Origin of the sequence: Thalassospira sp. CH_XMU1458, assembly GCF_037027205.1 — a bacterium.
Taxonomy (GTDB): Bacteria; Pseudomonadota; Alphaproteobacteria; order Rhodospirillales; family Thalassospiraceae; genus Thalassospira; species Thalassospira tepidiphila.
On sequence record NZ_JAYMDW010000001.1, the window covers coordinates 975,153 to 1,032,823 of the forward strand.

The window sequence follows — 57,671 nt, forward strand, 5'->3', positions numbered from 1 at the left end:
TGCGCATTTTGGCCGTGGCGTCGCCGAGGGACGTTTGCGGTGTACAGCTTAAAACTGTTCCGGGGGAAAGTGTGCCGACCGTCAGACCAAACGGGCGTCCATCGGAGGATGTGGGGCGTATCATGCGCGTTTGCTCTGTTCGACTGATCTTTTTCGGTTTTATTCTTAAGGGTGAGACGAAGGCGCCATTCCTAGCAGGTTCGGCGTACTTGAGAATTGTTCTGGATCAAGTCAGTAGCGTTCAATTGAACGTCGCCCAGTAAAATTCGTTACAAACAAGAACACCCCACCGGAAAACCGGTGGGGTGTCAATGTGTAAGCCAAAGATTTCAGATTGAAATCAGGCAGCTTTCATCATGTTACGCAGAACGAACTGCAGGATGCCGCCGTTCTGGTAGTAGAGAACTTCGTTCTCGGTATCGATACGGCAGGTAACAACGATTTCCTCGGTGCTGCCATCTTTGCGCGTGATGCGAACCGTGACGTCCTGAAGCGGGTTGATGCCATCACCGATGCCAAGGACATCAAAGGTTTCCGAACCGTCCAGCTTGTAGGTCGCACGACCTTCGCCGTTCTTGAACTGCAACGGCAGAACGCCCATGCAGACCAGGTTGGTACGGTGGATACGCTCGAAGCTTTCCGCGATCACAGCTTTGACGCCAAGCAGGTTGGTGCCTTTGGCTGCCCAGTCACGCGAAGAACCGGTGCCGTATTCCTTACCAGCGATGACAACCAGCGGGGTGCCTTCGGCCTGATAACGCATTGCAACGTCATAGACCCAGCCCTGTTCGCCCGACGGATAATGAACCGAAACACCACCTTCGGTGCCCGGTGCCATTTCGTTACGGATACGAATGTTGGCAAAGGTACCGCGCATCATGACTTCGTGGTTACCACGACGTGCGCCATAGGAGTTGAAGTCACGAACAGCAACGCCGTGCGCCTTGAGGTATTCACCTGCCGGGCTTTCTTCCTTGATCGAACCGGCCGGGGAAATGTGGTCGGTGGTGACAGAGTCACCCAGGATCAGGAGCGGACGTGCGCCATGAACTTCAGAGAAGTCACCCGGCTCTTTCGCCATGTCGACGAAGTAAGGCGGGTTCTGAACGTAGGTGGACTTGCCATCCCACGCGAAGGTCTCGCCTTCGGTGACTTCGATTTCCTGCCACGGTTTCGGACCGGCAAAGATGTTGTCGTAACGATCTTTGTACATGGACGCCGAGATCGAGGACGCGATGGTGTCAGCGATCTCTTTGTTGGTTGGCCAGATGTCTTTCATGAAGACGTCTTTACCGTTCTTGTCCTTACCGAGCGGATCTTTGTTCAGATCGATCTTCAGGTTACCGGCAAGCGCATAGGCAACAACCAGTGGCGGGGAGGCAAGGTAGTTTGCCTTGACCTGCGGGCTGATACGGCCTTCGAAGTTACGGTTGCCCGACAGAACGGCGGTGACGAGCATGTCGTTACCATCGATCGCGTCGATGATCGGTGCTGCCAGCGGACCGGAGTTACCGATACACGTGGTGCAACCGAAACCGGCCACGTTAAAGCCAAGCTGATCCAGGTAATCCTGAAGGCCTGCTTTTTCGAGGTAGTCGGCAACAACCAGCGAACCCGGTGCAAGCGAGGTTTTCACCCACGGCTTGCTCTGAAGGCCGAGTTCGACAGCTTTTTTCGCCAGAAGACCTGCTGCGATCAAAACGCTCGGGTTGGAGGTGTTGGTGCAAGAGGTGATCGCGGCGATGACGACGTTACCGTCCTTCATTTCGAAGTTTTCGTTCGAAACCGGAACAGAACGATCCGCATCAACACCCGGTGCCATATCGGCAAAGGTCTTGGTGAAGCTCGAAACGGCATCTTTCAGCAGAACACGGTCCTGCGGACGCTTCGGACCCGAAAGGGCCGGCTCGACGGTCGAGATGTCAAGTTCAAGCGTTGCGGTGTATTCGGCTTCATGTGCCGGGTCACGCCACATACCCTGTTCTTTGGCATATGCTTCGACCAGTGCAATCTGGTCTTCGTCACGGCCAGTCGAACGCATGTAGTTGAGCGTTTCGTCATCGATCGGGAAGAAGCCACAGGTCGCACCATATTCCGGTGCCATGTTACCGATGGTCGCACGATCCGGAAGGCTCATGTGGTCAAGCGCATCGCCATAGAATTCGACGAATTTGCCAACAACGCCTTTTTCACGCAGCATCTGAACGACGCGCAGAACAAGGTCAGTTGCAGTGATGCCTTCTTTCATGGAACCGGTCAGCTTGAAGCCGACAACTTCCGGGATCAGCATCGAGATCGGCTGACCAAGCATTGCTGCTTCGGCTTCCAGACCACCAACACCCCAACCGAGAACAGCAAGGCCGTTCACCATGGTGGTGTGAGAGTCGGTACCAACCAGCGTGTCCGGATAGGCAACGGTTTTGCCGTCTTCGTCCTTGCCGGTCCAGACGACCTTTGCAAGATGTTCGACGTTGACCTGGTGGCAGATACCAGCCCCCGGCGGAACAATGCGGAAGTTGTTGAAGGCGTTCTGGCCCCAACGCAGGAACTCGTAACGTTCGCCGTTACGTTCGAACTCGACTTCCATGTTTTTGTCGAGTGCGTCGTCGGTGCCGAAGAAGTCGATCATGACCGAGTGGTCAATGACGAGGTCAACCGGTGAAAGCGGGTTCACCTTCTGGGCGTCACCGCCCATCTTCACGACAGCATCGCGCATCGCGGCAAGGTCAACAACGGCGGGAACGCCGGTGAAGTCCTGCATCAGAACGCGGGCCGGACGATAGTTGATTTCGTGGCTGCTTTTGCGCTCTTTGAGCCAGTCAACAACAGCTTTGACATCGTCGGTTTTAACGGTGAAATCGTCTTCGTAACGCAGAAGGTTCTCAAGAACGACTTTCAGCGTGAAGGGAAGTTTTGAAACGTCGCCGAATTTCTCGGAAGCAACTTTGAGGCTGTAATAGTCGACGGACTTGTCCCCGACTTTCAGCGTGCGGCGCGTTTTCAGGTTGTCTTTGCCACAAATGGACATCAGACCCTCCTCAAGGTGGTTAAAAGGGCTTGTCGTGACAAGACACCCCGACCGTCGGAGCGCCGAGCGGTGGGCTATCTGTGTTGCGTGACGCGGGTCACGGCTACATATCTATGTGCAACGGGGTTACACCACAATTCCCTTTGAAAGTCCAGACCCCGAAAAGGGGTATTGGTGAAAACCCGTTGATCACAGCATGTTGGCAAAGCCCAACAAGCAGTCAAACGGCTTTAGACGATATGTGCCGTGGCTTTTGGCCTTTCAATAGGACAGGCAAAGCACGGAGTCTGTTTTTTCCTGACATGTTTATAAAGCCGCCGGCATTCGCGGCAATGAATGTCGGTGTGGGGCGCAGGATCCGGACGCCTGTAACGACGACTCCGCACCGGAGTCGGGGCGGCGGGTTCGAATTTGCCTGCAAAGCGACATGTTCCCAATGCGCGCGAATTGTGCGGTGCATGATTGCGAAAGATTTTTGCATTGCGGTGTTTTCGCGTGCCGTCTGCGACCTGCAACCTGAGATAACGCTACGTAATCAAGGGTAGAGCGGTCGGTGTATTCTGTCGTCAAATAATTGTGCGGTGCGAATTTGTAGAAAACTCCCAACCCCTTGAGAATCATTGCATTGACGCAATATGCTGAAATTGGTACTTAAATGCCTATTAAATGTGTCAGGCCCGGTTTCCGTAAGGTCAGGGTCATAAAATAAACCGACACATCATCAGGGAAACTGAATAGCGGTTTGCAAATTTTCACGCGAAAGAACCCGAAATGCGGTTCTGCGGCATTTGCGGCCCAAGTCAGGGAGGAATGCGACGGCATGACGTCACAGAGTCCTATTTTAGAGATTAGCGACGTGTCGCTTGTTTTCGGCGGCGTGCGTGCGCTGAGTGATGTCAGCTTCTCCGTTCAGCCGGGCGAGCTTTTTTCGATTATCGGCCCGAACGGTGCCGGTAAGACATCCATGCTGAACTGCGTTTCGGGGCGTTATACGCCAACGACCGGTTCGGTATCTTTCAAGGGCAAGGATGTTACCGGGCTCAAGCCGAATGATCGTGCGGAACTTGGTATCGGGCGTACGTTCCAGAACCTAGCGCTTTTCGGGCACATGAATGTGCTTGATAACATCATGGTCGGCCGTCACCACCTGCTTAAGAACAACTTTCTGAACGGGCCGCTTTACTGGTTTGGCGGCGCGCAGAAAGAAGAGCTCGATCATCGTCGCTTCTGTGAAGACGTCATCGACTTCCTTGAAATTTCGCACATCCGCAAGGCGACCGCCGGCACGCTTTCCTATGGTTTGCGCAAACGGGTCGAGCTTGCGCGCGCTGTTGCGTTGCGTCCGGACCTGATCCTGCTCGATGAGCCGATGGCGGGCATGAACCTCGAAGAAAAAGAGGACATGGCGCGCTTTATCATCGACCTCAATGAAGAGTGGGGCATGACCGTTGTCATGATCGAACACGACATGGGTGTGGTCATGGATATTTCCAACCGGGTTATGGTCCTCGATTTCGGTCGCAAGATTGCCGAAGGCCTGCCGGAAGAGGTCATGGCCAACAAGCATGTCAAAAAAGCCTATCTCGGCGAAGAAGACGACGACACGGACGAAGACGAGCAGGTGGCCTGATCATGAGCAGCAATATCCCGGAATATGCCGACGTTCAGTCGCTTGATAGCTTCCCGAAAGTGCTGGCCTACAACGCGCGCAACTGGCCCAAAGAAGTCGCCATGCGCGAAAAGGAATTCGGCATCTGGCAGGAATTCACCTGGCAGGATTACAATGACCGCGTCAAATGGATGGCGCTTGGCATGCGCGCCCTTGGGCTTGGGCAGGGCGATGTTGTTGGCATCATCGGCGAAAACCGCCCGGAATGGGTTTGGGCCGAAATCGCGGCGCATGCGCTGCGCGGTATGTCGGTTGGTCTTTATCAGGACAGCCTGCACGAAGAAGTCGCCTATCTGATTACCTATTCAGGCGCACGCATCCTGATCGCCGAAGACGAAGAACAGTGCGACAAGCTGCTTGAGCTTGGCGAAGACATCCCGACTGTCGACCACATCGTTTATTGTGACCCGCGCGGGATGCGCAAATACGACGATCCGCGTTTGCTGGATGTCGAAAAGCTTTATGAACTGGGCCGCGAGCTGGAGGCAAAAAATCCGGGCATCTATGACCAGATGGTTGCCGATACCCGTGGCGATGAATGCGCCATTCTGTGCACCACCTCGGGGACGACGTCCAAGCCGAAGATGGCGATGCTCAATTCAGGTGATTTCCTTGATCACTGTGCCGCTTACCTTCGTGCTGACCCGAAATATCCGGGTGACAATTATGTCTCCGTCCTGCCATTGCCGTGGATTATGGAGCAGGTCTATGTCGTCGGTCAGTCGCTAATCAGCCGCCAGATCGTTAATTTCGTCGAAGAGCAGGAAACCATGATGGCCGACCTGCGCGAAATTGGTCCGAACTTCGTCCTGCTGGCACCGCGCGTTTGGGAAACCATCGCGGCGGACGTTCGCGCACGGATGATGGATTCCACACCGTTCAAACAAAAGATGTTTGATTTCGGCATGGCATTGGCGCGCACCGCGATGGATGCCGGTGGCCATTCGAAAATGGCCGATATGATCCTGATGAGCGCGCTTAAAGATCGTCTTGGATTTTCCAATTTGCGTTCTGCAGCGACGGGTGGTGCCGCAATTGGCCCGGAAACCTTCAGGTTCTTCCATGCGATGGGTGTGCCGCTGCGTCAGCTTTATGGTCAGACCGAGCTGTGCGGCGCCTACACCATCCATCAGCCGGGCGATATTGATTTCGATACGGTCGGCGTTGCCTTTGATAATTCCGAGATCAAGGTCATCAACACTGACGAAAATGGTGTCGGCGAAATCATTGCACGCACGTCGGGCATGTTTACCGGATACTTCAAAAATCAGGCCGCCTATGACGAAGATGTCCGGGATGGCTGGATGCATACGGGGGATGCCGGTTACTTCAAGGACGAGAACAAGCACCTTGTGGTGATCGACCGCATGAAGGATCTGGCGGAAACCTCGACCGGGGTGCGCTATTCGCCGCAGTTTATTGAAAACAAACTGAAATTCTCGCCCTTCATTGCCGAGGCCGTGATTCTTGGCAAGGGGCTGCCGTTCCTGTCGACCATGATCTGTATTCGTTATTCGATCATGGCGAAATGGGCCGAGCAGCGCGGGATTGCCTTTACCAACTACACCAACCTGTCAGCCCAGCCGCAGGTCTATGACATGATCACCGAGGAAATCCGCGAAGTGAACAAGACACTTCCGGAAGCCCAGCGGATCAAGCGGTTCCTTCTGCTTTACAAGGAACTGGATGCCGATGACGGCGAACTGACCCGCACACGCAAAGTGCGCCGTGGTGTGGTCGCCGAGAAATATGCCGACATCATCGATGCGGTTTATGCCGGCAATGACAAGGTTGATATCGACACCATGATCACCTTCCAGGACGGGTCGAAAACCCGCATCCAGACGAGTGTGAAGGTCGTTGATCTTGATAATGACAAGGCCGCACAGACGGCCCCGAAAGCCGCCGAATAAGGCAGCAGCATAACTGTGGCCCCGGCCAAAGGCTTGGGTCGCCATTACAGGGATGGCAACATGAATTTCGAACTTCTGTTCCAGCTTCTGCTGAACGGTTTGATTGTCGGGACACTCTATGGCGTTGTCGCCATGTGCTTTGTCCTGATCTACAAATCGACCCAGATCGTCAACTTTGCCCAGGGTGAGTTCCTGCTGATCGGGGCATGGGTGTGTTATGCATTCCTTGTCGAGATGCATATGCCCTTCTGGCTGGGTTTCCTGTTTACCTTGCTGTTTATGATGGCGTTTGGCATCGTTCTGCAGATGGTTGTCTTGCGACCGATGATTGGCGAACCGATCATTTCGGTGATCATGGTGACCATCGGGCTTTCGATCTTCTTCCAGGCAGCAACCAAGTGGATCTTCGGGGCAACCACCGCGACCTATCCGCAGGTGTTTGAAACCCGATCGGTCAACCTTTTGGGGATGCAGATCGAGACGGCCTATATCATGAGCTTCGTGATCTCGTTGTTCATCATGGCCGGGTTCTATTGGTTCTTTAAATATTCCAAGCTTGGCCTTGCCATGCGCGCAACCGCCTTTGATCAGCAGGTCGCGCAAAGCCTTGGTATTTCCGTCAAAACCGTATTCGCGATGTCTTGGGCAATCTCGGCCCTTGTATCGGGTGTTGCCGGGATCGTGATCGGCATGGTCAATGGCGTGTCGTCCGCCCTTTCGGTGATCGGCATCAAGGTGTTCCCGGCGGTGATCCTTGGCGGGCTTGATTCAATTATCGGTGCCATTGTCGGTGGTGTGATCATTGGTCTGCTTGAAAACACCGCGGAATTTGTTGATGGCCAGTATCTGCACTGGGGCAACCTGTTCTCGATCGCACCGTTCTACGTGCTGATCATTATCCTGTGCATCAAGCCATATGGCCTGTTTGGCACCAAAGACATCGAACGTATTTAGGGCCTGTTGATGATCAGGATGCCGCCGTGGTTGCCGCCTAAGGGCGCGAAATTAGGAGTGAGGACGCAGGACATGCTTGGCATATTCAAGGACGAGGGACGCGGGGTCGCGCCCTTAGGCGGCAATCCCTCTGGGACGGGGCGTATTTTCCCACCTACAGCGTCGCGGCTGGCTTTCGTGGGGCCCGCCACGCAGCGCCATCCACTTCTTGCAGGTGGGAAAATACGATCCCGCCACGACGGCATCCTGATCATCAATAGGCCCTAAGGACGAGGAAGATATACTATGGCTGGATTTTCTATACGTCCTTGCGGTGACTTCCGAACGACTTATCGTCAGGATACCCGCATCTTTGATACGACCTATATCCGTAACGCCGCGATCCTTGGCATCTTTGCGGTCGCCATGATCCCGTTTGTTCTGGATGGCTATTACGTCAACCTGTTCATTCAGATTTCCTATTTTGCGATTGCTGCACTGGGGCTGAATATTCTGGTCGGCTTTACCGGGCAGATTTCATTGGGCCATGCTGCCTTCTTTGGCTTTGGTGCCTTTGCGTCGGCCTGGATTAACAACACAACCGGCATTCCCGTCCTGTTGTCGATCCCGCTGGCCGGTTTGATGACCGCTGCGGTTGGTATGCTGTTTGGGTTGCCGGCGGCCCGCATCAAGGGGCTTTATCTGGCGATTGCGACACTGGCAGCACAGTTCATCCTCGAAGATTTCTTTGCCCGGGCCGAATGGTTTACCGGCGGTTCCTATGGCGCGGCAGCCAATCCGGTCAATGTGTTTGGCTATGAAGTTCTGGATGATTTCAGCTTCTTCTATGTCTGCCTGTTCTTCCTGGTGGTGATGTATCTGCTGGGCACCAACCTGATGCGGACCCGTGATGGTCGTGCCTTTGTTGCCGTGCGTGACCATTATCTTTCGGCTGAAATCATGGGGATCAACCTCACAAAATATCGCCTGATGAGCTTTGCGATTTCGTCTTTCTATGCCGGTGTCGGCGGGGCGATGTATGGCCACTATCTTGGCTTTGTCTCGGCCGAGGGCTTTACCATTCTGCTGTCGATCCAGTTCCTGGGCATGATCATCATTGGTGGTCTTGGTTCCGTCAAAGGGACGTTGATGGGCACGGTGTTTATGGTTTTGTTGCCAGAAGTCATGGAAACCGGTGTCAGCGCACTGAGCGTTTTTGAATGGGCCAATTCGACGGCTGTGACCGACGGGCTGGCCTATATCAAGGAGATGGCAATTGGTCTGGCCATCATCCTGTTCCTGATCTTTGAGCCGGATGGGCTTGCCCATCGCTGGCAACAGATCAGGGCGTACTGGAAGCTTTATCCCTTCTCGTACTGACTAAAACCCCGAACCCGGCCCGCTTACAAAAAACAAAAGGGCCGGGGCAAAAACGGGGCGACCGGGAGGCTTACTTTAGTGAAAACGTCCAAGGGAGACGTCGTTATGAAAAGATTGATTGCAGCGACCGCGATGGTTGCAACGGGGCTGTCGTTCTCGGCAGCACAAGCAGATGACGATATGGTATTTGTCGGCCATCTGATGGATATCACCGGTGCCACCGGCTTTATTGGCAAGTTCTATGCCGATGGTGTGCGCGATGCGCTGTCTTACATCAACACCCATGGCGGTATTGATGGCACGGTTCTGGATTCTGAATCTGTTGACTATGCCTACAAGGTTCCGCAGGCGATTGCGAACTACAAAAAGTGGCGTTCGCGCAACGACATGGTTGCGATGCAGGGCTGGGGTACGGGCGATACCGAAGCCCTGATCAGCTTCGTTGCCAAGGATGAAGTGCCGGTCTATTCCGCATCCTATTCCGGTCACCTGACCGACCCGACGGGCAAAAACCCGAAAACCGCCAAACCGGCACCTTATAACTTCTTCTATGGTGCGTCCTATTCCGACGCCTGCCGTGCGCTGGTTCAGTGGGCCGCAGAAGACTGGAAACAGTCTGGTGGTTCGGGCAAGCCGGTTTTCTCGCATATCGGCGATAACCACCCCTATCCGAACGCCCCGAAGGAAGCCTGTGCGGAATACGCAACCGAGCTTGGCTTTGAAGTAACCGCACCGGTCGTTGTTTCGATGAAGCCGGGTGACTTCAAGGCACAGTGCCTGACCCTTAAGGAAGCCGGGACCAACTATGGCTACCTTGGTAACCTTGGCCCGTCGGTTGTGTCGCTGGTGAAATCCTGTGACACGGTTGGTGCCACCCCGAAATGGCTGGCCAACATCTGGGCTGGTGACTACGAGACCCTTAAAACCATTGGCGATGTCGAAAACTACATCTTCCCGGCGATGACCAGCTTCTGGACCGATGAAGGTGTTCCGGGCATGGATCTGGTGCGTGAAATCTCCAAGATGTCGGACCGTTCTGGCGAAGAGTTCCGTACCCATCACTATATCCGTGGCATTTGCTCTGCCTATTACATGAAAGAAGCCATGGAATGGGCCAAGAACAATGGCGGAATCACCGGCGCGAACATCAAGGCAGGTATGTATGCCCGCCAGAACTGGGTGCCGGCCGGTCTTGAAGGCGTTTGCATGGAAGCAACCTGGACCGCCGAAGACCATCGCGGCATCAACACCGTCAATATCTATAACGGTAGCGCCAAGGGCGGTGAAGCAACGGTCGAAAAAGTAACGACTGTAACGCTGCCGCGTCGTGACGACTGGCTTGGTTACTAAGACCATCCAGTAAGACGAATGTCTCCCAGACTGTTCGGAGGCAGGGCATAAGACGCAAGATGCCCTGTCTCCGACAGCTGGAGATCACAAGAAGATCATTCGAAAGGGACACCATGGCAGAGCCCGCCCGCAAAATAGAAACCGCCGAACCGATGCTGTCGGTCAACAATATCGAAGTCGTCTATGACGAGGTGATTCTGGTCCTGCGTGGCGTCTCGCTTGAGGTTCCGCAAGGCAAGATCGTTACCCTGCTGGGCCCGAACGGGGCGGGTAAATCCACGACGCTTAAGGCAATTTCGGGTTTGCTGAAAACCGAAGACGGTGAAGTCACCCGTGGTGACATCAGTTTCATGGGCAACCAGATTGCCAATGGCAATCCCGAGGATATCGTGCGCTCCGGCCTGTTTCAGGTTATGGAAGGCCGCCGTATCATCGAGGATATGACCTGCATCGAAAACCTGCGTCTGGGCGCCTATACGCGCAAGGACAACAAGGTCAAAGACGATATTGAAATGGTCTTTGAATATTTCCCGCGCCTTAAGGAACGGACCGGGCTTGCCGGTTACCTTTCAGGTGGGGAGCAACAGATGCTGGCGATTGGCCGTGCGCTTATGGCGCGGCCCAAAATGATCCTGCTTGATGAACCGTCAATGGGCTTGTCGCCGCTTCTGGTCAAGGAAGTGTTCGGGATCATTGAAAAGATCAATCGCGAACAGGGCATCACCATGCTCATCGTTGAACAGAACGCCAACTTTGCGCTTAAGGTTGCCGACTATGGTTACATCATGGAAAGCGGGAAGGTTGTTCTGGATGGCACCCGTGATGAGCTTCTGAATAACGAGGACGTCAAGGAGTTCTATCTTGGCGGCGGTTCTGAAGAACGCAAAAGTTTCAAGAACATCAAGTCCTACAAGCGCCGCAAACGTTGGCTCTAGGATCGCGACACTGGGGCCGTATATCGGTGTGGTGGACGCCTTTGAATGAAAGACGGGTATGATGCTGAAAACTTACTATGACGAGCGCGAAACGCGAACTCCCGGAAGCCGCGAGGCCGGCTTGATGGCAGCACTGCCGCGCATTCTGCATCATGCCAAATCGCAATCGAAGGCTTATGGTCGACTGTTGGCCGATATCGAGCCGCAAAAAATCACCACCCGCGATGCGCTGGCGAAACTGCCGCTGACCCGCAAGTCGGATCTTTTTGATGCACAGGCCAAGGAACCGCCACTTGCGGGCTTGAACGCAACGCCAATCCCGGCGATGGCGCGCCTGTTCCAAAGCCCCGGGCCGATTTACGATCCGCAGGGCAAGGGCGATGACTGGTGGCGGATGGGCCGGGCGTTCTTTGCCGCTGGCTTCCGCCCCGGCGATATTGTTCATAATTGCCTGTCCTACCATCTGACACCGGGTGGCTTTATCTTTGATAGTGGCGCACGGGCCTGTGGGTGTGTTGTCGTTCCGGCCGGGGTCGGACAAAGCGAGGCACAGGTCAAGGCAATCAGCGACCTTAAGCCAACCGGATATAGCGGCACGCCATCCTTCCTGAAAATCCTGATCGAAAAGGCCGAGGAGCTTGGTGCGGATATTTCATCGATCAAGCGCGCATTGGTATCGGGCGAAGCATTACCAGAAAGTCTGCGATCCTGGTTTGCCGAACGCGATATCGCCATGCTGCAATGCTATGCCAGTGCCGATCTTGGCCTGATTGCCTATGAAAGCGATGCCAAGGACGGCATGATTGTTGCCGAAGACATCATTCTTGAAATCGTCCGTCCGGGTACGGGCGAGCCGGTGGCAGAGGGCGAGGTTGGCGAAGTCGTCGTTACCACGCTTAACATGGACTATCCGCTGATCCGGTTTGCGACTGGCGACTTGTCGGCAATTGCCGAGGGTGCAAGTGGGTGTGGTCGCACAAACCATCGTATCAAGGGCTGGATGGGGCGTGCCGATCAGACCACCAAGATCAAGGGTATGTTTGTTCATCCGCAACAGATCGGTGAAATCGTCAAACGCCATGGCGATATTGCCAAGGCGCGGCTTGTCGTTACCCGCGAAAACGATAACGACGTCATGACCCTGACCTGCGAGGGTATTGATGACGGCCAGATTGATGCGATTGCCGAAACCCTTGCCAGCGTTTGCAAACTGCGCGGGACGGTTTTGGCCGCAGAGGTTGGCAGTTTGCCCAATGACGGCAAGGTGATTGATGATCAGCGTGATCTAACCTGATTAAGTTAACTGACTTATTGTTTTATTCCCGCTCGGGAAAACTGTGCCGCTCGGCTTTGCCGGCGGCACTTTTTTTCTTTTAGATCAAACTGGTTGCCTTAAGCACTAGGCCACCTGCAAGCAGCGTAAGCGCCGTTCCGACGATCACGTTTTTAAGGGAAAGCACAGACCCGTCGCCATGGTCATGGTCGTGATCATGATCGTGACCGTGGTCGTGGCCACCATGATCATGCTCGTGGTCGTGCTGTGCTGCTTTCTGACCTTCGCGACGAAGCCACAGCAGGATGCCAATCAGCCCAAAGGCCGCGATGTTGAGGAACAGCGTATAATTGACGCCAAAGGCACTGACCTCGGCGATGTCTCGGCTGCTTTCAGGCAGGGCGCCAATTGCGACAAAGGCATAGTGCAGGATAAGAGCCGTTGCGACGATACTGGCATACATGACACCTGCGATATAAAGCGCAGTTTTCCAGCCATAATACCGGGCATTGACCTTGACCAGTGGCGGGACCATCAGGTCCGAATAGATAAAGCCCATAATCCCGGCAAAGCTGACACCCCCGGCACTCAGAACCGTGGCCAATGGAATGTTCCCCATTGAACCGATAAAGGTCGCGGCCGCGACAAATGGTGCCACAAGGGCATTTTCAAGAACGGTCAGGAACGGCAAGTCTGCTGCCTTACCCGTGCCGTCCCCGGCAAGGAACAGGGTCTGCCAGAATTCGGCCGGGACAAAGACCGCAATAAAGCCGGCAATCGTGAAACCGATCAGTATTTCACGCCAGACCATCTGCCATTCCATGACAAAGCGGTTGCCGACCTGTTGCCAGCCTTCCTGGGACTTGACGCGTTTCTTCCAGTCGAAGTCGTCTTCTTCGCTGCCGGTTTCTTCATCGGCATGTTGCTTGGCGGCTTCAATCATCTCCTTGGGATATGTCACGCGGATCAGAACAGCAGAAATCGCAATCATCAGGATACCCCCAATGATTTCGGCGGCCAGAAACTGCCACCCCATAAACAGGAAGATCAGAACGCCAAGTTCAATGACCAGGTTGGTCGATGCGAACATGAAGGCGACAGTGGCAATGAAATGCGCACCTTTCTGGAACAAGGATCGTGCCGCCGAAAGGGCTGCAAACGAGCACGAACTTGATATGGCGCCAAACAAACCGGCAAGCGAAACGCTACCGATCCCGGCGTCGCCCATATGCGCAGTCAGGCGGTTCTTGGGAACGAAAACCTGAATCGCGGCACTGATAGCGTAACCAAGCACAAACGCCCACAGCGCGTTCCAGAAGAAACCAAGTGCGGTCATGACGCCGTTTGAATATTGATCTAGCAAATCCATTGTGACCTTCCTGCCATTTCAGGTGTCGGGGTACTGTTGAAACGGCTGGAAAGGTGAGGTGTTCCAAGATAGGCATTCGACAACATCTGTGTATGATGGCCGAAATGCCAAAAATGCCGCGGGGGAAGCAAGGTGCGTACGGGCAAGGTTTTTGCCGTTTCCATGATTACGGTCTGCCAGTTGATGGCGCTTGCGCTGTGGTTCTCTGCCACGGCGGTGCTGCCGCAATTGCGCAGCGAGTTTGGCATTGGGGCGCTGCAATCTTCATTATTTACCAGTGCAGTTTTGCTGGGCTTCGTTCTGGGAACTGTAACCAGTGCGATCCTTGGTCTGGCGGATCGCATCGAACCCCGGCGGTTTTGGGCGGCATCGGCGATGATTGCCGCGACTGCCAATATCCTGATCCTTGTTGTTCCGGTTGACGGCGTTGTTGTGATCCTGTTGCGGTTGATCACAGGTGTTTGTATGGCCGGGATTTATCCGATTGGCATGAAGATGGTTGCAACCTGGTCACGCGGGGATACCGGTTTCTTGGTCGGGCTTTTGGTCGGGGCGCTGACAATGGGGTCTGCCATGCCGCACCTGTTTGCGGTGGCAGTGCCCTTGGACTGGCGATACGTGATCATGACCGCCAGTGTAACCGCCTATATCGCGGCGATTGCCATCCTGTTTGTGCATCTGGGTGGGACACCGGGACGGTCGCCCCGCTTTGATCCGAAAATGGTTGGCAAGATCTGGTCAAACAAGCCGCTGCGCCATGCCTGCTATGGCTATTTTGGGCATATGTGGGAACTGTATGCCATGTGGGGCTGGATCGGATTGTTCCTGTATGGCGCGTTTTCAGATCGTGTGATGGATAATCCCGGTGTCTGGTCAGCACTTTCAACCTTTGCCATTGTTGGCATCGGTGCGTTCGGGTCCTTGGCCGGGGGGTATTATGCAGACCGGATTGGCAGAACGACCGTGACGATTGCCGCCATGATCGTCAGTGGCGCCTGTGCGCTGGTTGCCGGTGGGCTATCCGATGCCCCGATCATCCTTCTTATTGTGGTTTGCATCGTTTGGGGGATCTCCGTGATTGCGGATTCCGCGCAGTTCTCGTCCTGCGTCATTGAACTGGCCGACCCCCATCAGGTCGGTACGGCATTAACCCTGCAAAATGCCATCGGGTTCCTGATTGCACTTGTTTCCATCCATCTTGTGCCGGTTGTCGCCGATCAGACAGGTTGGTGGGGGGCGTTTGCCATGTTGGCTGTCGGGCCTGTTTTGGGAACGATTGCCATGGTCAGGCTGCGCATGATGCCTGAGGCGATACAGCTCGCAGGCGGTAAAAAGTAAGGTTTGCCCGCTATAATTGCGATCTTTGGTGATCGGCTTCACTTGACAGCAGGGTGTTAAAAAGCTGCGCTGTTTGGGTTTTCTTGACCATTATCAGTACTAATATTAACTTCTGGCGGAATTTTCTTGCTGTCTCGCGTTCGGGGCGATGCGGCGAATATCCAAAAATAAGGGTCTTTCATGAGTCTCACCCTCATTGTTTTGCTTCCCTTCATTGGGGCGGTCTTACCCGCCATAATGATCAGGGCCGGGCGCAATGCTTGTGCCACAGCGACCGGTTCTGTCACGCTGCTTGCCCTGATCTTGCTGATGGCAAAGGCCCCGGCGGTCATTGCCGGCGAGGTATTTCAGGTCAGTTACAGTTGGCTTCCGGAACTTGGTCTGAATGTGACCTTCTTCCTTGACGGGCTCGGGTTGCTGTTTGCGACCCTGATCCTGGGTATCGGTCTGCTGATCATCATCTATGCGCGGTTCTATCTTTCCAAGGACGACCCGATGGGCAGGTTCTATGTGTTCCTGCTGTTGTTCCAGGGGGCCATGGTCGGCATCGTTCTTTCCGATAATATCCTGCTGCTGTTGATTTTCTGGGAACTGACATCGCTGTCATCGTTCCTGCTGATCGGGTACTGGAAACATTTGCCAGAAGGCCGTCAGGGCGCGCGCATGGCGCTTGCCGTGACCGGTGCTGGTGGTTTGGCTATGATTGCCGGGATGCTGATCCTTGGCGATATTGTCGGGTCCTATGATCTGACCGTGATCTTGCAGAACGCCGATCTGATCCAGGCATCGCCGATGTATCTGCCGGCCTTGATCCTGATTTTGCTGGGTTGTTTTACCAAATCGGCACAATTCCCGTTCCACTTCTGGCTGCCGCACGCGATGGCGGCACCGACGCCGGTTTCGGCCTATCTGCACTCGGCCACAATGGTGAAGGCGGGCATCTTCCTGATGGCGCGCATGTGGCCGGTTCTGTCGGGCACGCCGGAATGGTTCTATATCGTCGCGACGGCTGGTCTGGTGACCATGGTGCTGGGCGCATGGATTGCGATCTTCAAGCACGACCTCAAGGGGCTTCTGGCATACTCGACCGTCAGCCACCTTGGTCTTGTCACCATGCTGCTTGGTTTCGGAACGCCGATGGCGGCTGTTGCCGGGGTGTTTCACATCATCAACCACGCGACCTTCAAGGCGGCCCTGTTTATGACGGCCGGTATCATCGACCATGAAACCGGGACCCGTGATATCCGTCGTTTTGGCGGGTTGCTCAACCTGATGCCGATTGCTGGCACCATCGGGATTATCACCGCCGCCTCGATGGCGGGGATCATCCCGCTCAATGGTTTCATTTCCAAGGAAATGATGCTGGAAGAAGCATGGCACACCATGTGGCTGGATCAGAACTGGGTGGTTCCGCTTCTGGCGACCGTCGGTGCCCTGTTCTCGGTGGCCTATTCCTTCCGGTTTATCTTCCACGTCTGGCTGGGCAAGCCGCGTGATGAAAACTTGCCGCATCATCCGCATGACCCGCCATTTGGTATGTGGGCACCGCCCGCATTGCTGACGGTTCTGGTGGTTCTGATCGGTCTGTTCCCAGCAACCATTGCCGGACCGCTGGTCGCTGCGACCGCAGGGGCTGTTATCGGTGGTGAATTGCCGGAATATCATCTGTCGCTTTGGCATGGGCTGACGCCGGCCCTTGGCATGAGTGTGATTGCGATTATCGGTGGATCGCTGTTGTTGATGCGCCATGGTGGCCTGATGTCGGCAACCGCCAACCTGTCGCGGCCCGATGCCAAGGCAATGTTTGATTGCGGCATGGCCAAGGCCGTCGCGCTCAGCCGACTGGTTTCGGACAATCTGCATAACGGATCATTGCAGCGTTATCTTGCAATCACGATCATCGGTTCCATCGGGATCGGGCTTTCGGGCTTCTATGCGCAGCCGGACTTCCAGTCAGGCACGCGTGAGCTTCTTGAAGTCTCGCCGCCAGCCGCGATTGGCTGGTTGTTGCTGGTTGTGACCTGTATTGCGTCGGTCTTTATGCATCACAACCGTTTGCTGACCTTGCTTCTGGTCGGTGTGGTTGGTCTGATTGTGTCGCTTGGTTTTATCTATCTTTCGGCACCGGACCTTGCATTGACGCAGATTTCGGTCGAGGTAGTGACAGTCATTCTGATGTTGCTTGCCCTTAACATCCTGCCCAAGGAAACGCCGAAGGAAAGCCTGCCGGGCCGCAAAATGCGTGACGGTATTGTCTCGATTGCGGCTGGTCTTGGGGTTGGAGGTGCGATTTGGGCGATCATGACCCGCGATCTGCCAAACACAATCTCGTCCTATCATCTGGCGAACTCGAAAACCGAAGGTGGTGGCACCAACGTTGTGAACGTCATCCTCGTTGACTTCCGTGGGTTTGATACCTTTGGCGAGATCATCGTTCTTGGAATTGCCGCACTTTCGATCTTTGCGCTGATTGAAACCGTGACCCAGGGCGAGGCGGCCAAACGTCTGGCCAACTGGGTTGTCAGCAACCGTCGCTCGGCTGATCGTCACCCGATGATGATGGTTGTGGCGACGCGTGTGATGTTGCCGCTGTCTCTGATGGTGGGTGTTTACATCTTCCTGCGCGGTCACAATGAACCAGGCGGTGGCTTTATCGCCGGTCTGGTCGTGTCGGTTGCGTTGGTCATGCAGTATATGGCGTCGGGCTTTGGCTGGACCCAGAACCGTATGAAGGTCAATTACCATGGCATGATCGGTCTTGGCGTGATTGCCGCGGCGATTACCGGTGTCTCAGCCTGGGTTGCGGGTCTGCCGTTCCTGACCAGTGGTTTTGTTCATGTTCACCTGCCGATCGTTGGCGAGTTTGAACTGGCATCGGCCATGGGCTTTGACCTTGGCGTCTTCCTGACCGTGGTCGGGGCGGTGATGCTGGCCCTTGCCAAACTTTCGCAGGTCGAACGTATGGCCGAACATGTCGAGATAAATACCGAGCCGATGGACCACGATCCGTCGTTGTCGGCAGCACCGGCGGCAACGCCGGGCAAGGAGGCCTGATATGGAATTTCTTGTCGCAAGCAGTATTGGGCTTCTGACCACGTGCGGGACTTATTTGTTGCTGCGCGGGAGAACCTTCCCGGTGGTTGTTGGCTTGGCCCTGCTGTCCTATGCGGTGAACGTCTTCCTGTTCGCCATGGGACGTTTGACCATCAATATGCCGCCGATCCTGCGTGAGGGTGTCACCGAATATACCGATCCGCTGCCACAGGCGCTTGTCCTGACGGCAATTGTGATTTCGTTCGGTATGACGGCATTGATCGTTGTTTTGTCGATCCGGACTTTCCTTGAAATCGGTAATGACCATGTTGACGGTCGTCCGGTTGGCGCGCCATCCGAAGCAGGAGATAAAAACTGATGGGTGACTGGATTGTTGTTCCCATAGTGCTGCCCGCCGTGATGGCCGCCCTGATTGTCCTGGCGGTGCGTCACGATATCATTTTGCAGCGCGTATTTTCCATCACGGCCACGGTCGCCCTTGTGACCGTCACACTTTCGCTTCTGGTTTATGCCAGTGGCAATGGCCCGGAAATGTATGCGCTTTCGGATTGGCCGGCACCGTTTGGCATTGTTCTGGTGCTTGATCGTCTTTCGGCGATGATGGTGTTCCTGACATCGCTTCTGGGTCTTGGCGTTGTTCTTTTCGCATCAAGCGAATGGGACCAGCGCGGCAAGCATTTCCATGCCCTTTTCCAGTTCCAGCTGATGGGGGTCAATGGTGCGTTCCTGACCGGTGACATCTTTAACCTGTTCGTGTTCTTCGAAGTTCTGCTGATTGCGTCCTATGGCTTGATGCTGCATGGCGCGGGCGCAGAACGTTTGAAGGCCGGGATGCAATATGTCGTCATCAACCTGACAGGGTCTTCCTTGTTCCTGATTGGTGTCGGCATGATCTATTCCGTCACCGGGACGCTGAACATGGCCGACCTTGCCATTCAGGTCACCAATGTCGCGTCGGGTGATGCGGCCCTGCTGCGCGCCGGTGCGTTGATCCTGCTTCTGGTGTTCTGTGTGAAGGCCGCACTTGTTCCGGTTCATTTCTGGTTGCCGGGCACCTATGCCAATGCACCGGCACCGGTGGCAGCCCTGTTTGCCATCATGACCAAGGTCGGGGCCTATTGCGTGCTGCGTGTCTATTCGCTGGCCTTTGGCGATACGGCAGGCGACATGGCATGGCTCGCAGCGCCTTATGTCCTGCCGGCCGCACTGGTGACCCTGGTACTTGGTATGACCGGGGTTCTGGCGGCGAAGCGCCTTAACAGTCTGATCGCCTTTTCGGTGATCGGATCAATGGGGACCTTGTTGATTGCCATCGGGCTGTTTACGCCCGAAGCGATTTCGGCCGGTCTTTATTATATGCTGCATTCGACCTTCTCGGCGGCGGCCCTGTTCCTGATTGCCGATCTTGTGGTGTCACGCCGCGGGCAGTTCGGCGATAGCTTGCATACCGCGCCGCGTTTCCATCAGACCGGCTTCCTGGCTGTTCTGTTCTTTGTCGGTGCGATCGGTATGGCCGGGATGCCACCACTCAGTGGTTTTATCGGTAAACTTCAGATCCTTGATGCGGCACGCGATAGTGATGCCATGGTCTGGATCTGGTCGATCATTCTGGTGACGTCACTGATGTGTATCGTCGGTTTTGGCCGGGCGGGCAGTGTGCTGTTCTGGAAAAGTGCCTCCGTCGACGGCGAAATCACGGTCGAAGGTGCGAAATGGCCGGTTCTGCCGATCATTGCCAGTTGCGGTATGGTCAGTGGCCTGATTGCGCTGACCATTTTTGCCGGACCAATTACCGAGTATCTGAACGGTGTTGCGGCACAGTTGTTTGATACGTCGCATTACATCGAAGCGGTGCTGGGCGCAAACGCCCTGTCACTGGTCGGTCAATAAGGGGAGAGGATAGAAAGATGATAAAACGTTATCTGCCCCATCCGCTTTTGACACTTGTGCTGCTTGTTGTCTGGGTGTTCCTGGTCAATGAAGTCTCGGCCGGTGCGGTGATCTTTGGGCTTATTCTTGCGATCATCATTCCGCTGATCACGGCCAGTTTCTGGCAGGATCGACCGCGCTTGCGCAACGTCTATGGCATTTGCGAGTACGGGCTGATTGTGCTGTGGGACATTCTGGTGGCGAATGTGATCGTGGCTGGTTTGATCCTGTTTCGGAAGACCGAAAGTCTGGAATCAAAGTCGGTTGTCGTGCCGCTTGATCTGACCTCGCCAGAAGCCATCACAACCCTTGCCGGTACGATCACCATGACGCCGGGAACCGTGACGATTGATCTGAGTGCCGATGCCAAAAGCCTGCTTGTGCATTGCCTGCACGCACCCGATCCGCAGAGCGTGGTGGACGATATCAAGAACCGCTACGAACGCCGTCTGAAGGAGATTTTCGAATGATCGATTATGCACTGAATTTCGGCTTTATCTGCGTTGCGCTGGCACTTCTGATGAACCTATATCGGTTGACCGTCGGGCCGACCACGGCAGACCGGGTTTTGGCCGTTGATACCATGGCGATCAATGCCATTGCCCTTCTGGTGCTGTACGGGATCGGCAAGGCGACCGCGATGTATTTCGAAGGGGCATTGCTGTTTGCGATGTTCGGATTTGTTTCAACCGTGGCCTATTGCAAGTTCGTCTTGCGCGGCGACATCATCGAATAAGGGAGCGTAACGATGCCGTTTGTTGTTGAACTCATCATTTCGCTTCTGATCGTGATCGGCGGGCTGTTCTTGCTGGTTGGGTCGTTCGGGATGATCAAGTTGCGTGATCTTTTGCCGCGCCTGCATGCACCGACCAAGGCCAGCACTGTCGGGCTTGGCGGTGTCTTGATTGCGTCCATGCTGTTCTTCTGGATCGAACGCGGGAAATTCACCATTCACGAATTGCTGATTACGCTGTTTATCTTCCTGACAGCGCCGATCACCGCAAACCTGATCGCCAAGGCGTATATGTTGCTGAATGTTGATCCGAACAAGGAACTACCGCCCAGCAAACAGAATGAAGGTTGGGCAACCTTTGATCCGATCGGGCCAGAGGGGTATGACCCCAGCGAGGAATATCAGGAAAAGGAAACCTGAAAGGGTCAGGACCTTTGATGAATTCAAGCGGCACCGGGAAACCGGTGCCGTTTTGTTTTTAGGGTGTGTTGCCTGCGTGCATCCCAGTTGCTAAGACGAATGACAGAGAGGGACGGGACAGAGATCACCATGCCGGATTTTTCCATCGAAGATCAGTATCAGGGGCGTATTGCCGGGATCGACGAGGTCGGTCGGGGGCCGCTGGCTGGTCCGGTCGTTGCGGCGGCGGTTATCCTGCCGCGCGATGAACGTCTGCCGGTGGAGCTGCTGTCCGAGCTTAATGATTCCAAGAAACTCTCGGTCAAGAAACGTGATCACCTTTACGCGGTTATCATGAACTGTGCCGAAGTCGGCATTGGCGCGGCATCTGTGCGCGAGATTGACCAGATCAATATCCTGCAGGCGACCTATGTCGCCATGCGCCGTGCTGTCAGTCGCCTTGGGGCTTTGCCTGATCAGGCACTGGTCGATGGCAATCGCGATCCCGGGTTGCCCTGTGCGGTGGAAACGGTGGTGAAAGGCGATAGCAAGTCGCTTTCCATTGCCGCGGCATCAATCGTTGCCAAGGTGGTGCGTGACCGCGCCATGGCCCGCCTGGCCACGCGATATCCGTTCTTTGGTTGGGAAGGCAATGCCGGGTACGGGGTCAAAAAACATATGGCTGGACTGGGCGAGGTGGGCCCGACCGCCCATCACCGCAAAAGCTTCAAGCCGATTGCTGATTTGTTTGATGCGATGATGGATGGCCGCTAGGTCCGCTTTCACGGCATTTGGGCCTAGGCCACGGAAGTCTGGTTAAACGGCACGATGTGGGCACGCACCAGATCGGTGCCATCTTCTTCGCGGGTGATGGCTGCAAAGCCATCCGCATGACGAATGGCAACACGTTCCTGCACACGGCATTCACTGCGGAACTGAATATCCAGACTTTCGGGGTGAAAGTCCGGTCGACCGTCCGGACCCGCAACCCCCATGACCCATTGCATCAGGCGCACATTGTTGACGTGTCCATACAGATCAAGATCGGACGGCCGTGCCTTGATGTTATCCATGGTCGGCAAAGGATCGGTGGTAAAGACTGGTCGCAAAGGTGGCTCGATCAATTTGGGGCCGGGGGGATCGGGCAGGCGTTCGGCCACCCAATCGGGCCATTGGGCCGCACGACGGGTGCCAAGGTCAAACATCACCCAGAAACTTTGCGCGACACCGATGATTTCGCCCTTGCTATTGGTCAGGCGAAAGTCACGGGTAGCGACCCGGCGTGATACCCCCGACGGCCAGGTTTCAATCAGGATATCCTCGCCATTTCCCGGATAGTCGCGCATATGAATGACCATGCGCGCCAGAACCCATGCAATGCCCTGATCGACCGTATCATCATAGGCCAGTTTCAGGATACGCGCGCCCCAGCCAGCGGCATCCTGCATATAGTCGGCCAGTGCAGACATCATGACCTTGCCATTGTCGCCGATCTCGGAGTAACGAACGCGATAGGTTCCCTTCCACCCGCAATTGGCCGGAAGAGACGCTATTGAAATCCTGTTCCAGTCGATGGTCATGGCAGGCCTTTGTGTGGGGGCGATCAATAGGACGGTTTTTGTCGCATCTTCTTGGTGTCGCCGCGCTTCTTTTTGGAATCGACGCGTTTGCGTTTGGCAGAAAGACTGGGGCGGGTTTTGACCCGGTATTTTTTGCGTTCGGCTGCTTTGCGCAAAAGTGCCAGAAAGCGGTCGATCGCATCCTGCTTGTTGCGTTCCTGGGTGCGATGGCGCTGCGCGTCAAAAATGATTTCGCCGTCATTGGTCAGTTTGCTGCCGGCAAGTTCACGCAGGCGATTGCGCACATGCATTGGCAATTCGGTCAGGTCATCAATGCGCACACGCATCTGAACAGCACTGGATACCTTGTTGACGTTCTGCCCGCCCGGGCCGGAGGCACGGACAAACTGAAAACTCAGATGGCGTTCATCCAGATAGAGGCCATTTACAATTTCAAGCATGGGAAACCGTGCAGATTGTCGAACTGTTTCAAGGTGATCAATTAACTGAGTGTGATGGTCGGCGATTGATTGAATTTGCTGATTTCTATGCCTACATTAAGCTCTGCTTTAACCTGTCAGGGGTCGGGCTGACTGTAAACAGGAAATCAATGCTGCGCGTCTCGCATATCTATCTGGCCCTTGGGTGGCTTTCTGTTGGTCTTGGTGTGATCGGTATTTTCCTGCCGCTTTTGCCAACGACGCCTTTCATGCTGTTGGCCGCTTGGCTGTTTGCCAAGGGATCGCCGCGCCTGCATGACTGGATATGCAATCACCCGCGTTTTGGTTTGTCGATCCGTCAATGGAACGAATATGGCGTGATCAATCGACGTGCCAAAACTCTTGCGATGGTGGCGTTTCTGGTGGTGATTACGGCATCATTGGTGCTGATCGAGAACCGCTGGGTGGCGTTTATTCAGCTTCTGGTCGCCATTCCTGTTAGCTGTTTTATCCTGTCCCGCCCTTCGGAAGCCCGGTTGGCCAAGGTGCAGAACCCAACAGGTAGCAGTCAATAACGCTGGCAAAGGGCAGGGCTCTTAGCCTGCCTTTTTACGCGACAGTTCTTCCTGGCAAGTTTCTTCAAGTTTGTCGAGCTCATCAAGCGTTGCGTCAATGTCTTCACGTTGCTTGCGAAGTGTCGCGCGGCGTTCATTGACCTTGTCGACCAGTGTGGTCAGCTGGGTGATCTCGCTGCGATCACCGTCATAAAGATCCAGCAAATCGCGAATTTCCTTTAGTGAAAATCCAAGTCGCTTGCCACGCATGATCAAGCGCAGGCGCACACGGTCACGCTGGCTATAGATCCGGGTCTGACCTTGCCGTTCGGGCGAAATCAGTTCCTGATCCTCGTAAAAGCGGATGGTTCGGGTGGTGACTTCGAATTCGCGGGCAAGATCGGTGATGGTGTAGCTGTCGCTCATGGGGGCTCAATCATCTTTACGCTTACGTAAACTGAAAGCTACATGCTTTCGGATGCGGCGACAATCGACAAATCTTTTGGCAGCTCGACACAAAATGTGCTGCCCTGGCCGGGCTTGCTGGTGACATCGATGCCGCCACCATGGCGGTCGACGATCTTTTTACAGATCGCAAGACCAATTCCCGTCCCTGCATAATCCCCATAGCCATGCAGGCGCTTGAAGATTTCAAAGATGGTTTCGTGATATTGCTGGTCGATGCCGATCCCGTTATCGGCGACAAAGATCCGATAGCTATCGGGTGTTTCCGAGGCAAAAATCCGGACCTGACCGTTTTTCGGATCGCTGTATTTAAGCCCGTTTGACACCAGGTTCTGGAATAACAATAGCAACTGGCTTGCATCCCCCATGACGGTCGGCAGGTGGCCCTCGCGGATGATGTTGCCTTCGATGGTAGAACCGGCACGTCTGAAATTGGTGACGATGGCATCAAACAGATTGTCGAGCGGCACGGGATTGAACGGTTTGCCGTGGCGTCCAACCCGCGACAGGGTCAGAAGGTCATCAATCATCCGCTGCATGCGTTGCGTGCCATCAACCGCGTAATGAATGAATTCGTCAGCAGTTTCGTCGAGTTGCCCCTCATACCGCCGGGCAAGCAACTGCGTGTAGCTTGAAACCATGCGCAGCGGTTCCTGCAAGTCATGCGAGGCGGCATAGGCGAACTGTTCGAGTTCCGCGTTCGAACGTTCAAGTTCCTGCATCGTGCGCTGGATTTCTTTTTCGTGACGTTTGCGTTGGGAAATATCACGCAGCGTAATGATGTAGTGATAACGCTGATCGGCCGAAAAATGGCTGATCGCGACTTCAAGCGGCACGTTCCGACCACTGAGTGTCGATGCCAGTACTTCGATCACGCCGGTGCCAAGGTCGGTCAAAAGCCGGTTTGGCGGCGGCGGGGTCAGCGGGGTATGTTCGCTATCGGGTAGCAAGAACCGGATGATGTTGCGCAGTTCCGGATCACCCGTCGGACCGCAAAGCTCCTGCGCGCGGGAATTAAGCGGTTCGATGCTGCCATCGTCAGAGGCGACAAGAATGGCATCGATGGTGTTTTGCAAAATCGCACGTGTGCGGTCTTCGCTGCGTTTGGTTTGCGTGACAAGGTCGGCCAGCTCAGCGGCCTGCTGGCGCAAAAGACGGTCGCGCTGAACAGCCAGTGTGACGTCGCGAATGATCAATGAACAAAGCGTGCCATTACGCTTGGTCTGGATCGGATGAACACGAATGGATTGTTCCATACGATCAAAACTGGCGGCAAATTGCGGTAGGGGACGAAGCGGCAAGGCACCCTGATTGAGTGAGGGCGAAATGACAGCCGGCATGCCGAATTTCAGGCAATCTTCAATCGCAAGGCTGACACGGCCCAGTTTCGTGTCGGGAAACACATCGTGCAACGCCTTGCCCATCACCTGATCGGCATCCTTGCCCGACCGGCTTTGCATCCATTGGTTCCAGTGGCAAATCGTCCCGTCCGGGGCAAGCGCAATCAGCCCTGTATCGGCCGTATCAAGCAGTGCTGCAAAAAGATCAGCAGCATCGCTGTCACGGTTCAGATCAAATGACGGAGGTTGGTCCCCCTTAGCGGATTGCGACTTTGTCATTCACCTCTCACCGGTTATCCAAGGGAGTTGGCCAGAAAACGCCGCACCAGTTCACGCAACATCTGGATGGACTCCAAGTCCATCACAAACAGAACATAGCCATCGATATCGTTCTGACGCAGCATGAATTGTACATGCAAAATCATCAAAACGGGATTCGTGGCAGCACTGCCCCCTGCGGTGTCATCGTCAAGCAATGCACGCGTTTCGCGTTTGCGAAACGTCGGCATGGAGCAATTGATCGGTTCACCCAGCACGTTCGAAATACTGCCAAGGCAAGCATTGAGGATAATGTTGCCGACCTCCATCAGGGCTTCCTGTTCAAGATCGGTCAGCGTATCAAGCGGCACGTCAACCTTAAGCAAGCTACGGACAAGCTCAAGGCTGCGAACTTCCGGGAAGACAAGCATGGCTTCACCGGTAAACGGTCCATGAAAACTTTGACTGACGGCAGAAACAACTTCGGTCGGGGCGTTGGCCAGTTCGCTGTCGGAAAACCGTTCGACAAACGAGATGGCAGGCACGGTCAATTCAACAGGCTGATCAACCATTTCAGAAAGGGACGACGCGGCACGCCCGACACCAATATTGATCAGTTCACTAATTGTATCATGTTCAAGTTCGGTCAGTTCGATCATCGGGTTGCTTCCCGCGACATGATGTAGTCGCGAATTTTATCCTCAGTCGGGGGCTTTGCGATGAAATCAAGGCCAAGGTTCTCGGCCTTGTTCTGGATCTCCTGTTGAATATTGGCAGTCAGAAGCGCAATTACAGCCCCGGGGAACCGGCTGCGCAGCTTTTCGCCCAGTTCAAGCCCATCCATGCCCGGCATGTTGAAATCAACCAGCATGTAGTCATAGGTTTTGGCGTCAACCATCTCAAGCGCCTTGGCGCCATCCTCGGCCTCGTCGATTTCCCAATTGGCAAAGTTGCTGGAAATGAATGCCTTGACCAGAAGGCGGGCAAACTTGCTGTCATCAACGAGCAATACGGATTTGGTGTTTGGCATTTTCATCTCGATTTTGCGGGGCAGTGGTGGCGAAGCATCTATCAATTGGGCATGTCTGGCGGGCTAGATTTCACTCGACATGTCGATCGATGGTCGTCGAATGTATTGGACAATTTCTTCGGGCGGCAGCGGAGTTGCGATCAGGAAGCCCTGGACTTCATCACAATTGCATTCCCGCAAGAAATTCATTTGTTCCTGGGTCTCGACCCCTTCAGCGATAACCTTGAGGCCAAGGTTGTGCCCCATCGCAATAATGGTGCGCGTGATCGCGGCGTCGTCTGTGTCGATGGTGACATCCCGAACGAACGAACGGTCGATCTTGATGGAATTGATCGGCAACCGTTTGAGATAAGCGAGTGACGAATACCCGGTACCAAAATCATCAACCGCGATCTTTAAACCAAAATGGCGCAGCTCATCAAGGATGGTGGCCGCCTTCTTGATTTCCTGCATCATCGCCGTTTCGGTGACTTCAAGCACAATACGGGCAGCTGGTGTTGCTGTCTCGGCAAGGATGCGTGAAATCGTCTCGGTGATGTGGCCCTCGATCAACTGCCTTGGGGATAGATTGACCGCAATCGGCATCGGTGGAAGTGACTGTGCCTCCCATTCGGAAATCTGGCGGCAGACTTCGCGGAAAACCCATTCGCCAATTCTGCTGATCAGGCCGGTTTCCTCGGCAACCGGAATAAACTGCATTGGCGAAATATAGCCTCGGCCCGGCTGCTTCCAGCGAATCAGCGCTTCAAGGCCGCAGACCTGGTTTGTCCGCAGATCGACCTTCGGCTGGTAATGCAGTTCAAATTCATCCTTCACCAGAGCTTCGCGCAGATCATTTTCGATCACAAGGCGCGCCATGGCACTTTCGTTCATGGTCTTGGTAAAGAAGTGATAGGTACCGCCGCCGCTGGATTTTGCACTATACATTGCGGTGTCGGCATTGCGCATCAGGGCTGGAAAATCCTCGCCATCAGATGGATAAAGGGCAATCCCGATGGACGGTGTGACAAACAGAACGCGTCCCTTGATGTCAAAGGCCGGTGCCAAGGCATCAAGCACAGCCTGCGACAGAATGACGGCATCCTGCGTTTCCTTGAGGTCAGGAATAATGATCAGGAATTCGTCGCCGCCCAATCGGCCGACAATTTCCTGTCGCCCGATCACGCGTTGCAATCTGAGTGCGACGGCCTTGAGCATCAGGTCACCGACATCATGACCAAGGCTGTCATTGATCACCTTGAAACGATCAAGGTCAATGAACAGGATTGCGGTGGCGCCGCTGCGCTCGGACGCATTGTTTTTATGGGTGTTCAAGGCTTCCGACAGGCTGCGTTCAAGCATGCTGCGGTTGGGCAGGTTGGTCAGCGTGTCATGATTGGCCATATAGACCAGTTGTTCTTCGTAACGCTTTCGCACGGTGATGTCGTTCAGAACAGCCGTCATCAATGGTGTTGCGCTATCGGGGATCAGGCGCAATGCAATGGAAACATCGATTTCCTTCTGATCGGCGCGCACAATCGGCAGGGTAAAGCGTTTTTCGACGGCCTCGGCACCGGGGGCGTGTGCGGCGAGTTCTTCCAGACTGTGTTCGAGAAGCGGCACGGCACGCGGCAGCAGGAATTCATGTAGTGTACGGCCCTTCGGTGTCTCATCACGCATCAGGCCGAGGATCTCTTTGGTTGCGGCATTGCATTCGACAATGCGACCCGTCGGCGTGATTGTCAGAATGCCGTCCGCGACATTTTGAACGATGGCGCTCAGGCGGCTTTCACGATCGCGGACCTTTTGCTGGCTTTCAAGCAACCTGTCGAGTGTTGATGAAACCCGTTCGACCAGGCCACGTGTTGTCTGCAGGATCATGCCAAGTTCATTGCGGGCATGGTGCGGCGGAATATTGATGGCAGCAGAGTCTGGCTTTTCCGGATCGATTTGGCGCAATTGTGCGGCAATGCCCAGAAGCGGTTTGGTCAGTGTGATATAGAAAAAAGCAACCAGAACCAGACCAAGCAGCAGATTGCGCACAATCCCCGACAACAGAATGCGCGAAGCACGGTTGATGAAACCCTCTGCGATCATGTCGGTATCGATCTTGACACTAAGATGGCCGACCAGACCGTTTGGTCCGTCTGTATTCAGCGGGATTTCGTATTCCTGATTTTCCCCAAACATGATCTGGGTCAGGAATGTGCGGTTGGAATTGATTGGCTGTTCGGTCTTGCGTGCCAGAACATTTTTGAAGTTGTCGCGAAGCTCGGCCTCGTAGACAGGCTCATATTCAAACAGGCCGGAAATAACACGGGCTGCGAGTGTTTCATCCAGACCATATGCGGCCTGGGTCGCAGACTCGCGCAGCGTCGCAAGAACCTGGTTTACGGTTCGGTCAATCAGGTTCTGTTCTTCACGAAGATCCCAGACAATCTGAATGCCACTGAATAACAGGCCGATCAGCAAAGTAAGGCCGACCGCAATCCTTGCCTGTTTGACAGACAAGCGATCGCGCCATCTAAGCCGTTGTTGATCAAGGCCTTTTTCCGGCAATCCGATCCCCACAGTTTCTTCTGTTATACCCCTTGCGAAGCAGACTATGGCTTTGCGGGGGTAAAAGCAATTCTCCGCGGGATTTAGGAACTGGAAAAGCCGCGAGAAATCTGTATGTTCTGCGCTGCACTGCAGCGTTGAGGGCGAACTCGAAGCAGTCGCCACGCAGCCTGTCAGTGCGTCGTGAAGAAAATACTACGTAAAAAATTAGGGTTTTATTGGAGTTGCACACAACTGCTGTGCGTGATAACCCAATTCCCGAGAGAGAACATGGCCGAAAGCGGGTGCAGCCGCAATCTGGCCCCGCAACCTGTACGGAGTTACACCATGACCTATGTGGTGACGGAAAACTGCATCAAGTGTAAGTATCAGGACTGCGTCGAGGTTTGTCCCGTCGATTGCTTCTATGAAGGTGAAAACTTTCTGGTGATTCACCCTGATGAATGCATCGATTGTGGTGTTTGCGAACCGGAATGCCCCGCTGAAGCGATTATTCCCGATACCGAACCGAATCTGGATAACTGGTTGGAAATCAACCGTAAGTTTGCAGAGGTTTGGCCAAATATTACCCGCAAGGGCGATGCGCCTGCCGATGCGGATGAATGGAATGGCAAATCCGGCAAGACCGAATTGCTGTCCGAAGCCCCGGGAACGGGCGACTGATTTTTGGGCTAACCCCCGATATTTCATGCGATTTTTGACCCACTGGTTTGCGCCAGTGGGTTTTGCGCATGGCTGCATTGAACGACTTGCCGGGAAAATTCCTGTAAACTGATGGCGTGTTGTGTTATGGTTCACAATTCGCGCTAAGGGCTCGACAGGCTCGTTCCGAAATGTCGGATTTCCGTATTTGAATTTCCTGTCTGAACCGCGACTTTGCCAAAAAGCTTGGTCGCGTGCAGCTCTTTGCGTCGCTGGTTCTGTAGTGTTGCAGTTGAATGACCAGGCCTGATTGGGCCGGAAGGATGCTTGATGTCGGATAAGTTGCCGTTTGCTGTTGGCGATTACGTTGTTTACCCCGCACATGGCGTTGGCTGTGTTGATGGCCTGGAAACCCAGGAAATTGCGGGGCAGGAATTGCGCCTTTATGTAATTACCTTTGAATCTAGCCGCATGACCTTGCGCGTGCCGGTGAACAAAGTTGGCAACTCCGGTCTGCGCAAGCTGTCCTCGAAGAAACAGATGGATTCCGCGCTGATTACCCTTAAGGGCCGCGCGCGTGTGAAACGCACCATGTGGTCCCGCCGTGCGCAGGAATATGAAGCAAAGATCAATTCGGGTGACCCGGTTTCGATCGCCGAAGTCGTGCGCGACCTTCACCGCAGCGCGACCCAGCCGGAACAGTCCTTCTCCGAACGCCAGATCTACGAAGCAGCTTTCGAGCGCCTCGTTGATGAACTTGCCGCGATTGAAAAAATCGACAAGGACAAGGCTTCTGGCAAACTCGAAAAGCTTTTGCAGAAGGCTGCCTGATTGCGAAGGCCCCTTCAGACAACTATTTATAAAAACCGGCCCGCGATATACGCTTGGGCCGGTTTTATTTTTGTTTTGGGCAGGTTACAGCGATGAGTACAGTTCTGGCGCCGATCAAGCCGGCTGAGCGAATCTGGGTCGTCGGCGCAATCAATGGTGATCATGGCGCATTGTGCGCCGTTCACCAGAAACTTGCGCAACATATGAAACCGGGCGACAGGCTTGTCTATCTTGGCAATTACTGGGGCGATGGCACGGCCGAAAATGTCGTCGCAACCATCAACGAGCTGTTGCTGTTTCGCCGTTTCTTCATTGCCAAGGATGGTGTTGATATCAGTGATATCGCCTTCCTGCGCGGTGCAGCCGAAGAAATGCTGTCCAAGTTGCAGCAGATCCAGTTTGCCCCAAACCCGGGCGAGGTTTTTGACTGGATGCTGACCCGTGGCATCGCCGGACCAGTGCGTGCCTATGGCTTTGATCCGGTCAGTGTCCAAAGAACCATGCATCAGGGCGCACATGCGATCTCGCAGTGGACCTCGGGCTTTGCGGATGCCGTGCGTCGCCATAGCGGCCATAACGCATTGATGTCTGATCTGAAGCACGCGGCCTATTCGACAGATGGGCGCCTGATCTTTGTTCATACAGGGCTGGATGGCTCACGGCCACTGACAGGCCAGACGGATACCTTCTGGTGGGGCGGATCAATGTTTGAAGCCATCACCGAACGGTATTACGACTGTGCCCGTATTGTGCGCGGTGCATCCCAAGGTCAGACAGGCTTGCAGGAACGCGAATTTACCCTGTCGCTGGACGGTGGTGCAGGCCGCGGTGGTCATTTAATCGCGGTTGCCCTTGATGGACAGGGTGCCGTGATCGAGCAGATCACGAGCAGTTAGACTTTCCGTTATCCCCTCGGGGCAGGGCGCAATCGAAAAAGAAAAAGGCAGCATTAATATGCTGCCTTTTGTCGTTTTGGGTTTGGATAGGTTGGCGTTCTAGTGCCGAACCACCTTGACCAGCGACCCGACCGCCGGGGCCTGCCCATCGCGAAGGCCGTTGATAGTTGCAAAGACATCTGCTGGTGCCTTGTCGACTTCCATGTCGTCGATAAAGGTCTGCAGGTCATATTCCGGGTTTACGGCACGTACCTTGATGCGAAGCGGGGTATAGATCTTCTTTTCCCGATCGGTGAGCGGGCGGAAGCTATAGGTCGTGCGGCGCAGTGGCAGGTTATAGCTATCAGCCTGATCAAGCGGTGTGACAAACAGGAACTGATAGGCCGAGCTGCCATGGCGGATCACAACCACGCGCAGGCGTGCAGGACCCGAACGCAACGAGATATCAGCACTGCCGGTGGCGGCTTCCTGACCTTCGATGTCGAGTATTTCAATATTGCGAATGGCGATCTGTTTCGAGAACCCGTTTTGAAGATAGCTATCAAGGCGCATGTCCTTTGCGCCCGGCGCACCTTCGAAGATGATCTGCGCACCTTTGCCATCGCGGGCGATAACGGCATTTGGCTGGTTGGTCATTGTGAAGCCATCGGGGACTTCAAACCGGAAATTCAATGGCACATGGACGAATTCCTGTCCCCGGACATAACCCTGATCCGGGCCGTCGCCATACAAAATACCGTCAATTGCCGTCATATAGCGCACAGCACCACTTTCCGGATTGGCAACCGCGGTGACATTGGCGCTTTGATGGGCCTGTTCAATACGATCAAGCGTGCGCGGATGGGTTGCCATGAAATCATACTGATCGACATCATCGGGGGATCGACCAGCAAGTTTGGCCTGAAGTCGTGAATGGGCACGAAGCTTTTCAAGGAAGGTCGCCATGGCATCTGGGTCATAGCCCGCACGCGTGATATAGCGAATGCCAAGCATGTCGGCTTCGAATTCATGTTCGCGCGAGAAGGATTTGAGGTATGCGTTTGCCCCGGTGCCAATCAGCTCGCCAGCACCGTTTCCGACGGCAACGGCCAGACCACCCGCCAGAATTTGCGTCAGCACACCACGGCTATAACGTTGTGCGGAATGGCGGGCAACGACGTGGCCGATCTCATGGGCAAGGACGCCTGCCAGTTCTGCCTCGTTGGTGGCAAGGGCCGCCAGACCGCGCGTAATATAAACGTATCCGCCTGGCAGGGCAAAGGCGTTGACGACCGGGGAATCGAGGACCGTGAAGGTGAATTTCTCGTTCGGGGTTTCCGAAACCGCGACCAGCTTTTCACCGACTTCTGTCACATAGGTCTGCAGGTCCTTTTCGGTGTATTGACCACCGAATTCCTTGACCATTTTCGGATGTTCCTGCGAGCCGATCTGTTTTTCCTGCTCGGGCGACATGAAGGCCGTAAAGCTGTCTTCGCCGGTCGCCCGGTTGGTCGAACATCCGGCAACGGCAGTACTCAGCGCAATGGCCGCAAGCACACCTGCAATATGTTTATGTGAACGAAAGTTCAGCCAGCCCATTGATATCTTTCCTCGTGTCCTTTGGCCGCGTAAGCTGTGGCGCAATATATTTGCAAAACCAACCGGGAATTGGTAGCGCGTGTTCCTTGATCATTCAATCTTTTCGCATTCACCGATAAAGCATCAAAAATGGGGAAATTTTTGGGCCGGATCGACATTGGTGTGGCGTAAATGCACATTAATGCTGCTTGTTGTCGTCTTTTGCGGGGTCAATCTACCCGTGATGGCCGCAGATTGGCGCTGTGGGGCTGACATCATCGCGGGTGATGCTCAAACGCTGCTCTCAACGGATCCGAGACCGGTTTGGCATGACGTGCAACTTAATATTGAAGCGGTTGATGCATTCACTGCCGCCGAGCTGCCGGGTAAATCATTTCGGCTGGCAGATATTGCGTTTGTACCGGGATATGAAGACGCGGCACGGGCATGGCTAGAACAGGCCAGTACGAACAAGGTTTCGATCACGCCGCTGGCCGAAAGGTCGGACTTTCTCGGGCGACTACCGGTTCGCATTCAAGATGAAGGTGTCGGCGATTGGCATGCAGAACTTGTGGCTGCCGGTCTCGGGATGCTTGTTCCTGAAAGCAGGCAGGATGTGTCAGAGCTGATCGGGATCGAAGACACCGCAATAGAAAATCAGTCTGGCATTTGGTCCGACCCGAGCCCAGAGACAGCTTATTACGTGCGGGCCCATGATGCAGGGGCAGAGAATATCCCGATCGCCCGTGATGCAATCGGCAGATTTGCCGTGATTGATGGCACGATCAGAAGCATCGAACATCAGGAATGGCGTAGTTATCTTAACTTCGGATCGAACTGGCGCGAAGATTTCACCATCGCACTCGATGCCACCTTCCGGGATGCAGTCGCCAACGGCGAAGACTTTCAAGACATCCTGCAGGATTGGGTCGGGCAGGAAGTTCGGGTACGTGGCGTGATTGAAAATCGCGGTGGCCCTTACATCACGCTTGAAAACCCGTTCTGGCTTTGCCTCGCCCGATAGTCGGGGGCGCAATAGAGCTTGTTCTTATACGGTCGTTTATGCGACTTCTTGTACGCGCCGCCACCGGCGAAAAGACAGCGTCCCATTTAATAAAGAAAAGGTCCTTCGCGTGCTCTATCCCGAAATTTCGCCCCATCAGTCGGGTTGGTTACCTCGTGAAGACGGTCACGAGATTTACTGGGAAGAAGTTGGTAACCCCGATGGGCTGCCGGTCATCTTCCTGCATGGCGGCCCGGGTGCGGGTATTTCGCCTAACAGCCGCCGCTTCTTTGATCCGGAAAAGTACCGTGTGATTTTGTTTGATCAGCGCGGGGCCGGAAAATCACGCCCGTTCGGTAGCCTTGAAAATAACACGACCGATCATCTGATTGGCGATATCGAAGCCCTGCGCAAGGAACGCGGCATTGATCGCTGGCTTGTGTTTGGGGGCTCGTGGGGCTCGACTTTGGCGTTGGCCTACGGTCAGGCGTGCCCGGAACGCGTCACAGGCTTTGTCTTGCGCGGTATCTTTCTTGGCACGACATCCGAAATCAAATGGTTCATGGAAGGCATGGGGCGGTTCTTCCCCGAGGCAGAGCGCCGCTTCCTTGATGCTGCTGGTTTCAAAGACAATCCCGGTTATCAGCCCTTGCTTGACCGTTATGCCGATATCTTCTCTGGCAGGGATGGTGAAGACGCGGCCATTGATGCCGCACGCGTGTGGTCAGCCTATGAGGCAACATGCTGTACGCTTCTGCCTGATGATGGTCTGGTCGAGGACTTTGAAGGCGATCAGATCGCGTTGGCGCTGGCCAAGCTTGAACATCATTACTTTGTCCATCGCTGCTTCTTTGAAGAAGACCAGTTGATCAAGAACGTCGGTCGCATTTCCCATGCACCGCTCGTCATTGTTCAGGGGCGTTACGACGTTGTGTGCCCGCCGGTTTCGGCCTTGGCACTTCACAAGGCGTGGGATGGTTCTGAGCTGGTCATCGTTGATGATGCCGGGCATGCGGCCAGTGAACCCGGGATTATCCGGGAGCTTGTGCTGGCGACCAACCGGTTCGATGGCAAGAAGTTTGTGTAAAATTAACCGACAAGCAGCATTGTGTTGTTGAGTTTGAAGCACGGTTGGGTAGTATATCGAACCGATTGATCTAGTGGGGACTTGGTTAATGAAGTTGGTTTTGGGGAAACTGCTTGCAGTTTGCGTACTGTTTGGTTTTTTGAACACCGCACAAGCACAGCAAATTCTTGGAAATGATAACGATTCCGGACTGCTTGAATTTTCGACCGGTATGGTCGACATCACGCAGGACGAAGAAGCTGCAGAATTTCGTCTGAACTACCGTGCACAGCACGCGATGTTTGATGTCACCCGCCCGATCGGTGGTGTGATGGTCACTTCCGAAGGTGCCGTTCACGGTTATGGCGGTCTGGCTGTTGACGTTCTGTGGGGCGATCATTTCGTTTCCAGTGTCTATACCTCGGTTGGTGCATACCATCAGGGCAATGGTGAAGATCTTGGTCACTGGATCGAATTCCGTTCGGGGCTTGAGCTGGGCTTCCGCTTTGACAGCCACGAACGTCTCAGCCTTGGTATCTCGCACATCTCGAACGCCAGCATCGGTGACGAGAACCCGGGTACAGAAATCCTGTCCCTGACCTATTCCTTCCCGATCGAGCGCCTGTTCGACTAAGGCGATCATCGATAAAGGTTTTACTCAGCCGAGGGTGATCACATCCTCGGCTGATTTGCGTTTGGGGCAATATCCGTCCCCTCGTGGATTGATCGCCATCGGTTTTGCTGCTAATGGAAAGCTGCCTTTTGGCAGTGCGCCCGTAGCTCAGCAGGATAGAGCACCAGATTCCTAATCTGGGGGCCACAGGTTCGAATCCTGTCGGGCGCACCATTTATCCCCTATGACCAAAAGAACAAAGCATGCCCTGGTGCAGGGCTTGAAGCCCGATTTCATACCGCGTCCTGTGGCGGGTTTTCTTTGAACCATTCAACGATCTTCGGCATATTTTCTTCAAAGGCGCCGGGCGCAAAAATGTTCAGCACGCCCGCCTTTTCTCTGCTGCGGTTTTCGAAATCGTGCTGAATGCCGGCGGGGACGTATATAAAGCTGCCTTTTTCTGCTTCTTGCCAATCTTCACCGATCAGAAAGCTCATTGTACCCTCAAGCACATAGAAAATCTCGTTCCCGTCATCGTGGGAATGCGCGCCAATACCTTTGGTATTTGGCTCCATCCACCATTCAGAAATGGAATACTGATTGGCTGTTTCCTGACCATCGGCCTTAAAGTCGGCTTTAATTCGACCCATGTCGTAGCTGCGGCCCTTGCCTTGTTTCGGGAAAATCGCCTTCTGAGTATCACAATCTGACATCGTTTCCGGTCCCTGGCCTGCACACTGCCTTTAAAGAACTGTAGTGATATCATAGGTTGATTTTGCGAATGCAGAAAGATGCTCAATGATTTTGTGTTTGCAATTCGGAACGCTTGAAAAACAACCACTTCTTTCTCATATCGGTAGAAAGGGGGCTTGGTTGCGATCCACTCCGTTTGGCTCCCGATAAAACCGATCTGGGAGGATCACATGACGAACTGGATCAGGCTGCCAAACAGCGAAGGTCAATGTGTCGCGCGCTCTGATGGGCAAGGCGACCAAAAAACATATCAGCGCGAAGTCGGGCGTGCCGGTTTCTCCGGCCCTTCTGCGCAAATTTATCATCGTCACCCGCCGGCCGGCTGGGCGACATTTGAAGGTCCTTTGCGACCACGTGCGTTTTCCCTTGGCAAGCTCTCACCAGGCCCGGCTTGTCCATTGCAAGCCCGCCGGGTGCTTCACAATGATCATATGGAAGTACGTTACTGGAAAACTGAAAGCAAAATGCATGCGCTTGCCCGTAATGCGGATGGCGATACGCTGATCTTTGTTCACAACGGGTCCGGGGCGCTGTTTTGCGATTACGGTCATCTACCCTATTGCGACGGGGACTATATCCTTTTGCCGCGTGGCACCGCCTGGCGGATTGAACCATCTGAACTTTCGGAATTCATGATGATCGAGGCAACGGCATCTGCCTTCAAGCTGCCGGATGCATCACAGGGTGGGCCAAGCGCGATTAATCCGATGCTGTTTAGCTTGCCCAGAATTGATGACGCCTTCATTTCCCAGCAAGACGATGCCTTCTGGGAAATTCACATCAAGCGCCGCGGGCAGGTTTCGACCCTGACTTATCCGTTCAATCCGCTGGACGCGATTGGTTGGGAAGGCGATCTTTGTGTGGTGAAACTGAATTGGCGCGACCTTGCAAAACATCGCTCCGAAGGTCAGAGAACGCCGCCCGCAGCGTCGTGCACCTTTGTCACAGAAACCTTTTCAATCAGCACCTTCATCCCCAAGGTGGGAGAGGGCGAGTCCGGCATCATGCGTGTGCCGTTCTATCATTCGAATGAAGATGCTGACGAGTTCATCTTTTATCACCGGGGCGAATTCTTCAGCCGCGGCGAGATAAAGGCCGGCATGGCAACATTCCATCCAAGCGGTTTCCCGCACGGACCGCATCCAAGCGCCTATCAGACAAAGATGGTAAAGGCACCGGTGGAAACCGAAGAAGTGGCCGTCATGATCGACAGTCGGGCATTCCTGACGGTTGATGAATCCATTCCGGACGGCGCAGAATGGAAGGCGTATGTGAAAATGTGGGAAAAAGCGCAAGAGACACTATAAGGACTTGCTGACATTCGGTGAAAAATGGCAATTTGGCGCCGCCAGTTGATCGTGGTAATTTCGGGGAAGGTTGTTAATGTATTTACCACCTTGTCGGGGTAGTCTGAGTTGTCCCGAGGATTTCTGGCCAAAATGACAAAATGTTCATTACGTACTGCTTTCTTACGCCGGGAATCCTGCCCTTAAAGGGGCGTCAGGGTGACCACCAGACATTATAGCGCCGATACCGCTTAGCCAAAGCCAAGAATGAATAAACAGAAGATCGTAAATTCCGTCAGCCACAAATCTCCTGAACCGCATGAGGTGCCGGACGATCCTTTGGCGTGTTTGCCGCAAACATTTGCTTCGCGCGGTGTCAGGACTCCCTTTACGACCAAAACCCTGCGTTACGCGCGCGTTTCCATTGGCAAGGCCGGACGGAAAATGATCATGTTGCCCGGTCTGTCTGGCGGACTTGGCACCTATGAATTACCGCTCGATACATTGCGCGAAGTGTTCGATCTTTCGGTTCATGACCGTATGCTTTACGACCGCCTTATCGAGTTGGAGGATGTACGTCCGCAAACGGTTCTGGAGCATAGCCGCGACGTTGGCAGTACCGGCGTTGGCGGGGTGGAGCTGGCGCGCACCTGCACGCGGCGCAACTGGACGGAAAAAGCATCACGCGAACTTGGGCAGATGGCGGTTCTCCATCAGGCCCTGCGCCAACTCGGTGGTGATGCTGTCAAGGACATGAAGCGCGAAGAATTGATGACCACCGAAGGTCAAATTCGCGCTCGCCGGGCGCTGAACCGCTTTGCATCCGAGCACAAGGTCGCCAATGACACCATCATTGATAGTCTTGGCGAATGGAGCAAGATGATCGCCCCGGTTGGTCTGGACCTTGAGGGATGTCAGGGCCAGCTTCGCGTTCTGGCCAACGGGCTTAAGAAGTTCGCCCAAGATATCGAGGAATGGTCAAATTCCGAACAGTCCGACTTCCGGTTTATGGCCGGGCGTATCGTCAGTGCGACCCGTTCGACAAGTAATCATGCCTTGAAGCGCATCGAGGAAGTTGATAGCTGGAACAGCGAACTTGGCAAGGTTCTGACGGATTGGGAAACTGCCAAAAAGGCTATTGGTGAAACGATTGAGTATCTCTGGTGGCTGCTTGATGGTTGGCAGGAACTGATTGATGTCTGGGATAGGCGGTCTCTTACGGATCGCGCAAAACAGCGCGAAACTGTTGAGGAAGTCGCAAGTTTTGCGCCGGTCTTGCCGCTTTCAGAGATTGAGAAGTCCGAACAGCAGTTCTGGGCTGATGTCCGTGTTAATCAGATGCTTTGGGCTGGTGAATTGCGTAAGCTGGGCAGTGGTGAAATTGACGCCGATATGATGGATCGTCTCGAACGCTTCAGGAGACAGTCGGCATGAAGATTGAAGACGCCGGAAAGCTTGGCGTTTCGCAACTTGGCAAACTGTTTGAATCGCTCAGCAGTAACGAAATTGCCCGCTTCACGCGCGCGATCGAAAGCGATCGTGCCGATCCCAAATTGCCATTGCCCCATGAAGCCATTCTTCAGATCCTGCGCCCGCGTCTGGCATCGCTCAAACCGGAACGCTATCCGACACCGATGCGTCAGTTCTGCGATCCGTTTGAAGATCTGCTGACCTCTGGCGAGCCGAATGAAAAAAGCATCCGGATCAGCCGGTCATCACTGATGCCAATCTGGAATGTTGTGGTGGAATCCGGTGGTCCTGAGTTCCAACAGGCGATGAAGGACATCGACAAGGCTGCTGCGACCCGCGACACTGCAAAACTTGCCATCGCCGAGCGTAAGCTTTGGCAGATAGGGGCGCAGACGATTGAGAATCAACTTGAAAATTCTCATACCGGGGTGAAGCAGGAACGCGCATTGGCAACCCGTCTTGGCTCGCGCATTCATCTTACGGCCTTTGCCGAAGTCGGCAAGATCTTGCGGGTTGGCGACGAAATTGCGCAGTTGCGTGAACGCTTCCCGTCCGCACCGATCAGGGTGCTTGATGCAAGCGATGTGAAATGGTTGCGTGACCTGTTCATGTCGATCTCAAAGGATAAGCCCGGGCTTGAGCCGATGTTCCTGCTCGCGGTTTTGGCGCGCCTTTTGCGGCCGAGCGAGTTGTTCAAGCTGATCCGTGTGCTGTCGACCAAGTCTGATGACCGCACGATCGAGAAAACCAACCTTGCTGAAACCGGTGATCTGATCATTGACCTGTTGGCCGAGACAGTAACCGAGATTGAACAGGGTGTCGGCACCGGCAAGGACGAAGCCCACATCCTGTCACTCGCCCGCTGGTATGCGTCGGAATTTGTCCGCATCACGCGCGAATTTAAAATCCGCAAGGATGGCCGTTGGGGTGAAAAGCTGCTTGAAACCCGTCGTCGGGTATCGCGCGCGCTTGCCGATACGATGTTTGGCGCAACGCCGGAACGCGTGATCGATGCCTTGCCAAAGCTTGAAGCGGCTCAAGGCCCTGGATCGGGGCGTGGTGCACTTGCCCGTCCGATCTTCTCGCAGGAATTCGATGACGAGAAAGTCTTAGCCGCTGAAAAATCGGCCGAGGCAATTGCCGAAACCGCCCGCATTTCCGATGTGCTTGCCGCCCAAAGTTCGGCAGCAAAGGCGGTGGTGGAGCTTAAGAAAAAGCTCAATCAGATCGGTCGTGCAGGCGTTGACAGCATGCGTCGACTGACACCCGAAGAAGTTCCGAACGCGCAGCGAAACTTGATGGCCACGGTACGCTTGCTTGAGATTGTCGATGGTCCGGAAGATGCTGATGTGCTGCGCCGCCGCGGGATGAATGCACTGCGTGCGCTATCAGCCGATCAAAAGGCAAGCTGATCAGGCCAGTTTGCCTTGCATGGCAATTTCACGGGCAAGGTTCTTTACCGTATCAAGTTGATCAAGCCAGTTCATAAAAGCCCGGATCTTGGGAAGCCGCGCGCGGCTTTTCGGGCAGCAGGCGTAATAGTGAAACGGACTGGCCTTGGGTTGGCCGAACGGGGCAATGATCCGGCCGGTTGCCAGCTCATCGGTGATCGCAAAGGTCGGTAACAATGCCACACCAAGTCCGGCAACGGCGGCCTGCATGGCCATGGTGAAATGCTCAAACTTCGGTCCGTTTTCACCGTCAATATCACTAAGCCCGCTTGCCGCAAGCCAGTCGGCCCAACCGCGTGGCCGGGTCGCGATATGCAACAACGGAAAGTTTCGCAAGTCTTCTGGCTGTGGCGTGCGTCCCAGATTGGCAACCAGTTGCGGGCTGCAGATCGGGACCATTTCCTCGCCATGCAGGATGTGGGCATCAAGTTCTGACCAGTTTCCTTCGCCGAACAGAACTGCGATATCGATCTGTTCACGATCAAAATCGGGCATGCCGATCCGCGAAATGAAATTGATCGCAATGTCGGGATACTTGGCTCGAAAGTCAGGCAGTAATGGAATAAGGCAGCGCGATCCGAATGTCGGCGGCGCGGCAACCGTCAAAACCCCGCTTTCCGATCCACCCGACAAAAGGGTCAAGGTCGCACTTTCAAGCTGATCAAGGGCCGGTCGGATGGATTGCAGATAACTTTCGCCTTCTGGCGTTAAGACCAATCGTTGCTTTTCACGGGCAAAAAGCTTGCAGCCAAGCCAGGTTTCAAGGCCTTGTATTTGGCGACTGACCGCACTTTGCGTCAGATAAAGTTCCTCTGCGGCGCGCGATGCGCTGCCAAACCGGGCAGTCTGTTCAAAGCAACTCAGTGCCTTCAGGCTGGGAATGCGACGGGCCAAGACGATATCCTGATGTGATCAATTCAGGATAGTTTATGAGTTTTTTGCATAATCTGCATCACTTTTATCATTTGCAAGTTGGCTGGTGAGTTCCTAGCTTTAACCCATAAGCAACTAAGCTTTTCAGGGGTAGCGTCATCTCGCCCTTCTATGGCGCTGCCCCTGCTTTCTGTAGAAAAATTCATAAAGGACCATGTGAATGGCAAGCCGCGCACCGTTTCATTGGGAAGATCCGCTCCTGCTTGAAGAGCAGTTGAGCGAAGACGAACGCATGATCCGCGATGCGGCCCGTGCATATTGTCAGGAAAACCTCCAGACCCGCGTTCTGGAAGCCAACCGTCATGAGATTTTCCATCGTGAAATCATGACCGAGATGGGCGAACTTGGCCTGCTTGGCCCGACCATCCCCGAGGAATACGGCGGACCGGGTGTCAACCATGTCGCCTATGGTCTGGTGGCCCGCGAAGTTGAGCGCGTTGACTCCGGTTATCGCTCGGCAATGTCGGTGCAGAGCTCGCTTGTGATGCATCCGATTTATGCTTATGGCAGCGAAGAACAGCGCAAGAAATACCTTCCGAAACTGGCGACCGGTGAATGGGTTGGTTGCTTTGGCCTGACCGAGCCGGATCACGGTTCGGATCCGGGCGGCATGAAAACCCGTGCACGCAAGGCCGATGGTGGTTTCACCCTGTCGGGTGCCAAGATGTGGATCACCAACAGCCCGATCGCAGACGTATTTGTCGTCTGGGCCAAGGATGACGAAGGCGTCATTCGCGGCTTCATCCTTGAAAAGGATATGAAGGGGCTGTCGGCACCGAAGATCGAAGGCAAGTTTTCGCTGCGTGCGTCGATCACCGGCGAAATCGTCATGGACAATGTCTTTGTGCCGGAAGAAAACATGCTGCCAAATGCCAAGGGCCTTGGTGGTCCGTTCGGTTGCCTGAACAAGGCACGTTACGGCATTGCATGGGGTGCGATGGGCGCTGCTGAATTCTGCTGGCACGCCGCACGTCAGTACACCATGGATCGTAAACAGTTCGGCCGTCCGCTTGCGGCGAACCAACTGATCCAGCTGAAATTGGCCAACATGCAGACCGAAGTCACCCTTGGCCTGCAGGGCGCGCTTCAGGTTGGTCGTCTGCTTGACGAAGGCAAGGGCGCACCGGAAGCCATTTCGCTGATGAAGCGTAACAACTGTGGCAAGGCGCTTGATATTGCCCGTGTTGCCCGTGACATGCATGGCGGTAACGGTATCGCCGATGAATACCATGTCATTCGTCACGCGATGAACCTTGAAGCGGTCAATACCTACGAAGGTACCCATGATGTTCACGCCCTGATCCTTGGGCGGGCGCAGACCGGAATTCAGGCCTTCACCGCAGAGGCTTGATACCAAAAGCTTGATCGGGCGGCGGCAGAAATGTTGTCGCCCGATTTGATTCCAGCTGCTTTTTCCCAGCTGCCTTTTCCAAGTCGATATTTCGGGATATTCAGATGACTGGCGCACTTTCCGGGCTTCGTGTTCTTGACCTTTCGCGCGTACTGGCCGGGCCCTGGGCCAGCCAGACCCTTGCTGACATGGGGGCAGAGGTCATCAAGATCGAACGTCCCGGTGCCGGTGATGATACCCGTGGCTGGGGGCCGCCCTTTGCCAAGGATGCCAATGGCAATGACACCACCGAGGCCGCCTATTACTTGACGGCGAACCGGGGCAAGAAGTCGCTCACCATCGATATCACCAAGCCCGAAGGCCAGGAAATCGTGCGCAATCTTGCGGCTGAAAGTGACGTGGTTCTGGAAAACTTCAAGGTCGGCGGGCTTGCCAAATACGGCCTTGATTATGCGACCCTTTCCAAGGTGAACCCGAAACTCGTCTATTGCTCTATCACGGGCTTTGGTCAGGACGGCCCCTATAAGGATCGTCCGGGCTATGATTTCATGATTCAGGGCATGGGCGGGTTGATGAGCATCACCGGTGCGCCCGATAGTGCCCCGGGTGGGCAGCCGATGAAGGTTGGCGTTGCGGTTGCCGATATCTTTACCGGGCTGTATGCCACGATTGGCATTCTTGCGGCCCTGCGCCACCGCGATGCAACCGGCGAGGGGCAGTATATCGATCTCGCCCTTTTGGATGTGCAGACCGCCGTTCTTGCCAATCAGGCGATGAACTATCTTGCGACCGGCAATGCGCCGGGCCGCCTTGGCAATGCGCATCCCAATATCGTGCCTTACGAAGCCTTTCCGACGGCGGATGGCTATCTGATCCTGGCGGTTGGCAATGACAGCCAGTTCAAAAGCTTCTGCGCGGTCGCGGGGCTGGATGCCTTGCCGCTTGATGAACGCTATGCCACCAACCGCAACCGTGTGGCCAATCGCACCGAACTGGTGCCGCTAATCCGTCAGGCAATGGTGACCAAAACCACCGACGCATGGATTGATGTGCTTGAAAAGGCCAATGTACCGTGTGGTCCGATCAATACCCTTGATCGTGTGTTTGATAACCCGCAGGTCAAGCATCGCGGTATGGTCAAGCAGCTTGATCATCCGACGGCCGGAACTGTCCCGACAGTTGCCAACCCGATCAAGTTTTCCAAAACACCGATCACGGATGAAAAAGCACCGCCGATGCTGGGGCAACACAGCGATGAAATCTTGCGCAAGGTGGCTGACCTTAGTGACGGCCAGATTGCCAAGCTGCGTGACGCCGGCATTGTCTGATCTGATGGCCATGTCCGTGCGTTTGGTGTCCTCTGATTGCCTTTCTGTCCCAGAAGTCCTCGTTTTGCGGGAATAGTGCGCTGCACATTATTTTGTAAAGTGTCTATATGACGCAATCAGAACCAGTTTGGATGCCATTTTAAGGCGGATATTGCGGAACTTCTGCAAATATCGGCGCTTTCTCGACCACTGGATTGCAAGTCTCTGTAGATTTTATATCATTTTACAAAATACAAATTCGGGGAAGTGCATGTCAGAAGTAGTCATTTCGGCAAAGTCTGTTGGAAAAACATTTGGGTCGGGTGCCGATAAAGTCACGGCACTGGACGACGTATCTGTCGATATCTTTCAGAATGAGTTTTTCACCATGTTGGGTCCTTCGGGCTGTGGCAAAACGACTTTGCTGCGTCTGATCGGCGGGTTTGAACAGGCGACTTCGGGGCAAATTTTGCTTGAAGGGAAAGCGCTAAATGATCTTCCGCCTTACAAGCGGCCAATCAACACGGTGTTTCAATCCTATGCACTTTTCCCGCATCTGACGGTCCGGCAGAACATCACGTTCGGTCTTGAAATGCAGGGGGTGGCGCGCAAACAGGCCGATGATCGCGCCGAAGAGATGCTTGAACTTGTCAGGCTCGCCCAATATGGCGACCGCGTGCCAAGCCAGCTTTCCGGTGGCCAGCAGCAACGTATTGCACTGGCGCGTGCATTGGCCCCGGCGCCAAAGGTTTTGCTGCTTGATGAACCGCTTTCGGCACTTGATCTGAAATTGCGCAAGGAAATGCAGGTCGAACTCAAACGCCTGCAGACAGAAACCGGGATCACCTTTGTTTTTGTCACCCATGATCAGGAAGAAGCACTGGCGATGTCAGACCGTATTGCGGTTATGAAATCGGGCGAAATTCTTCAGATCGGTGCGCCACGTGAAATCTATGAAGCCCCGACCCACCGATTTGTTGCCGACTTTATCGGCGACAGTAATTTCCTTGTTGGCAATCTTGTCGATGAGGGTACTGGCAAACGCGCCATAAAGCTTGGCGGTGGTCAGGTCATTGAACTGACACAGGATGTGTCCAGTCAACGAAGTGGCGAGGTCACTGTTTCGGTCCGTCCGGAACGTCTTGGACTGGTTGCTGAAAACCAGGCCGGGGCCAATCAGCTTGTCGGGACGGTTTCGACGGTCATCTATTTCGGCACGGATACGACCTATCAGATTGATCTCGGCAATGACGCCCTGTTGACAGTCCGGATGCAAAACGGATCGGGTGCGAAGGCCGATTTCGCCCAGGGCGAACGTGTTGGCATCACCATGTCCCCTGACTCCATTCGGGTACTGGCGGATTGATCATGGGTAATATCATACGATCCAAACGATTTTGGCTGGTCGCGCCCGCGGTGGTCTATATCGGCTTCTTCATGGCCGTGCCGCTGTTGCAGATGGCCTATGTTTCGATGTTGGAGCGCGGCGATTATGGCGGGGTGAACTGGGGCGTATTCTCGATGGATGCGTATATCAGTTTCATCTTTGAACGCGATCTGATGGATAATCTGGTGGTCAATACTGATTACCTTCAGATCTTTGCCCGTTCCTTTGGCCTGTCGGCGATGACCACGGCCTTTGCCCTATTGTTGGGTTTCCCGACCGCGTTTTACATTTCAACTCAACCCCAAAGCCGTCGGAACTTCCTGATCTTTCTGGTGACCATTCCGTTCTGGACCAACATTCTGGTGCGGAACTATGCGTGGATGCTGTTGCTGCGCAATGGCGGCCTGATTGATGGGGCGCTGAACTGGATGGGGATTGAAACCGGTGGGCTTGATGTCCTTTACACGCCCTACGCGGTCTCGATCGGTCTGACTTATACCTACCTGCCATTCATGGTTTTGCCGATCTATGCCAGCCTTGAAAAACTTGACCATCGACTGGTCGAGGCGGCGTTTGATCTGGGCGCGGACAAACGCCGTGCGATGAGCCGCGTGATCCTGCCGCTTGCGGCACCGGGCATTGCCGCAGGGTGCATTCTGGTTTTCATTCCATGTCTTGGTGCCTATGTCACGCCGGAGCTTTTGGGCGGTGGCAAGTTCATGATGATTGCCAACCTGATCGGCAGCCAGTTTGGTGCCGCACGTAACTGGCCGCTTGGGGCCGGGCTTGGCTTTGTGCTTCTGGCACTCGTTCTGATCTCGATGATGGTCTATTCGTTCAAGTTCAAATCATTGCCGGAGGAAAGCCGATGAAAGTCGACGCTTCCAACCCGCTGTGGCGTTTTCGCGGGATCACCTCGACGGCAATGTTTTTCTTTGCCTATCTGTATTTGCCGATTGTCGTTCTGATCGCGCTGTCATTTAACGAAAACCGTCTGGCGACGATCTGGACCGGCTTTACCATGGACTGGTACGTCACGGCCCTTTCCAACGATGACATGCTGCGTGCGGCCCAGAACTCCATCGTAATTGCGGTGTCGGCGACCGTGCTGGCCACCATTGCCGCCACCTTGGCTGCGATGGGCATGTCACGCGGCCGGTTCAAGGGCGAGGCAGGTGTTTCCGCCATGCTGGTTCTGCCGTTGCTCGTACCTGAAATCGTGACCGCGATCGCGACCCTTCTGTTCTTTGTCGCATTGGGGATCAAGCTTGGTCTTCTGACGGTGATCATTGCCCATACGGTGTTTTGCATTCCGTTTGCCTATCTGCCGATCCGCGCGCGGTTGGAGGGCATGGACCCGGCACTGGTCGAGGCGGCAAATGATTTGTATGCCAATGAATGGAAGGCGTTTCGGCGTGTGACCTTGCCGTTGCTGTGGCCGGGGATTTTGTCGGGCGCGATGTTGTCCTTCATCATCTCGCTTGATGACTTTGTCATTTCCTACTTCGTTGGCGGCGCGGGGGCGACGACCTTGCCGATCTATATTTTCGGGATGATCCGGATCGGGATCACGCCCGAGGTCAATGCTGTCTCTGCGATGATGCTGATTGTCTCAATCTTGTTTGTCAGCATCTCGTTCCTGATTGATCGTATTCGATATTGATCTCTGAAATTCAAAACGGGATTGCCGGTTCCCGGACGGGCCGGCCATCCGAATAACAAAACAACCCACCGTCCTTATTTGGGAGTCTCACGATGAAACTACGTTCTGTGCTTCTGGGAGCATCCGCGATCGCCTTGTTGTCGGTCGGTTCGGCAAAGGCGGATGGCGAACTGTTTTTCTATAACTGGTCGAACTATTTTCCGCCGGAACTGATGGAAAAGTTCGAAGCAGAAACCGGCATCAAGGTGACCCTTGATGTGTATGATTCCAACGAAACCATGCTGGCAAAGCTTCAGGCCGGTGCATCGGGCTATGACATTGCTGTCGCATCCGACTACATGGTTGACGTGATGATCAAGGAAGGTCTGGCAACCAAGTTCGATGCCAAAAGCCTTGAAAACTTCAGTAACGTTGCCAAGCCGCACGACACCATGAAATACGATCCGGAGCGCGAATACTCCGTGACCTATCTCTGGGGGACCACCGGCTTCACCTATGATGCGGCGGCGGTTGACGGCGAACTTGAAAACAGCTGGAAGGAATTCTTCGAACCGCGTGAAGAATTCCGCGGCAAGATTGGCGCGCTGAACGACGAAGTCGAAATGTTCAATGCCGCGTCCTACTATGCCGGTGTTGAAAAATGTACCGAAGATCCCGAACAGGCCCAGAAGGTCCTTGATGTTCTGATGAAACAGAAACCCTATATTGCTGTTTACAGCTCTGAGGGGACCATCGACCGGATGTCGGCCCGCGAAGTTCAGATGCACATGCAGTGGAACGGTGCCGCCCACCGGACCAAGGAAAGCATCCCCGAGGCTGTGTTTGTCTATCCGAAGGAAGGCCTGACCTATTGGGCCGATCACTTCGTCATTCCGGCGGGTGCACCGAACCTTGAAAACGCCAAGACCTTCATTAACTGGATGATGCAGCCCGAAAACGCGGCAGAAGCGTCGAACTATGCTGGTTACATGAACTCGATCAAGGGGACTGGCGAATTCATGGATCCGGCGTTGAATTCCGATCCGGCCGTGAACATGCCAGAAGAATACGCAGACCTTTTGATCGCGTCGCAGAACTGCTCGGTCAAGGCGCGTGATCTTCGTAACCGTGTCTGGACCAAACTTAAAAACTAAGTCTGGGTCCATTCCCGATTTATCTGATCCGGCTGTCAGTTGATGGCCGGATCATGCCGATTTTAGCTAAACGCCCCTCTGAATATCAGGAACGCTGATCATGACGTCTCCGGCATCCTTCCCCGAATATGTAACCCTTGCCCTGTGGGCGACGAACCTTGGCCGACCCGTTAAAGACTTGGTGGGGTGGGCCAATCACGTTGATGCCCAGATGGCCGAGGCGGCAAAGCAGGGGGCAAAGATCTTTGTCCTGCCGGAATATGCCAGCGAACAATGGCTGGCCTTTAAGCCCGATGGTTTGCAAACAGGTGAAGAAATCGCCTGGATGGCTGACCTCGCGCCCGAGGCCCGAAAATATGGCGCCGAGCTCGCCAAAAAGCATGACATGCTGCTCGTGGCTGGCAGCATGCCCTGGCACATTGATCCCGAAAATCCGGATGCCGGGCAAACCAACAGCGCGATGATTTTCACCCCCGAAGGCGATGCCATCATTCAGGACAAGCTGTCCCTGACGCCGGGCGAACAGGAACCGGAAAACTGGAACCTGACACCGGGCAAGGCTTTTAATGTCATCAAATGGCGTGGGCTGAATGTTGCCGTGCTGATCTGTCTCGATATTGAAATGCCGGCCTTGTCCTGCCTGCTGGCACCGCTTAATATTGATTTGTTGCTCGTGCCATCCATGACCATGACACCATCGGGCTATCACCGGGTGTTTGGCTGTGCAAAGGCGCGTGCGGTTGAACTGATGACCGTGGTTGCTGCCTGCGGCACGACGGGTGCTGCGGTCAACACCACCAACAATCCGACCAACTATTCCGGTTGTTCGGTCTATACCCCGTGCGAACCGCAACTAGGACATACCGGCCGCTTTGCCGAGACCGAACCGACCTTTGATGACGGTGCCGATGGCGAAGTTCTGATTGCCAAGGATGTGCCGATTGGACTGGTTCGCACGCTTCGTAATGGCGAGGCCGAAGTCTGGCCGGGCGGCTGGACGGCAGGCCATGTGTCGGTCACAAAAATCGGCTAGCCCCTGCGTGGGAACATCCCGAAATCTTTGCTTGATCTGCATGGCGCTTCAAAGATGATGTTTCCTGTGACAGCGACATAAATCTAAATCAGGAACAGTCATCATGAAAATCGCGGTTATGGGTGCCGGGGCAGTTGGGTGTTACTACGGGGCGATGCTTGCCCGTGCTGGTCATGACGTTACCCTGATCGGGCGTCCCAGCCATGTCGAGGCGATGAACCGCGATGGCTTGTTGCTCGATTTCGGATCCTCGCAGGAATATGTCATCGTGACCGGGAATACCGATGCCGCCGGTGTTGCAGGTGCGGATATGATCCTGTTTTGCGTTAAGTCCACCGACACCATTGAGGCCGGCGAGCAGATTAAGCCATTCATCTCTGCCAACACAATTGTGCTAAGCCTGCAAAACGGTGTGGATAACGCCGAACGACTTGGCGGTGTTCTTGGTCAACCCGTCATTCCGGTGGTGGTCTATGTAGCGACCAGTATGGGCGGCCCGGGCCACGTCAAACACCACGGGCGGGGCGAGCTTGTCATCGGCCCATCTGCGCAAAGTCAGACAGTCGTCGATACACTGGTGCCAGCCAAAATTCCGGTTGAGGTTTCCGACAATGCCGACGGCGCCCTGTGGGCCAAGATGATTTTGAACTGTGCCTATAATGCGCTTTCGGCGATCACGCAGCTCCCTTACGGTGAGGTCGTGCAAGGTGTCGGTGTCTGGGATGTAATGCGTAATGCGGTGGATGAATGTCTGGCCGTTGCCAAGGGATGTGGAGTGACGGTGCCGGGTGATGTTTGGGGCGCGATTGAAAAGATCGCCGAAACCATGCCCGGTCAGTTTTCCTCGACCGCACAGGATCTGGCACGCGGCAAAGCAAGCGAGATTGATTTCCTGAACGGGTATATCGTTCGCAAGGGGGCGGAGCTTGGTATCGCGACGCCGACCAATCTTGCCCTGCATGCCCTGACCAAGCTTCAGGAAACCAAATTGGCCTAATCGCCGGGTTATTCGGCCGGGGAGTTGGCCGGCTCGGTTGATGTCTCGGGCGTTCTTTTGAATTTGCGGGCAACGGCTGCAACGATCTGGTCGTTAAACATCACCAGGGCCGCGGCCATCACGATGAAGACCCCGCCCATCAGGCTGATCGGGGCCGGCAATACGCCAAACACGACAAGATCGAGAATGATCGCCCAAATCATGGCAGTATATTCAAAGGCCGACAGGGTCGATGCCGGGGCACGCGCCAGTGCCTCGGTCATGGCGATATGGGCAAGCCCGCCGGTCAGCCCGGCGCCAATCAGAAAGACAATATTGCTTGTCGAAAGCGGGGCCCAGCCAAACGGGATGGTCAAAAGTCCACCGATCGAACAGATCACGGCAAAGTAAAAGGCAATAGTGCCGGATGGTTCCGTCGTGGTCAGCGACTTTATCTGTACCTTGGCAAAGGCAGTGGTGACAGCAAAGGCCACACCGGCACCAATCCCGATCAGGGTATTGTGATCCAGCCCCGGGGTCGACAGCATCGGCCACAGCATCAGGAACACCCCGGCAAAGCCGCCGATGGTTGCACTGATCACAAGCCATCCCGGATTTTCACGAAGCGTGATGATCGCAACCGGGATCAGAATAAGCGGGGCAAGGAAGCCAAGTGCAGTGGCCAGCGCCAGTGGCAGATAAGCCAGTGACACAAAGGCCAGAAACATCGAAACGCAGCCATACGTGCTGCGTTTCAGATGTCCAAACGGGCGTTTGGTTTTAAGCGCCCTGGGAAACTGATTGCGCCACATCAGATACAGCACAATCGGGATCAGTGCGACACTGCTCCGCCAAAAAACGATCTGACCGGTCGGGGCCTCAAAGGATGCCAACCGTACAAACAGGTTCATGACCCCGAACAATCCGGTCGCGGCAAGGCGTAACCCAATTCCAGACCAGAAACTGTTCATTGCGATCTTCCTGAATGGTGGCGGGTGCTTGGCACCTGTTTTCAGGAATATCGTAAGTTGGTGGCGGGCAATACTGATAAAATTTCATGTCAGAGATGCGGGAAATCTGACACGGTTTGGCGGCAAAAGGTGCTCTTTAAAGGGTGTGCAGCCACTTTTCATAGCGTGTATCACGTTCACTGCCATCCGCGTCCTGCACGTTATTCGATGCATTTTGCTGGCTGCGTCTGAAATCACCCGGCGTCATGTCAAATTTTTCGCGAAATGCCCGGATGAAGGACGTGTCACTGGAAAACCCGCACTCAAGCGCGACGTCGTAAAGGGAACGGGGGCGCTTCGTTGTGGTGCTCAGCAATTGCTTGGCACGGCGCAGACGCAGATCACGTGTATAGCGATAAACGCCGCCATGCTCTTCAAGCAACTGATACAGCTTGGACCGTGAAATGCCTAACTCTCTTGCCGCACGGTCCGGGGTGAGATCGGGGCGCGAAAAATTCTCACGGAAATAACGCCGGATTAGCGTCATGACTTCAAGGTTCTGGCGTTTATTGGTCGTCTCGCTTGTTTCGCCATATGCGGAATTGAGGCAGGCGGCAAGCATATCGGCAAAGCTGTTTTCAAGCACATGGGCATGCTCGCTCTTAAGCGCAGACGCATTGGCCTTCAGCGAGCGCATCAGATTTGCAACAATCCGGACCATCGGGTCACGTGGGCTGAGAAACCGCATGTTGTGATCTTCGGGCAGGGTAAGCCGGTCTTCAAGAAGGGGGCGAGGAATGATGAAGGCAAGGTTATCAAAATCGCTTGTTGTCGCCCGTGCGACTTGCGACAGGTCCTGAAAGAGCAAGCCGTCAGCTTCTATTTCCTGGCCGTCCTTGCCATCATCTGTCGACATACCACCGTTATAGTAAAGCTGGACCATATAATGATCCATGCCGTCGGCAGCGATTGTCTTGGAACTGCGTTCCCAGAACTGATGTGTGCTGTTGGTGCGGGCAATCATCATCGATCCCAACAGATCCGCATCCAATGTTGCATGGAAGTTGTTCTTGCGGATGTCGGGAAGGGTTTCGACGCTGAAAATGCAGTCAATACTACTTTGCCAAACGTCATAACGTTTGGACATGGGTAGGTCATTGACCGTGAAAAAAGTATGGGTTGCTGACTGTGTCATGCCTGACTCCCGGTTTTGCTTCATTGCAAACAACGCTACTTGCGCGGGTGCATCTGGATTAATATTCGACATCTCTAATACCAGATTTTTTTCATATTAAGCGGAAACCGGGCGTTCCGTCAAAACCACAAAGGTATAGGTTTAGGTTAAAATGAACGCAAAGGTATTATGATTGCGTAAGTGGATCTGGATTATACCTTTGGTTTTAAGGTCTTATGGCTATACGGGATGTTAGGGATTATTTTTTCGAAATCCCTTTATTAGGTGTTTTGGATGGTTCGCACATTTTTTTGGACGCTTCGTGCATTGTCACCCCGCTGCACATGGTAAAAATCCAAAAAACAGAGATGCCGCCTATGACGAAAAACAGAAAACGCTGGCGGCCCTTATCAGTGTGTGCACCGAACCTTGGGGGATTAGATGCATTCGACAGAACCACATCCGGCACGCCGGACGGGGGAGAAAAACTATGCCGGCCCCGGCCGCGACTGGGGAAAGAACTGCCACGTGTTACCCGGACGTCGTCAAGGCGAGAAAAATCACAATTTCTGGCAGAGCCGGGAAGATCAGGAACCGGTGTTCCTATCCTTTGATGATGAACCATCAGCAGCGTCATGCTTTGGCGATCCTGAGATGGTGCAAGGTGCAGAACCGTCTTCTGTGAACCAGTCTCTTGCGGCGACCTTCGATATGATGAAGTCGCTTTCTGAACTGGTCCGCGTATTGGAAGCCATCCGTTCTGTGTCTAATGAAAATGATATCTTCAGCGCAGACGAGCGACTTTTGGATCATACGAAAGACACGTCGTCAGCAGGTGGCGAAGGCAATGACACCCGCCCATGGGTGCTGGCCGTGATTGACCAGCTGGCCGTATTGGGCGCGTCGGAACGCATTCCGTCGCTCAACCATGGTGCGAAGGCGATGGCCTATGGCGACCGCATTCAAGCGGCGAATGATGTCGTATCACGGGTCTCGCACTAAAAATAAACTCAAGGTCGACCATAGAGGACTGGATGTATCACTGCCCGAGGTGAGGCTGACTTGCGATCACCCGGTGTGTATTGCAGTGTGTATTTCTGTTTCCTGATCCAGGCATAAATGCGCATCAGACCGGATAGTGTATCTGGGGGCTGTTGGCTGCTGCGTGCTTTTCCAAAGCCGAAAAGCTGGGTTTTGCCACGTTTTTTGGACAATTTGCATATTCATATGGATGGAATGTGCAATTCCAGCAAACAACCTGTGGTATTTGTGGATTAAATAATAAGACACATGTCCGTTCACAGAGTGGGAATATCTGCGTTCAAGTAAGGGCATGGATATCAGAGAAGCGCAATTATTACGCTCTGGGGAAAGAGATGATGTCGTACGAACCACATCCGGCACGCCGGAAGGGTGAGGTTAATTGTACCGGTCATGGACGTGACTGGGGACAAAACAGCCATATTCTTCCAGGGCGTCGCGTCAATGAGCCCAACCATCAGGCTTGGAAAAGCCGCATGGCAGCGGGCATACACAAATACGAACCTTCCGATGCAGACGGTGATGGATTATTTGCCGACTACATAGAAGAAGCTTCAGTCGCCGTGACCCGAACCTTCGAAAACAGCGTCGGGATGCTTAAATCAGTGATGGAAATGATGGCGTTTCTTGAAGGCATCCGCGTCATGCATCATGACGGTGCCGTTGCGCCGAAAGCGGATAAGCGCCTTGATCGTCTGAGCAATGGCAGGTTTACCAATCGGGCGTCGGAAAACGCGACGCATGAACGAAACGGCTTGTCCTCGGAATTCATGGTTCAGCTTCACAACATGTGCACCAACGGACAGAATCCTTGCCGGGACCATGTGAAAGTGACAAAGCGGTACGGAACATATCTTGAGCCCGAGCACGAGATCATTCCGCCAAAACCACGTGTAACCCGTTACGACCACTGAGCATCCCGGGCCTAGCGAAAATAGCTGCCCGGTGTGCGGCCTGTGACCTTGCGAAACATTGCGATAAAGGCCGATGGGGTTTCGTATCCAAGATCAAGTGCAATCTCGGTTACCGGACGGTCATTGGCGAGCTTTTCAAGCGCATGGAGCAGACGAAGCTTTTGCCGCCATTCGCGGAATGGCATGCCGGTTTCGCGCTGAAAAAGCCGGGCAAGCGTCCGGCTTGAGGCACCGCATACTTTTGCCCAATCCTCAAGCGTGCGGTTATCTGCCGGGTCACTTTGCAAGTGATCGCAGATGCGTGCCAGTCGGGTGTCCTTGGGCGCAGGCAGGTAAAGCTTGTCCTGATCTGGCGCCTTGATCTGATCCAGAAGCACCCGGATCAGGCGTCCTTCTTCCCCATCTTCATCATATTCGACCGGAATTTCTGTTGCGGCCCGGATCAGTTCGCGCAAAAGCGGACTGACTTCCAGAACCATGCAGCGATCGGGCAGGTTGGCGGCAACGTCCCGACCGATATAAAGGTGGCGGGCTCGGGTAAACCCGGTGCAGGTCACGGCATGCTGCGTGTGGGGCGGGACCCATACTGCGCGCTGTGGTGGCACGATCCACATCCCGGCCTCTGTCACCACGGTCATCGTACCCTCAATCGCATATAAAAGCTGGTTCCAGTCATGGCTATGTGCCGCAACATGATAGCCAGCAGGCATATCACTGACGCGGACATATACCGCGCGTGGCAACTCACGCGGGCGGGGGACCTTGTTGTGATGTTCCGGACGTCCGTCAAAGGTATTGAGGATATGAACCATGATGCGGCGACATTCAAATCTGTCTTGATTGCGATATATGATGGCAGATTACCGCAAGACAGACGGATCGGACAGGTTTAACTTGGTCGCATTCCAAAACGCACAAGATGTGACAGGGGCGTCGCCACCACAACGATCCTGTCCTCGGAGGTACAATGTCCAACGAAATCATACCGGAAGCCAGCAATCACGCGGCCCCACTTGGTGATGCGCCCGACGCCCCCAATAATGTGAGTGCAGCCCCGGTTCATAAGGGTTGGCGCAATCCGGAAGTTCTGCTGATCGTTATGGCGGCCGCCATGCCGCTGTCCTTTTCGACCTGGATGGCGCTTCTAAACAACTTTTCGGTCGAAATGGCCGATTTCACTGGCCGCGAGATCGGCATCTTGCAGTCCTTGCGTGAAATCCCCGGTTTCCTTGCTTTTACCGCGATTTTTGTGCTGCTGGTCCTGCGTGAACAGACATTTGCAGTTCTGTCTTTGCTGGTGCTTGGAATTGGCGTTGCCATATCGGGCTATTTCCCGACCGTGATCGGGCTTTATTGCACGACGGTTCTGATGTCGATCGGCTTCCATTATTTCGAAACCATGCAACAGGCCCTGTCATTGCAATGGGTGCGCAAGGATCGCACCGCCATGGTCATGGGACGGCAACTGTCGGCAAAATCAATTTCGTCGCTGATCATGTTTGGCATGGTTTGGGTGATGCTCGAAGTCTTTGCCGTCGAGTATCGCTACGTCTATCTGTTCGGCGGTGCGTTGACGGTCCTGGCCGCCTTGTTTGTCTGGGGGGCGTTTCCGAAATTTGCTGATGCCCATCCGCAGAACAAGAAGCTGATCCTGCGCAAACGCTACTGGCTTTACTATGCGTTGACTTTCATGAGTGGCGCACGCCGTCAGATCTTTACCGTGTTTGCCGGCTTCCTGATGGTCGAGAAGTTCGGTTATGACGCAGCAACCATCACTTTGCTGTATCTGCTTAACCACGTGATCAACATGTTCCTGGCCCCCAAAATCGGCAAGATGATCGGCAAATGGGGCGAACGCCGTGCGCTGGTCTTCGAATATGTCGGACTGTTCATTGTTTTCGTCTCCTACGCCTTTGTCGAAAACCACATTCTGGCCGGTGGTCTTTATGTGATTGACCATCTGTTCTTTGCGCTGGCGATCGCTATCAAGACCTATTTCCAGAAGATCGCCGATCCGGCTGACATCTCCTCAACCGCCGGGGTCAGCTTTACGATCAACCATATCGCGGCTGTTTTCATCCCGGCGGCCTTCGGGTTGATTTGGCTGATTTCGCCGGGTGCGGTGTTCCTTGCCGGGGCCGCCATGGCCTTTGTCTCGCTGGTGTTGGCCCTGAACGTCCCACACGATCCGGAGCCCGGCAACGAGGTTATTCGCGGATACAAGTCAACCGCGATGCAGCCAGCCTGATCACCAAATATCTCTCAGACCAGAAACGCCTGCCGATCGTGGCAGGCGTTTCTGTTTGTGTTTGCCCTGCCTTTTTCGCAAAATCTTCAAAACCCCGCCATTTAAACGGGATTACAGTTTCGCGGTTTAACGCATAAGCAGGGACACGGCTCGATGGTATTCATTCACAAAAACGCTGCCCGGATGACCGGGATTTCGATGGCACTTGCACTGGTAAGCAGCACGGCATTGGCCGATAGCACGGTGTCTTTGCGTATCCTCGAAACCACCGACATCCACACGCATCTGGTTAATTATGACTATTACCGTGATGGCGAGTCCGACACGGTTGGTCTGGCAAAGGTCGCGACCCTGCTTAAAACCGCACGTGGCGAGGCAGAGAACGTTGTCTTTATCGATAATGGTGACCTGATCCAGGGCAATCCGCTTGGCGATTATATGGCCAAGGAACGTGGTCTTAAGGACGGTGATGTCCATCCGGTCTATAAGGCGATGAACCTTCTTGG

The 57,671-nt window shown here is 54.4% G+C and carries 53 protein-coding genes and 1 tRNA gene (2 of these 54 cut by a window edge); 38 read left to right on the forward strand and 16 right to left on the reverse strand.

Going from position 1 to position 57,671, the window contains the following annotated elements:
* Positions 1-124, reverse strand: partial view of an EAL domain-containing protein gene (locus WBY09_RS04405; protein WP_286792906.1) — the start only. Its footprint begins 2,423 nt before the window's first position; only the first 124 of its 2,547 coding nucleotides appear in the window; its start codon is at positions 122-124; its stop codon lies beyond the left edge, outside the window.
* 216 nt (positions 125-340) lie between these two features.
* Positions 341-3,028: an aconitate hydratase AcnA gene (gene acnA / locus WBY09_RS04410; RefSeq protein ID WP_063088588.1), complete on the reverse strand. Its 2,688-nt coding sequence runs from the start codon at positions 3,026-3,028 to the stop codon at positions 341-343.
* An 820-nt stretch (positions 3,029-3,848) separates the two neighbouring features.
* On the opposite strand from acnA, the gene WBY09_RS04415 reads away from it, so the two are divergent.
* The 7 genes from WBY09_RS04415 (at position 3,849) to WBY09_RS04445 (ending at position 12,502) form a co-directional block, all read left to right on the forward strand.
* Positions 3,849-4,658, forward strand: coding sequence for an ABC transporter ATP-binding protein (locus WBY09_RS04415; protein ID WP_040822694.1), 810 nt, complete (start codon positions 3,849-3,851; stop codon positions 4,656-4,658).
* Positions 4,659-4,660: 2 nt separating this feature from the next.
* Positions 4,661-6,610: a long-chain fatty acid--CoA ligase gene (locus tag WBY09_RS04420; RefSeq protein ID WP_336232099.1), complete on the forward strand. Its 1,950-nt coding sequence runs from the start codon at positions 4,661-4,663 to the stop codon at positions 6,608-6,610.
* A gap of 60 nt (positions 6,611-6,670) precedes the next feature.
* The gene (locus tag WBY09_RS04425) at positions 6,671-7,564 is read left to right on the forward strand and encodes a branched-chain amino acid ABC transporter permease (protein ID WP_008889236.1); all 894 of its coding nucleotides are present in this window, start codon (positions 6,671-6,673) and stop codon (positions 7,562-7,564) included.
* Positions 7,565-7,849: 285 nt separating this feature from the next.
* On the forward strand, positions 7,850-8,923 hold the full coding sequence (locus WBY09_RS04430) for a branched-chain amino acid ABC transporter permease (protein WP_008889238.1): 1,074 nt from the start codon (positions 7,850-7,852) through the stop codon (positions 8,921-8,923).
* 105 nt (positions 8,924-9,028) lie between these two features.
* Positions 9,029-10,273, forward strand: coding sequence for an ABC transporter substrate-binding protein (locus WBY09_RS04435; RefSeq protein WP_064779813.1), 1,245 nt, complete (start codon positions 9,029-9,031; stop codon positions 10,271-10,273).
* A gap of 152 nt (positions 10,274-10,425) precedes the next feature.
* A complete protein-coding gene (locus tag WBY09_RS04440) occupies positions 10,426-11,208 on the forward strand; it encodes an ABC transporter ATP-binding protein (protein WP_008889240.1) in 783 nt (260 codons plus the stop codon).
* Between the two features lie 58 nt (positions 11,209-11,266).
* Entirely contained in the window at positions 11,267-12,502 is a 1,236-nt protein-coding gene (locus WBY09_RS04445; RefSeq protein ID WP_336232100.1) for a phenylacetate--CoA ligase family protein, read from the forward strand.
* 79 nt (positions 12,503-12,581) lie between these two features.
* On the opposite strand, the gene WBY09_RS04450 is transcribed toward WBY09_RS04445, so the two are convergent.
* Positions 12,582-13,850 carry a permease gene (locus WBY09_RS04450; protein WP_286792909.1) on the reverse strand — a complete coding sequence of 423 codons (1,269 nt, stop codon included), beginning with the start codon at positions 13,848-13,850 and terminating at the stop codon, positions 12,582-12,584.
* 132 nt (positions 13,851-13,982) lie between these two features.
* On the opposite strand from WBY09_RS04450, the gene WBY09_RS04455 reads away from it, so the two are divergent.
* From WBY09_RS04455 to WBY09_RS04490, 8 genes are all read left to right on the forward strand, one after another.
* Positions 13,983-15,188: an MFS transporter gene (locus WBY09_RS04455; protein WP_336232101.1), complete on the forward strand. Its 1,206-nt coding sequence runs from the start codon at positions 13,983-13,985 to the stop codon at positions 15,186-15,188.
* Between the two features lie 180 nt (positions 15,189-15,368).
* Positions 15,369-18,242 (forward strand): monovalent cation/H+ antiporter subunit A, encoded by a 2,874-nt coding sequence (locus tag WBY09_RS04460; RefSeq protein ID WP_336232102.1) that lies wholly within the window; start codon positions 15,369-15,371, stop codon positions 18,240-18,242.
* A gap of 1 nt (position 18,243) precedes the next feature.
* Positions 18,244-18,600: a Na+/H+ antiporter subunit C gene (locus WBY09_RS04465; protein ID WP_064779809.1), complete on the forward strand. Its 357-nt coding sequence runs from the start codon at positions 18,244-18,246 to the stop codon at positions 18,598-18,600.
* Positions 18,600-20,132, forward strand: a complete 1,533-nt coding sequence (locus WBY09_RS04470; protein WP_197145998.1) for a monovalent cation/H+ antiporter subunit D — start codon at positions 18,600-18,602, stop codon at positions 20,130-20,132. Before WBY09_RS04465 ends, WBY09_RS04470 begins: the two co-directional genes overlap by 1 nt.
* A 17-nt stretch (positions 20,133-20,149) precedes the next feature.
* Entirely contained in the window at positions 20,150-20,641 is a 492-nt protein-coding gene (locus tag WBY09_RS04475) for a Na+/H+ antiporter subunit E (protein ID WP_064779807.1), read from the forward strand.
* A complete protein-coding gene (locus WBY09_RS04480) occupies positions 20,638-20,907 on the forward strand; it encodes a K+/H+ antiporter subunit F (protein ID WP_063088598.1) in 270 nt (89 codons plus the stop codon). The genes WBY09_RS04475 and WBY09_RS04480 overlap by 4 nt, the downstream gene beginning before the upstream one ends.
* Before the next feature lie 12 nt (positions 20,908-20,919).
* Entirely contained in the window at positions 20,920-21,324 is a 405-nt protein-coding gene (locus WBY09_RS04485; protein ID WP_064779806.1) for a Na+/H+ antiporter subunit G, read from the forward strand.
* Between the two features lie 129 nt (positions 21,325-21,453).
* Positions 21,454-22,077 carry a ribonuclease HII gene (locus tag WBY09_RS04490; RefSeq protein ID WP_197145996.1) on the forward strand — a complete coding sequence of 208 codons (624 nt, stop codon included), beginning with the start codon at positions 21,454-21,456 and terminating at the stop codon, positions 22,075-22,077.
* Positions 22,078-22,100: 23 nt separating this feature from the next.
* Here WBY09_RS04490 and WBY09_RS04495 read toward each other — a convergent pair whose 3' ends face one another.
* A complete protein-coding gene (locus tag WBY09_RS04495; RefSeq protein WP_336232103.1) occupies positions 22,101-22,883 on the reverse strand; it encodes an acyl-[acyl-carrier-protein] thioesterase in 783 nt (260 codons plus the stop codon).
* Between the two features lie 23 nt (positions 22,884-22,906).
* Positions 22,907-23,323 carry an alternative ribosome rescue aminoacyl-tRNA hydrolase ArfB gene (arfB, locus tag WBY09_RS04500; RefSeq protein ID WP_064787466.1) on the reverse strand — a complete coding sequence of 139 codons (417 nt, stop codon included), beginning with the start codon at positions 23,321-23,323 and terminating at the stop codon, positions 22,907-22,909.
* Between the two features lie 65 nt (positions 23,324-23,388).
* On the opposite strand from arfB, the gene WBY09_RS04505 reads away from it, so the two are divergent.
* The gene (locus WBY09_RS04505; RefSeq protein ID WP_336232104.1) at positions 23,389-23,877 is read left to right on the forward strand and encodes a YbaN family protein; all 489 of its coding nucleotides are present in this window, start codon (positions 23,389-23,391) and stop codon (positions 23,875-23,877) included.
* Between the two features lie 21 nt (positions 23,878-23,898).
* On the opposite strand, the gene WBY09_RS04510 is transcribed toward WBY09_RS04505, so the two are convergent.
* The 5 genes from WBY09_RS04510 to WBY09_RS04530 form a co-directional block, all read right to left on the reverse strand.
* On the reverse strand, positions 23,899-24,282 hold the full coding sequence (locus WBY09_RS04510; protein ID WP_064779803.1) for a MerR family transcriptional regulator: 384 nt from the start codon (positions 24,280-24,282) through the stop codon (positions 23,899-23,901).
* Between the two features lie 38 nt (positions 24,283-24,320).
* Positions 24,321-25,940 (reverse strand): ATP-binding protein, encoded by a 1,620-nt coding sequence (locus WBY09_RS04515; protein WP_197145992.1) that lies wholly within the window; start codon positions 25,938-25,940, stop codon positions 24,321-24,323.
* Between the two features lie 14 nt (positions 25,941-25,954).
* Entirely contained in the window at positions 25,955-26,578 is a 624-nt protein-coding gene (locus WBY09_RS04520) for a chemotaxis protein CheC (protein WP_197145990.1), read from the reverse strand.
* Positions 26,575-26,949, reverse strand: coding sequence for a response regulator transcription factor (locus tag WBY09_RS04525; protein WP_064780019.1), 375 nt, complete (start codon positions 26,947-26,949; stop codon positions 26,575-26,577). The genes WBY09_RS04520 and WBY09_RS04525 overlap by 4 nt, the downstream gene beginning before the upstream one ends.
* Positions 26,950-27,012: 63 nt before the next feature.
* Positions 27,013-29,439 carry a putative bifunctional diguanylate cyclase/phosphodiesterase gene (locus tag WBY09_RS04530; protein ID WP_336232105.1) on the reverse strand — a complete coding sequence of 809 codons (2,427 nt, stop codon included), beginning with the start codon at positions 29,437-29,439 and terminating at the stop codon, positions 27,013-27,015.
* 375 nt (positions 29,440-29,814) lie between these two features.
* Here WBY09_RS04530 and fdxA point away from each other — a divergent pair, with 375 nt between their 5' ends.
* From fdxA to WBY09_RS04545, 3 genes are all read left to right on the forward strand, one after another.
* Complete coding sequence (gene fdxA, locus WBY09_RS04535) at positions 29,815-30,150, forward strand: ferredoxin FdxA (protein WP_007090191.1); 336 nt, start codon at positions 29,815-29,817, stop codon at positions 30,148-30,150.
* Positions 30,151-30,459: 309 nt separating this feature from the next.
* A complete protein-coding gene (locus WBY09_RS04540; protein WP_008889261.1) occupies positions 30,460-30,960 on the forward strand; it encodes a CarD family transcriptional regulator in 501 nt (166 codons plus the stop codon).
* A gap of 92 nt (positions 30,961-31,052) precedes the next feature.
* On the forward strand, positions 31,053-31,856 hold the full coding sequence (locus WBY09_RS04545; protein WP_197145976.1) for a hypothetical protein: 804 nt from the start codon (positions 31,053-31,055) through the stop codon (positions 31,854-31,856).
* Positions 31,857-31,955: 99 nt separating this feature from the next.
* Here the strand turns inward: WBY09_RS04545 and WBY09_RS04550 are convergent, their stop codons facing one another.
* Positions 31,956-33,434 (reverse strand): M48 family metalloprotease, encoded by a 1,479-nt coding sequence (locus WBY09_RS04550; RefSeq protein WP_197145974.1) that lies wholly within the window; start codon positions 33,432-33,434, stop codon positions 31,956-31,958.
* Positions 33,435-33,747: 313 nt separating this feature from the next.
* Between WBY09_RS04550 and WBY09_RS04555 the strand changes: the two genes are divergently transcribed.
* The 4 genes from WBY09_RS04555 (at position 33,748) to WBY09_RS04570 (ending at position 36,329) form a co-directional block, all read left to right on the forward strand.
* Entirely contained in the window at positions 33,748-34,437 is a 690-nt protein-coding gene (locus WBY09_RS04555) for a hypothetical protein (protein WP_197145972.1), read from the forward strand.
* 109 nt (positions 34,438-34,546) lie between these two features.
* Positions 34,547-35,503 carry a prolyl aminopeptidase gene (pip, locus tag WBY09_RS04560; protein ID WP_197145970.1) on the forward strand — a complete coding sequence of 319 codons (957 nt, stop codon included), beginning with the start codon at positions 34,547-34,549 and terminating at the stop codon, positions 35,501-35,503.
* Positions 35,504-35,591: 88 nt separating this feature from the next.
* A complete protein-coding gene (locus WBY09_RS04565; RefSeq protein ID WP_064779796.1) occupies positions 35,592-36,116 on the forward strand; it encodes an acyloxyacyl hydrolase in 525 nt (174 codons plus the stop codon).
* Positions 36,117-36,252: 136 nt separating this feature from the next.
* A tRNA-Arg gene (locus WBY09_RS04570) sits at positions 36,253-36,329 on the forward strand.
* A gap of 59 nt (positions 36,330-36,388) precedes the next feature.
* Here WBY09_RS04570 and WBY09_RS04575 read toward each other — a convergent pair.
* A complete protein-coding gene (locus tag WBY09_RS04575; RefSeq protein WP_197145968.1) occupies positions 36,389-36,808 on the reverse strand; it encodes a cupin domain-containing protein in 420 nt (139 codons plus the stop codon).
* A gap of 471 nt (positions 36,809-37,279) precedes the next feature.
* On the opposite strand from WBY09_RS04575, the gene WBY09_RS04580 reads away from it, so the two are divergent.
* The 3 genes from WBY09_RS04580 (at position 37,280) to WBY09_RS04590 (ending at position 41,016) form a co-directional block, all read left to right on the forward strand.
* Positions 37,280-38,155, forward strand: coding sequence for a homogentisate 1,2-dioxygenase (locus WBY09_RS04580; RefSeq protein WP_336232106.1), 876 nt, complete (start codon positions 37,280-37,282; stop codon positions 38,153-38,155).
* A 246-nt stretch (positions 38,156-38,401) separates the two neighbouring features.
* Positions 38,402-39,568, forward strand: a complete 1,167-nt coding sequence (locus WBY09_RS04585; protein ID WP_336232107.1) for a hypothetical protein — start codon at positions 38,402-38,404, stop codon at positions 39,566-39,568.
* Entirely contained in the window at positions 39,565-41,016 is a 1,452-nt protein-coding gene (locus tag WBY09_RS04590) for a hypothetical protein (RefSeq protein ID WP_197145962.1), read from the forward strand. Before WBY09_RS04585 ends, WBY09_RS04590 begins: the two co-directional genes overlap by 4 nt.
* On the opposite strand, the gene gcvA is transcribed toward WBY09_RS04590, so the two are convergent.
* A complete protein-coding gene (gcvA, locus tag WBY09_RS04595; protein ID WP_197145961.1) occupies positions 41,017-41,949 on the reverse strand; it encodes a transcriptional regulator GcvA in 933 nt (310 codons plus the stop codon). It lies immediately after the preceding gene.
* A 199-nt stretch (positions 41,950-42,148) separates the two neighbouring features.
* Here gcvA and WBY09_RS04600 point away from each other — a divergent pair, with 199 nt between their 5' ends.
* The 8 genes from WBY09_RS04600 to WBY09_RS04635 all read left to right on the forward strand — a co-directional run bounded on the left by WBY09_RS04600 (position 42,149) and on the right by WBY09_RS04635 (position 50,859).
* Entirely contained in the window at positions 42,149-43,339 is a 1,191-nt protein-coding gene (locus tag WBY09_RS04600) for an acyl-CoA dehydrogenase (RefSeq protein WP_197145959.1), read from the forward strand.
* A gap of 104 nt (positions 43,340-43,443) precedes the next feature.
* Entirely contained in the window at positions 43,444-44,667 is a 1,224-nt protein-coding gene (locus tag WBY09_RS04605) for a CaiB/BaiF CoA transferase family protein (RefSeq protein WP_197145957.1), read from the forward strand.
* Positions 44,668-44,917: 250 nt separating this feature from the next.
* Positions 44,918-46,012 carry an ABC transporter ATP-binding protein gene (locus tag WBY09_RS04610; RefSeq protein WP_336232108.1) on the forward strand — a complete coding sequence of 365 codons (1,095 nt, stop codon included), beginning with the start codon at positions 44,918-44,920 and terminating at the stop codon, positions 46,010-46,012.
* A 2-nt stretch (positions 46,013-46,014) separates the two neighbouring features.
* Positions 46,015-46,905, forward strand: a complete 891-nt coding sequence (locus WBY09_RS04615) for an ABC transporter permease (RefSeq protein ID WP_336232109.1) — start codon at positions 46,015-46,017, stop codon at positions 46,903-46,905.
* On the forward strand, positions 46,902-47,696 hold the full coding sequence (locus WBY09_RS04620) for an ABC transporter permease (RefSeq protein WP_063088623.1): 795 nt from the start codon (positions 46,902-46,904) through the stop codon (positions 47,694-47,696). The genes WBY09_RS04615 and WBY09_RS04620 overlap by 4 nt, the downstream gene beginning before the upstream one ends.
* 92 nt (positions 47,697-47,788) lie before the next feature.
* Positions 47,789-48,829, forward strand: a complete 1,041-nt coding sequence (locus WBY09_RS04625; protein ID WP_336232110.1) for an extracellular solute-binding protein — start codon at positions 47,789-47,791, stop codon at positions 48,827-48,829.
* Between the two features lie 100 nt (positions 48,830-48,929).
* On the forward strand, positions 48,930-49,862 hold the full coding sequence (locus WBY09_RS04630; RefSeq protein ID WP_336232111.1) for a nitrilase-related carbon-nitrogen hydrolase: 933 nt from the start codon (positions 48,930-48,932) through the stop codon (positions 49,860-49,862).
* Between the two features lie 103 nt (positions 49,863-49,965).
* The gene (locus tag WBY09_RS04635; protein ID WP_064779786.1) at positions 49,966-50,859 is read left to right on the forward strand and encodes a ketopantoate reductase family protein; all 894 of its coding nucleotides are present in this window, start codon (positions 49,966-49,968) and stop codon (positions 50,857-50,859) included.
* A gap of 8 nt (positions 50,860-50,867) precedes the next feature.
* Here WBY09_RS04635 and WBY09_RS04640 read toward each other — a convergent pair whose 3' ends face one another.
* Positions 50,868-51,809 (reverse strand): DMT family transporter, encoded by a 942-nt coding sequence (locus WBY09_RS04640; RefSeq protein ID WP_064779785.1) that lies wholly within the window; start codon positions 51,807-51,809, stop codon positions 50,868-50,870.
* 136 nt (positions 51,810-51,945) lie between these two features.
* Entirely contained in the window at positions 51,946-52,983 is a 1,038-nt protein-coding gene (locus tag WBY09_RS04645) for an AraC family transcriptional regulator (protein ID WP_197145951.1), read from the reverse strand.
* Positions 52,984-53,403: 420 nt separating this feature from the next.
* On the opposite strand from WBY09_RS04645, the gene WBY09_RS04650 reads away from it, so the two are divergent.
* Positions 53,404-53,964 carry a hypothetical protein gene (locus tag WBY09_RS04650; protein WP_197145950.1) on the forward strand — a complete coding sequence of 187 codons (561 nt, stop codon included), beginning with the start codon at positions 53,404-53,406 and terminating at the stop codon, positions 53,962-53,964.
* Between the two features lie 374 nt (positions 53,965-54,338).
* A complete protein-coding gene (locus WBY09_RS04655; RefSeq protein WP_336232112.1) occupies positions 54,339-54,917 on the forward strand; it encodes a hypothetical protein in 579 nt (192 codons plus the stop codon).
* Positions 54,918-54,928: 11 nt separating this feature from the next.
* Here WBY09_RS04655 and WBY09_RS04660 read toward each other — a convergent pair whose 3' ends face one another.
* On the reverse strand, positions 54,929-55,729 hold the full coding sequence (locus tag WBY09_RS04660; protein ID WP_197145948.1) for an AraC family transcriptional regulator: 801 nt from the start codon (positions 55,727-55,729) through the stop codon (positions 54,929-54,931).
* Positions 55,730-55,884: 155 nt separating this feature from the next.
* On the opposite strand from WBY09_RS04660, the gene WBY09_RS04665 reads away from it, so the two are divergent.
* Both WBY09_RS04665 and WBY09_RS04670 read left to right on the forward strand, forming a co-directional pair.
* Positions 55,885-57,165: an MFS transporter gene (locus WBY09_RS04665; RefSeq protein ID WP_197145946.1), complete on the forward strand. Its 1,281-nt coding sequence runs from the start codon at positions 55,885-55,887 to the stop codon at positions 57,163-57,165.
* Positions 57,166-57,318: 153 nt separating this feature from the next.
* Positions 57,319-57,671 carry the beginning of a bifunctional 2',3'-cyclic-nucleotide 2'-phosphodiesterase/3'-nucleotidase gene (locus WBY09_RS04670; RefSeq protein ID WP_197145944.1) on the forward strand. 1,609 nt of this gene lie beyond the right edge of the window, so 353 of the gene's 1,962 nt are visible here — the first part of the coding sequence; the start codon lies at positions 57,319-57,321; its stop codon lies off the right edge, out of view.

Excerpts from the sequence above, each read along its gene's own strand:
- arfB (WP_064787466.1), bottom strand. The coding sequence starts at position 23,323 with ATGCTTGAAATTGTAAATGGCCTCTATCTGGATGAACGCCATCTGAGT.
- WBY09_RS04445 (WP_336232100.1), top strand. The coding sequence starts at position 11,267 with ATGATGCTGAAAACTTACTATGACGAGCGCGAAACGCGAACTCCCGGA.
- WBY09_RS04525 (WP_064780019.1), bottom strand. The coding sequence starts at position 26,949 with ATGCCAAACACCAAATCCGTATTGCTCGTTGATGACAGCAAGTTTGCC.
- WBY09_RS04440 (WP_008889240.1), top strand. The coding sequence starts at position 10,426 with ATGCTGTCGGTCAACAATATCGAAGTCGTCTATGACGAGGTGATTCTG.
- WBY09_RS04650 (WP_197145950.1), top strand. The coding sequence starts at position 53,404 with ATGCATTCGACAGAACCACATCCGGCACGCCGGACGGGGGAGAAAAAC.
- WBY09_RS04470 (WP_197145998.1), top strand. The coding sequence starts at position 18,600 with ATGGGTGACTGGATTGTTGTTCCCATAGTGCTGCCCGCCGTGATGGCC.
- WBY09_RS04605 (WP_197145957.1), top strand. The coding sequence starts at position 43,444 with ATGACTGGCGCACTTTCCGGGCTTCGTGTTCTTGACCTTTCGCGCGTA.
- WBY09_RS04565 (WP_064779796.1), top strand. The coding sequence starts at position 35,592 with ATGAAGTTGGTTTTGGGGAAACTGCTTGCAGTTTGCGTACTGTTTGGT.
- WBY09_RS04485 (WP_064779806.1), top strand. The coding sequence starts at position 20,920 with ATGCCGTTTGTTGTTGAACTCATCATTTCGCTTCTGATCGTGATCGGC.
- WBY09_RS04550 (WP_197145974.1), bottom strand. The coding sequence starts at position 33,434 with ATGGGCTGGCTGAACTTTCGTTCACATAAACATATTGCAGGTGTGCTT.
- WBY09_RS04580 (WP_336232106.1), top strand. The coding sequence starts at position 37,280 with ATGGAAGTACGTTACTGGAAAACTGAAAGCAAAATGCATGCGCTTGCC.
- WBY09_RS04655 (WP_336232112.1), top strand. The coding sequence starts at position 54,339 with ATGATGTCGTACGAACCACATCCGGCACGCCGGAAGGGTGAGGTTAAT.
- WBY09_RS04435 (WP_064779813.1), top strand. The coding sequence starts at position 9,029 with ATGAAAAGATTGATTGCAGCGACCGCGATGGTTGCAACGGGGCTGTCG.
- fdxA (WP_007090191.1), top strand. The coding sequence starts at position 29,815 with ATGACCTATGTGGTGACGGAAAACTGCATCAAGTGTAAGTATCAGGAC.
- WBY09_RS04660 (WP_197145948.1), bottom strand. The coding sequence starts at position 55,729 with ATGGTTCATATCCTCAATACCTTTGACGGACGTCCGGAACATCACAAC.
- WBY09_RS04600 (WP_197145959.1), top strand. The coding sequence starts at position 42,149 with ATGGCAAGCCGCGCACCGTTTCATTGGGAAGATCCGCTCCTGCTTGAA.
- WBY09_RS04465 (WP_064779809.1), top strand. The coding sequence starts at position 18,244 with ATGGAATTTCTTGTCGCAAGCAGTATTGGGCTTCTGACCACGTGCGGG.
- WBY09_RS04640 (WP_064779785.1), bottom strand. The coding sequence starts at position 51,809 with ATGAACAGTTTCTGGTCTGGAATTGGGTTACGCCTTGCCGCGACCGGA.
- acnA (WP_063088588.1), bottom strand. The coding sequence starts at position 3,028 with ATGTCCATTTGTGGCAAAGACAACCTGAAAACGCGCCGCACGCTGAAA.
- WBY09_RS04495 (WP_336232103.1), bottom strand. The coding sequence starts at position 22,883 with ATGACCATCGACTGGAACAGGATTTCAATAGCGTCTCTTCCGGCCAAT.
- WBY09_RS04425 (WP_008889236.1), top strand. The coding sequence starts at position 6,671 with ATGAATTTCGAACTTCTGTTCCAGCTTCTGCTGAACGGTTTGATTGTC.
- WBY09_RS04515 (WP_197145992.1), bottom strand. The coding sequence starts at position 25,940 with ATGACAAAGTCGCAATCCGCTAAGGGGGACCAACCTCCGTCATTTGAT.
- WBY09_RS04620 (WP_063088623.1), top strand. The coding sequence starts at position 46,902 with ATGAAAGTCGACGCTTCCAACCCGCTGTGGCGTTTTCGCGGGATCACC.
- WBY09_RS04630 (WP_336232111.1), top strand. The coding sequence starts at position 48,930 with ATGACGTCTCCGGCATCCTTCCCCGAATATGTAACCCTTGCCCTGTGG.
- WBY09_RS04510 (WP_064779803.1), bottom strand. The coding sequence starts at position 24,282 with ATGAGCGACAGCTACACCATCACCGATCTTGCCCGCGAATTCGAAGTC.
- WBY09_RS04545 (WP_197145976.1), top strand. The coding sequence starts at position 31,053 with ATGAGTACAGTTCTGGCGCCGATCAAGCCGGCTGAGCGAATCTGGGTC.
- WBY09_RS04585 (WP_336232107.1), top strand. The coding sequence starts at position 38,402 with ATGAATAAACAGAAGATCGTAAATTCCGTCAGCCACAAATCTCCTGAA.
- WBY09_RS04625 (WP_336232110.1), top strand. The coding sequence starts at position 47,789 with ATGAAACTACGTTCTGTGCTTCTGGGAGCATCCGCGATCGCCTTGTTG.
- WBY09_RS04610 (WP_336232108.1), top strand. The coding sequence starts at position 44,918 with ATGTCAGAAGTAGTCATTTCGGCAAAGTCTGTTGGAAAAACATTTGGG.
- WBY09_RS04430 (WP_008889238.1), top strand. The coding sequence starts at position 7,850 with ATGGCTGGATTTTCTATACGTCCTTGCGGTGACTTCCGAACGACTTAT.
- WBY09_RS04490 (WP_197145996.1), top strand. The coding sequence starts at position 21,454 with ATGCCGGATTTTTCCATCGAAGATCAGTATCAGGGGCGTATTGCCGGG.
- WBY09_RS04480 (WP_063088598.1), top strand. The coding sequence starts at position 20,638 with ATGATCGATTATGCACTGAATTTCGGCTTTATCTGCGTTGCGCTGGCA.
- WBY09_RS04645 (WP_197145951.1), bottom strand. The coding sequence starts at position 52,983 with ATGACACAGTCAGCAACCCATACTTTTTTCACGGTCAATGACCTACCC.
- WBY09_RS04615 (WP_336232109.1), top strand. The coding sequence starts at position 46,015 with ATGGGTAATATCATACGATCCAAACGATTTTGGCTGGTCGCGCCCGCG.
- WBY09_RS04520 (WP_197145990.1), bottom strand. The coding sequence starts at position 26,578 with ATGATCGAACTGACCGAACTTGAACATGATACAATTAGTGAACTGATC.
- WBY09_RS04590 (WP_197145962.1), top strand. The coding sequence starts at position 39,565 with ATGAAGATTGAAGACGCCGGAAAGCTTGGCGTTTCGCAACTTGGCAAA.
- WBY09_RS04635 (WP_064779786.1), top strand. The coding sequence starts at position 49,966 with ATGAAAATCGCGGTTATGGGTGCCGGGGCAGTTGGGTGTTACTACGGG.
- WBY09_RS04575 (WP_197145968.1), bottom strand. The coding sequence starts at position 36,808 with ATGTCAGATTGTGATACTCAGAAGGCGATTTTCCCGAAACAAGGCAAG.
- WBY09_RS04460 (WP_336232102.1), top strand. The coding sequence starts at position 15,369 with ATGAGTCTCACCCTCATTGTTTTGCTTCCCTTCATTGGGGCGGTCTTA.
- WBY09_RS04475 (WP_064779807.1), top strand. The coding sequence starts at position 20,150 with ATGATAAAACGTTATCTGCCCCATCCGCTTTTGACACTTGTGCTGCTT.
- WBY09_RS04540 (WP_008889261.1), top strand. The coding sequence starts at position 30,460 with ATGTCGGATAAGTTGCCGTTTGCTGTTGGCGATTACGTTGTTTACCCC.
- WBY09_RS04415 (WP_040822694.1), top strand. The coding sequence starts at position 3,849 with ATGACGTCACAGAGTCCTATTTTAGAGATTAGCGACGTGTCGCTTGTT.
- WBY09_RS04665 (WP_197145946.1), top strand. The coding sequence starts at position 55,885 with ATGTCCAACGAAATCATACCGGAAGCCAGCAATCACGCGGCCCCACTT.
- WBY09_RS04450 (WP_286792909.1), bottom strand. The coding sequence starts at position 13,850 with ATGGATTTGCTAGATCAATATTCAAACGGCGTCATGACCGCACTTGGT.
- WBY09_RS04420 (WP_336232099.1), top strand. The coding sequence starts at position 4,661 with ATGAGCAGCAATATCCCGGAATATGCCGACGTTCAGTCGCTTGATAGC.